53 protein-coding genes (2 of these 53 running past the window's edge) are annotated in these 57359 nt (G+C 72.3%); 26 read left to right on the top strand and 27 right to left on the bottom strand.

What is annotated here, in order from left to right; translation table 11 throughout:
* Positions 1–3122, bottom strand: partial view of an AAA family ATPase gene (locus tag ASG04_RS04175; protein WP_156463523.1) — the 5' portion only. 580 nt of this gene lie to the left of the window's left edge; only the first 3122 of its 3702 coding nucleotides appear in the window; its start codon is at positions 3120–3122; its stop codon lies beyond the left edge, outside the window.
* A 296-nt stretch (positions 3123–3418) separates the two neighbouring features.
* Here ASG04_RS04175 and ASG04_RS04170 point away from each other — a divergent pair, with 296 nt between their 5' ends.
* The 5 genes from ASG04_RS04170 to ASG04_RS04150 all read left to right on the top strand — a co-directional run bounded on the left by ASG04_RS04170 (position 3419) and on the right by ASG04_RS04150 (position 8062).
* On the top strand, positions 3419–4291 hold the full coding sequence (locus tag ASG04_RS04170; RefSeq protein ID WP_056120787.1) for an HpcH/HpaI aldolase/citrate lyase family protein: 873 nt from the start codon (positions 3419–3421) through the stop codon (positions 4289–4291).
* 5 nt (positions 4292–4296) lie between these two features.
* A complete protein-coding gene (locus ASG04_RS17295; RefSeq protein ID WP_056120786.1) occupies positions 4297–4740 on the top strand; it encodes a DUF6264 family protein in 444 nt (147 codons plus the stop codon).
* A gap of 112 nt (positions 4741–4852) precedes the next feature.
* Positions 4853–6106, top strand: coding sequence for an FAD-dependent oxidoreductase (locus ASG04_RS04160; protein WP_056120783.1), 1254 nt, complete (start codon positions 4853–4855; stop codon positions 6104–6106).
* Positions 6107–6187: 81 nt separating this feature from the next.
* The gene (locus ASG04_RS04155; RefSeq protein WP_056120781.1) at positions 6188–7063 is read left to right on the top strand and encodes an aldo/keto reductase; all 876 of its coding nucleotides are present in this window, start codon (positions 6188–6190) and stop codon (positions 7061–7063) included.
* Positions 7064–7084: 21 nt separating this feature from the next.
* Positions 7085–8062 (top strand): NAD(P)H-quinone oxidoreductase, encoded by a 978-nt coding sequence (locus ASG04_RS04150; RefSeq protein WP_056120778.1) that lies wholly within the window; start codon positions 7085–7087, stop codon positions 8060–8062.
* Between the two features lie 152 nt (positions 8063–8214).
* Here the strand turns inward: ASG04_RS04150 and ASG04_RS04145 are convergent, their stop codons facing one another.
* From ASG04_RS04145 to ASG04_RS04115, 7 genes are all read right to left on the bottom strand, one after another.
* Entirely contained in the window at positions 8215–8964 is a 750-nt protein-coding gene (locus ASG04_RS04145) for an amino acid ABC transporter ATP-binding protein (protein WP_056120776.1), read from the bottom strand.
* A complete protein-coding gene (locus tag ASG04_RS04140; RefSeq protein WP_056120772.1) occupies positions 8961–9836 on the bottom strand; it encodes an amino acid ABC transporter permease in 876 nt (291 codons plus the stop codon). Before ASG04_RS04140 ends, ASG04_RS04145 begins: the two co-directional genes overlap by 4 nt.
* Positions 9837–9841: 5 nt before the next feature.
* The gene (locus tag ASG04_RS04135) at positions 9842–10663 is read right to left on the bottom strand and encodes an ABC transporter substrate-binding protein (protein ID WP_056120770.1); all 822 of its coding nucleotides are present in this window, start codon (positions 10661–10663) and stop codon (positions 9842–9844) included.
* A gap of 103 nt (positions 10664–10766) precedes the next feature.
* The gene (locus ASG04_RS04130; protein ID WP_235515431.1) at positions 10767–11243 is read right to left on the bottom strand and encodes a cupin domain-containing protein; all 477 of its coding nucleotides are present in this window, start codon (positions 11241–11243) and stop codon (positions 10767–10769) included.
* A gap of 7 nt (positions 11244–11250) precedes the next feature.
* A complete protein-coding gene (locus ASG04_RS04125; protein WP_056120767.1) occupies positions 11251–12582 on the bottom strand; it encodes an amidohydrolase family protein in 1332 nt (443 codons plus the stop codon).
* Positions 12579–14267 (bottom strand): adenosylhomocysteinase, encoded by a 1689-nt coding sequence (locus tag ASG04_RS04120; protein WP_056120763.1) that lies wholly within the window; start codon positions 14265–14267, stop codon positions 12579–12581. The genes ASG04_RS04125 and ASG04_RS04120 overlap by 4 nt, the downstream gene beginning before the upstream one ends.
* Before the next feature lie 20 nt (positions 14268–14287).
* The gene (locus ASG04_RS04115) at positions 14288–15268 is read right to left on the bottom strand and encodes a PrsW family glutamic-type intramembrane protease (protein ID WP_200938399.1); all 981 of its coding nucleotides are present in this window, start codon (positions 15266–15268) and stop codon (positions 14288–14290) included.
* Between the two features lie 82 nt (positions 15269–15350).
* Here ASG04_RS04115 and ASG04_RS04110 point away from each other — a divergent pair, with 82 nt between their 5' ends.
* From ASG04_RS04110 to ASG04_RS04085, 6 genes are all read left to right on the top strand, one after another.
* Positions 15351–15614 (top strand): glutaredoxin family protein, encoded by a 264-nt coding sequence (locus ASG04_RS04110; RefSeq protein ID WP_056120760.1) that lies wholly within the window; start codon positions 15351–15353, stop codon positions 15612–15614.
* A gap of 84 nt (positions 15615–15698) precedes the next feature.
* Positions 15699–16556, top strand: coding sequence for an amidohydrolase family protein (locus ASG04_RS04105; RefSeq protein ID WP_235515430.1), 858 nt, complete (start codon positions 15699–15701; stop codon positions 16554–16556).
* An 82-nt stretch (positions 16557–16638) separates the two neighbouring features.
* Complete coding sequence (locus ASG04_RS04100) at positions 16639–17487, top strand: fumarylacetoacetate hydrolase family protein (RefSeq protein WP_056120758.1); 849 nt, start codon at positions 16639–16641, stop codon at positions 17485–17487.
* Positions 17487–18230 carry an SDR family NAD(P)-dependent oxidoreductase gene (locus ASG04_RS04095; RefSeq protein WP_056120756.1) on the top strand — a complete coding sequence of 248 codons (744 nt, stop codon included), beginning with the start codon at positions 17487–17489 and terminating at the stop codon, positions 18228–18230. Before ASG04_RS04100 ends, ASG04_RS04095 begins: the two co-directional genes overlap by 1 nt.
* An 82-nt stretch (positions 18231–18312) precedes the next feature.
* Positions 18313–18990, top strand: coding sequence for a FadR/GntR family transcriptional regulator (locus ASG04_RS04090; protein WP_056120753.1), 678 nt, complete (start codon positions 18313–18315; stop codon positions 18988–18990).
* Positions 18991–19137: 147 nt separating this feature from the next.
* Positions 19138–19413 (top strand): GlsB/YeaQ/YmgE family stress response membrane protein, encoded by a 276-nt coding sequence (locus tag ASG04_RS04085; RefSeq protein ID WP_056120750.1) that lies wholly within the window; start codon positions 19138–19140, stop codon positions 19411–19413.
* 102 nt (positions 19414–19515) lie between these two features.
* On the opposite strand, the gene ASG04_RS04080 is transcribed toward ASG04_RS04085, so the two are convergent.
* From ASG04_RS04080 to ASG04_RS04040, 9 genes are all read right to left on the bottom strand, one after another.
* Positions 19516–20466 carry an aldo/keto reductase gene (locus ASG04_RS04080; RefSeq protein WP_056120747.1) on the bottom strand — a complete coding sequence of 317 codons (951 nt, stop codon included), beginning with the start codon at positions 20464–20466 and terminating at the stop codon, positions 19516–19518.
* Complete coding sequence (locus tag ASG04_RS04075; protein ID WP_056120744.1) at positions 20463–20783, bottom strand: L-rhamnose mutarotase; 321 nt, start codon at positions 20781–20783, stop codon at positions 20463–20465. Before ASG04_RS04075 ends, ASG04_RS04080 begins: the two co-directional genes overlap by 4 nt.
* Complete coding sequence (locus ASG04_RS04070) at positions 20783–22108, bottom strand: alpha-L-fucosidase (protein ID WP_082517800.1); 1326 nt, start codon at positions 22106–22108, stop codon at positions 20783–20785. The genes ASG04_RS04075 and ASG04_RS04070 overlap by 1 nt, the downstream gene beginning before the upstream one ends.
* 26 nt (positions 22109–22134) lie before the next feature.
* Positions 22135–23052, bottom strand: coding sequence for a carbohydrate ABC transporter permease (locus ASG04_RS04065; RefSeq protein WP_056120742.1), 918 nt, complete (start codon positions 23050–23052; stop codon positions 22135–22137).
* Positions 23045–24013, bottom strand: a complete 969-nt coding sequence (locus ASG04_RS04060) for a carbohydrate ABC transporter permease (protein ID WP_056120739.1) — start codon at positions 24011–24013, stop codon at positions 23045–23047. The genes ASG04_RS04065 and ASG04_RS04060 overlap by 8 nt, the downstream gene beginning before the upstream one ends.
* A gap of 100 nt (positions 24014–24113) precedes the next feature.
* The gene (locus ASG04_RS04055; protein ID WP_235515429.1) at positions 24114–25349 is read right to left on the bottom strand and encodes an ABC transporter substrate-binding protein; all 1236 of its coding nucleotides are present in this window, start codon (positions 25347–25349) and stop codon (positions 24114–24116) included.
* 52 nt (positions 25350–25401) lie between these two features.
* On the bottom strand, positions 25402–26742 hold the full coding sequence (locus ASG04_RS04050; RefSeq protein ID WP_056120736.1) for an enolase C-terminal domain-like protein: 1341 nt from the start codon (positions 26740–26742) through the stop codon (positions 25402–25404).
* A gap of 541 nt (positions 26743–27283) precedes the next feature.
* Positions 27284–27892 (bottom strand): TetR/AcrR family transcriptional regulator, encoded by a 609-nt coding sequence (locus tag ASG04_RS04045; protein ID WP_056120734.1) that lies wholly within the window; start codon positions 27890–27892, stop codon positions 27284–27286.
* 56 nt (positions 27893–27948) lie between these two features.
* The gene (locus tag ASG04_RS04040; RefSeq protein ID WP_200938398.1) at positions 27949–30111 is read right to left on the bottom strand and encodes an MDR family MFS transporter; all 2163 of its coding nucleotides are present in this window, start codon (positions 30109–30111) and stop codon (positions 27949–27951) included.
* 157 nt (positions 30112–30268) lie between these two features.
* Between ASG04_RS04040 and ASG04_RS04035 the strand changes: the two genes are divergently transcribed.
* The 5 genes from ASG04_RS04035 (at position 30269) to ASG04_RS04015 (ending at position 36649) form a co-directional block, all read left to right on the top strand.
* Positions 30269–31204 (top strand): phosphotransferase, encoded by a 936-nt coding sequence (locus ASG04_RS04035; protein WP_056120730.1) that lies wholly within the window; start codon positions 30269–30271, stop codon positions 31202–31204.
* Positions 31205–31313: 109 nt separating this feature from the next.
* Positions 31314–34388: an FtsX-like permease family protein gene (locus ASG04_RS04030; RefSeq protein WP_156463521.1), complete on the top strand. Its 3075-nt coding sequence runs from the start codon at positions 31314–31316 to the stop codon at positions 34386–34388.
* The gene (locus ASG04_RS04025) at positions 34385–35308 is read left to right on the top strand and encodes an ABC transporter ATP-binding protein (RefSeq protein ID WP_082517798.1); all 924 of its coding nucleotides are present in this window, start codon (positions 34385–34387) and stop codon (positions 35306–35308) included. The genes ASG04_RS04030 and ASG04_RS04025 overlap by 4 nt, the downstream gene beginning before the upstream one ends.
* Complete coding sequence (locus ASG04_RS04020) at positions 35305–36012, top strand: ATP-binding cassette domain-containing protein (RefSeq protein ID WP_056120724.1); 708 nt, start codon at positions 35305–35307, stop codon at positions 36010–36012. The genes ASG04_RS04025 and ASG04_RS04020 overlap by 4 nt, the downstream gene beginning before the upstream one ends.
* 70 nt (positions 36013–36082) lie before the next feature.
* Positions 36083–36649 carry a hypothetical protein gene (locus ASG04_RS04015; RefSeq protein WP_056120721.1) on the top strand — a complete coding sequence of 189 codons (567 nt, stop codon included), beginning with the start codon at positions 36083–36085 and terminating at the stop codon, positions 36647–36649.
* 5 nt (positions 36650–36654) lie between these two features.
* Here the strand turns inward: ASG04_RS04015 and ASG04_RS04010 are convergent, their stop codons facing one another.
* A complete protein-coding gene (locus tag ASG04_RS04010) occupies positions 36655–38103 on the bottom strand; it encodes a flotillin family protein (protein ID WP_056120718.1) in 1449 nt (482 codons plus the stop codon).
* 132 nt (positions 38104–38235) lie between these two features.
* Between ASG04_RS04010 and ASG04_RS04005 the strand changes: the two genes are divergently transcribed.
* Positions 38236–39606 (top strand): NtaA/DmoA family FMN-dependent monooxygenase, encoded by a 1371-nt coding sequence (locus ASG04_RS04005; RefSeq protein WP_056120715.1) that lies wholly within the window; start codon positions 38236–38238, stop codon positions 39604–39606.
* 10 nt (positions 39607–39616) lie between these two features.
* Here the strand turns inward: ASG04_RS04005 and ASG04_RS04000 are convergent, their stop codons facing one another.
* Positions 39617–40195, bottom strand: coding sequence for a TetR family transcriptional regulator C-terminal domain-containing protein (locus ASG04_RS04000; protein ID WP_056120712.1), 579 nt, complete (start codon positions 40193–40195; stop codon positions 39617–39619).
* 93 nt (positions 40196–40288) lie between these two features.
* On the opposite strand from ASG04_RS04000, the gene ASG04_RS03995 reads away from it, so the two are divergent.
* Complete coding sequence (locus ASG04_RS03995) at positions 40289–40987, top strand: SDR family oxidoreductase (protein WP_056120709.1); 699 nt, start codon at positions 40289–40291, stop codon at positions 40985–40987.
* A gap of 105 nt (positions 40988–41092) precedes the next feature.
* Here the strand turns inward: ASG04_RS03995 and nadE are convergent, their stop codons facing one another.
* Together nadE and ASG04_RS03985 are read right to left on the bottom strand one after the other, a co-directional pair.
* Complete coding sequence (gene nadE / locus ASG04_RS03990) at positions 41093–41914, bottom strand: ammonia-dependent NAD(+) synthetase (RefSeq protein ID WP_056120707.1); 822 nt, start codon at positions 41912–41914, stop codon at positions 41093–41095.
* 39 nt (positions 41915–41953) lie between these two features.
* Positions 41954–43093: an AI-2E family transporter gene (locus tag ASG04_RS03985; RefSeq protein ID WP_056120704.1), complete on the bottom strand. Its 1140-nt coding sequence runs from the start codon at positions 43091–43093 to the stop codon at positions 41954–41956.
* Between the two features lie 86 nt (positions 43094–43179).
* Between ASG04_RS03985 and ASG04_RS03980 the strand changes: the two genes are divergently transcribed.
* Together ASG04_RS03980 and ASG04_RS03975 are read left to right on the top strand one after the other, a co-directional pair.
* A complete protein-coding gene (locus ASG04_RS03980; protein WP_235515428.1) occupies positions 43180–44571 on the top strand; it encodes a serine hydrolase domain-containing protein in 1392 nt (463 codons plus the stop codon).
* Positions 44568–45200, top strand: coding sequence for a hypothetical protein (locus tag ASG04_RS03975; RefSeq protein ID WP_056120701.1), 633 nt, complete (start codon positions 44568–44570; stop codon positions 45198–45200). The genes ASG04_RS03980 and ASG04_RS03975 overlap by 4 nt, the downstream gene beginning before the upstream one ends.
* 26 nt (positions 45201–45226) lie before the next feature.
* On the opposite strand, the gene ASG04_RS03970 is transcribed toward ASG04_RS03975, so the two are convergent.
* Positions 45227–45949 carry an SDR family oxidoreductase gene (locus ASG04_RS03970; RefSeq protein ID WP_056120700.1) on the bottom strand — a complete coding sequence of 241 codons (723 nt, stop codon included), beginning with the start codon at positions 45947–45949 and terminating at the stop codon, positions 45227–45229.
* Positions 45950–46042: 93 nt separating this feature from the next.
* Between ASG04_RS03970 and ASG04_RS03965 the strand changes: the two genes are divergently transcribed.
* Positions 46043–46927 carry a LysR family transcriptional regulator gene (locus ASG04_RS03965; RefSeq protein WP_056120697.1) on the top strand — a complete coding sequence of 295 codons (885 nt, stop codon included), beginning with the start codon at positions 46043–46045 and terminating at the stop codon, positions 46925–46927.
* Positions 46928–46999: 72 nt separating this feature from the next.
* On the opposite strand, the gene ASG04_RS03960 is transcribed toward ASG04_RS03965, so the two are convergent.
* Positions 47000–48949, bottom strand: coding sequence for a potassium transporter Kup (locus ASG04_RS03960; protein WP_056120693.1), 1950 nt, complete (start codon positions 48947–48949; stop codon positions 47000–47002).
* Positions 48950–49097: 148 nt separating this feature from the next.
* On the opposite strand from ASG04_RS03960, the gene ASG04_RS03955 reads away from it, so the two are divergent.
* Both ASG04_RS03955 and ASG04_RS03950 read left to right on the top strand, forming a co-directional pair.
* A complete protein-coding gene (locus ASG04_RS03955; protein WP_056120689.1) occupies positions 49098–49631 on the top strand; it encodes a MarR family winged helix-turn-helix transcriptional regulator in 534 nt (177 codons plus the stop codon).
* A 167-nt stretch (positions 49632–49798) separates the two neighbouring features.
* A complete protein-coding gene (locus ASG04_RS03950; protein ID WP_056120686.1) occupies positions 49799–50689 on the top strand; it encodes a LysR family transcriptional regulator in 891 nt (296 codons plus the stop codon).
* On the opposite strand, the gene ASG04_RS03945 is transcribed toward ASG04_RS03950, so the two are convergent.
* Genes ASG04_RS03945 through hisD form a run of 3 tightly spaced genes read right to left on the bottom strand, consistent with a single transcriptional unit; the run spans position 50676 to position 54409 of the window.
* A complete protein-coding gene (locus tag ASG04_RS03945) occupies positions 50676–51506 on the bottom strand; it encodes a nitrilase-related carbon-nitrogen hydrolase (protein ID WP_056120681.1) in 831 nt (276 codons plus the stop codon). The genes ASG04_RS03950 and ASG04_RS03945 overlap by 14 nt on opposite strands.
* Complete coding sequence (locus tag ASG04_RS03940; protein ID WP_056120678.1) at positions 51503–53026, bottom strand: APC family permease; 1524 nt, start codon at positions 53024–53026, stop codon at positions 51503–51505. The genes ASG04_RS03945 and ASG04_RS03940 overlap by 4 nt, the downstream gene beginning before the upstream one ends.
* Positions 53027–53068: 42 nt before the next feature.
* Positions 53069–54409 (bottom strand): histidinol dehydrogenase, encoded by a 1341-nt coding sequence (gene hisD, locus ASG04_RS03935; protein ID WP_056120675.1) that lies wholly within the window; start codon positions 54407–54409, stop codon positions 53069–53071.
* 147 nt (positions 54410–54556) lie between these two features.
* Between hisD and ASG04_RS03930 the strand changes: the two genes are divergently transcribed.
* From ASG04_RS03930 to ASG04_RS03920, 3 genes are all read left to right on the top strand, one after another.
* Positions 54557–55546, top strand: a complete 990-nt coding sequence (locus ASG04_RS03930) for a carboxypeptidase-like regulatory domain-containing protein (RefSeq protein WP_056120673.1) — start codon at positions 54557–54559, stop codon at positions 55544–55546.
* A 166-nt stretch (positions 55547–55712) separates the two neighbouring features.
* The gene (locus ASG04_RS03925; protein ID WP_056120669.1) at positions 55713–56606 is read left to right on the top strand and encodes a sigma-70 family RNA polymerase sigma factor; all 894 of its coding nucleotides are present in this window, start codon (positions 55713–55715) and stop codon (positions 56604–56606) included.
* A 38-nt stretch (positions 56607–56644) separates the two neighbouring features.
* The gene (locus tag ASG04_RS03920) at positions 56645–56875 is read left to right on the top strand and encodes a DUF1059 domain-containing protein (protein WP_056120850.1); all 231 of its coding nucleotides are present in this window, start codon (positions 56645–56647) and stop codon (positions 56873–56875) included.
* A 120-nt stretch (positions 56876–56995) separates the two neighbouring features.
* Here ASG04_RS03920 and ASG04_RS03915 read toward each other — a convergent pair whose 3' ends face one another.
* A protein-coding gene (locus ASG04_RS03915) for a rhomboid family intramembrane serine protease (protein WP_056120667.1) crosses the window boundary here: on the bottom strand, positions 56996–57359 show its final stretch. 383 nt of this gene lie beyond the right edge of the window; 364 of the gene's 747 nt are visible here — the last part of the coding sequence; the start codon falls outside the window, past its right edge; it ends in the stop codon at positions 56996–56998.

The raw sequence follows: 57359 nt of genomic DNA, 5'->3' as shown, positions 1-57359 counted from the left end.
AAGACGACGCGGTCACGGCTCTGCGCGACGGACTGCTCGAGCGTGGCGACGATGAACGGCTCGGCGCGGTCGCCGATGACGAACTCGGTCAGGTCCTTATGGCCCTGCGCCGCGGTGAGGACGGCCTGCTCGACCCGGACCGCGTGCTTGGCCGACGCGGTGATCACCATGAGCGACTCGGTCGGACGGGTGCGGGCGTGGTCGATGACGAGCCGGACGACGCGGTCCACCTCGGCGTCGACGCTCTCGACCGCTCCGGACTCGGGGTCCGGCACGGCCTTGCCGTCGCTGACGTAGTCGAGCGCGATCGACCCGTGCCCGAGGAAGGACCCGGCCCACGGCAGCGACTCGATGCGGCCGCCGTAGAAGCGGCGGTTCACGAGTTCGGCGAGGTCCTCGCCGCCGGCGCGGTACGAGGTGGTGAGCGAGAGGGTCGGCAGCAGCGTCGAGAGCTTCGCGAGGGCGGAGTCGGCGTGCAGGGCGTCGAGGGTCTCCTCGTCGACCTGGAGTGCGCGGTGTGCCGGGTCGACGGCGATGCGGAACGGCGACGGGGTCTGCGTGACCGGGTCACCGAACACGACGGTCTGGCGGGCACGGCGGACGGCGTCGACCGTCTCGGCGATCGTGACGGCGCCCGAGTCGACCAGGATCACGGTGTCGAAGGGCATCGTGTCCGCGATCTGCGGGACCTCGTAGGGGCTGGCGAGCCACACCGGGGCGATGGCGCGGGACAGGTGCGGAGCGGAGTCCTGCAGCAGGCGCGAGGTGATCGCGCCCTCCTTGAGCTGGGTCTTCAGCGCCAGGGCTTCCTCGGGCCAGTCGACGAGACCGACCTTCCAGTTCTCGGCCAGCTGCCACGCCAGGCCCTGGGAGACCCCGGCGGCGTGCGCGTCGTCGACGAGCCGGAAGTCGGCCTCGACCCGGTCGAGCATGTCGGTGTTCGCGCCGAGCAGTGCCCGGTCGGACTCGAGCATGGTCTCGAGCGCCGACTGCCACCACGCCAGCTCGAGCTCGGCGGGGACCTGGGTGTCCGGGACGTGCCGGTTCGCCAGGTCGGTGATGAGCGGCTCGAGCTGCAGGTCGCGGAGGGTCTGCATGAGCTCGGTGCGTTCCTGCAGGTTGTGCAGGACGTCGGACTCGGCGGCGAGGGAACCGATGTAGGGCAGGAGCTCGTCGACGGGCATGTTCGCGAGCTGCGCGTCGCGGTCGGACCGGCCCAGGGGCTCGTCGAGCCGCGCCAGGTCCTCGACCACGTTGGAGAACTGCACCTGCACGTCGGCGATGCCGGTGGGGACCTCGGGAGCGACCCCTGCGGCGACGTAGCGCTGCCAGAGCACGCGCTGCTGCTGCACACGGGTGAGCGCCTCGTGCAGGTCGGACACGTGCACGCCCGGACGGACGTACTCGCGCGCGAGCTTCTTGAGCCGGCGACGGTTCGTCGACGACATCGGTGCACCTTCGCCGCGCGGCGCGGTGGCGGCGACGAGTTCGGACACCGACCGGTCGAACACGACGGGCAGGAAGCGGTCGAGGGTGTCGCGGATCTCCGTGAGCAGGCGCAGGTAGATGCCGAGCTCGTTGATCGTCGTGAACTGCCGCATGCGCGTGGTCGCGATGAGCTCGTGCGCGCGCTGCAGCAGCGTCGGCAGGGCACCACCGTGCAGGTCCTGGGCGATCTTGTGGGCGCGGTGCGCACCGTCGCTCGAGGCGAACTTCGCGCCGTACCAGGGCGAGTCGTCGGGGCCGTAGCGGAACTCGCCGAGGTTCGCCGCGCTGACCATGGTCTCGGCGACGCGCGACCGGCCGGTCACCATCGCGCTGACGGACTGGCCGGACAGGCGGGCGGTGGTCGACGGCGGCACGGGCAGCAGCGAGAGCCGCGAGAGCTCGACCAGGCAGTCGAGCACACTGACGCCGAACTGCGGGTCGGTCCTGGTCAGGCCGCCGCGGTAGTCGGTGAGCACCTTGCGCAGCCGGACCAGGGCGTCGTCGACCTCACGCAGGTTCGGCCGCGACGCCTTCTCGTTCCGGGCGATCGCGCGGACGATGTCTCGCCGCAGGGTGGCGGGGGTGACGGCGACGCCGGGCAGCTGCACCTCGCCGAACCGCGCGGCGATGCCCCGGAGCGTGGCCCGACGGGGGCTGACCACGAGGACGCGCTTGTTCGCGGCCACCAGGCCACCCAGCGCGTTGACGATCGTCTGGGTGCCGCCGGTGCCGGGCAGCGTCTTCACGACGATCGAGTTGCCGGCGGTGATCTGCGCGATCACGTTCTCCTGCTCGTCGTCGGCGTCGAGCAGGAGGGTGTCGGTGTCGGGGCTGCGCTCGTCCGACGGCGTCTGCTCGACCGGGCGGTACGACTGCTCGACCTGCCACTTGGCGCTCGGGTTGCCGGCGAGGGCGTCGAGGACCGGGTGGGAGAGGTCCTTCGTGTCCTCGACCAGGCCGGACGCGACCTCGGCGAACGTCGACACGACCAACCGGGCGTGGACGGAGAACCCGGGGATGTGCGCCGTCAGGCCGCGCAGGCGGTCGATGACCGGGTTCGGCGTGAACGATCCGTCCTGCTGCGCCAGCGCGACGAAGGACTGGGCGTCGAGGGTGACGCCGAACTGCTCGCGCAGGGCGTCGGCGAGCGCGGGGTTGAGCACGGGTTCGCCGAGCAGCCGCACCTCGAAGTCGCGGCCGTGGCGACGGATCGCGAGCGGACGGAGCAGCACCGGACCGCGGAACTGCTCGTCTCCGGACTTCCAGTCGGCCATGCCGATGCCGAGGTTCACGGCGTCGATGCCGCGCACGGTGGCGAGCTCGGTGCCCTTCGCCTCGACGTGCCCGGCGGCGATCCGAGCGGCGCGCAGGGCGACCTCGTCGCGGATCAGGCTGGAGAGCAGGGTGGTCTTGCCGGTGATGAACTGGGCGAGCCCGCCCGGGTGCGTGGTGGAGAGCTCGATGCGGGCGCGGGGGTGGTCGGCGAAGTGCACGAGCGGGCTGGAGCCGCCGACGCCGGCGAGCTGGGCGCGCCAGGCATCCCAGACGGGCTCGGCGGCGTTCGTGGCCGTGAGCCGCGGGTCGCCGAGGCTGATCGCGTGCGGGCTCGTGACCTGCAGCTCAGGACGGAGCATGTCGGCGTCGGTCGTGTCGTCGGTCGTGGCGTCGGGAGTGCTCGTCGTCTCGTCCTGCTCGTCGCGGTGGTCCTCGCGCGCACCCGCATGGTGCACGTCGCCCCCGGGCGCGCGGTTCTGGCCGGCCGGGACGTCGTCGTTCACGTCGCCCTCGCCGCCCGTCACCCTGTCCGCACGCCACACAACGCCCACTGTAGGCGGAAGCACCGCACCTCTCTGGCAATGAACCGAGGTTTCGGGCAATCCGCGGCGCTCGGCGCAGGCTCGACCGACGCCGACTGTGGTACCAACGTGGCATGGCCATCGACGACCGCCCCGCCCCGCCCACCACCCCGCCGTCCCGACGTCGATCGGTCCCCGCCGAGATCTCGCGATCCTGGCTGCTGGTCTCCGGCACCGCGTCCGAACGCTTCGAGCCGTCGACGCGGTCCCGTGCCGACCAGGTCATCCTCGACATCGAGGACGCGGTCGACCCGGCGATGAAGCCGTCGGCCCGCTCGACCGTCGCCGAGTGGTTGACCGGGGGTGGCGACGCCTGGGTCCGCATCAACGACGTCACCACGGACTTCTGGGCGGACGACGTCGAGGAGCTCCGCGGGCTGCCCGGGTTGCTCGGGGTGATGCTCGCGAAGACCGAGAGCCCGGCACAGGTCACCGACACGTGGCACCGGCTCGGCGGCCAGACCCCGGTGATCGCCCTCGTCGAGTCGGCCGTCGGCATCGAGGAGTCCGTGTCGATCGCGAAGGCACAGGGCGCGTTCCGTCTGGCCTTCGGCAGCGGCGACTACCGCCGCGACACCGGCACCTCGTCCGACACCCTCGCGATGGCCTACCCGCGGTCCCGGCTCGTCGTCGCGTCTCGCGTCGGTGACCTGCCCGGGCCGATCGACGGTCCGACCGTGGGCTCGTCCCACCCGATCCTGCGCGAGCAGTCGCAGGTCGCGGTGTCGCTCGGGCTCACCGGCAAGCTGTGCCTGGACACCGACCAGCTGCCCGTCATCAACGAGGTCATCTCCCCCACGTCGACCGACGTGGCCTGGGCACAGGACTTCCTCGACGACTTCGAGGCCCGTGGGCGCGTCATCCGTGACGGCTCCGACCTGCCGCGACTCGGCCGTGCACAGAAGATCCAGCGCCTCGCCGAGGCCTTCGGCGTGGAAGCGCGGTAGCGCCCGTGACCTGGTCAGCGCCGGAGCCCGGCCCGCAGTCCTCGCCCTCGCAGTGGGAGCGCGGCGGCACGACGCTCTTCCCGGCCGGCAGGCTCGCCGACCGGATCTCCACGGTCCTGCTGCTGTCGGCCGGTGCACTCCTGACGATCCTGGCCGCGATCGTGGCCGTGATCGCCACGATCTCCGCGACGGCGACGTGCAACGCCGCCGCCGGGTGCACGCCCGGCGCGTACTTCGGCGGTGCGGCGATCGCCGTCGGTGGCGCGTTCGTGGTCGGCGTCGCGACGGTCGTCCTGGCGATCGGCGCCTGGATCCGCCGGCGGACCTCGTGGTGGATCGCCGCCGTCGGCTTCGTGCTGGCGATCGCCTGCGTCACGTGGGGCGGCGTCGTGTTCGCTGACGCCGCGGACTCCGCCCCGGCGTCGTCGCCGGGCAGCAGCATCGCCTGACGCGGTCGCGCGGACGCACGGACGCACGGACGCACGGACCACCGGACAGGAGGCTCGGTGCGGCGCCGCCACGAGCCTCCCGTCCGGTGCATGCGGGCGTAGCGTCGGCTCCATGGTGCTTGTGAGCCGGACGACGGTCGCGATCGTGGGTGGCGGACCCGCGGGCGTGGTGCTCGGGCTGCTGCTCGCCCGCGCGGGTGTCGCCGTCCGCGTGGTGGAGCGGCACGACGGCTTCAACCGGGACTTCCGCGGGGACACCGTGCACGCGTCGACGATCCGGCTGCTCGACGAACTCGGCCTCGGCGAGCGCTTCCGCGCGTTGCCGCAGTCCCGGCTCGACGACGTCTCGTTGCCGCGCGCGGACGGGTCGACGGTGCTGCTCGGCGACTTCTCGCGCCTACGGCCGCCGTACGACCACGTGGCGATGGTGCCGCAGTGGGACCTGCTGGCGATGCTCGTCGACGCCGCCCGACAGGAGCCGTCCTTCTCGATCGTCATGGGGCAGGCCGCCTCCGACCTCATCGTCGAGAACGGCGTCGTCGCCGGTGTGCACCTGCACCAGCGCCGTGGCGGGGGCGAGCACGAGGAGCTGCGCGCCGACCTCGTCGTCGCATGCGACGGGCGCGGGTCCGTCCTGCGCGCTGCGGCCGGCATGCGGCCGCGGAGCTTCCCGGTCCCCTTCGACACGTGGTGGTTCCGGGTGCCGCGGCGGCCGGGCGACGCGGAGACGGCGCTCGTGCCGGCGTTCGACGGACGCGACGTGGTCCTGAGCTTCCCCCGCCCGGACTACCACCAGGTCGCGTACTTCGCACCGAAGGGGTCCGACGCGCAGCTGCGGGCCGAGGGCATCGAGGCGTTCCGGGCCCGCATCGCCCGGGTCCGGCCGGACTTCGCCGACCGCGTCGACACGATCGCGTCGATGGACGACGTGCACGTGCTCGACGTCCGGATGGACCGACTGGCGCGGTGGTGGCGACCGGGGTTCCTGTGCATCGGGGACGCCGCGCACGCGATGTCCCCGGCGGGCGGAGTGGGGATCAACCTGGCCGTGCAGGACGCGGTCGCCACGGCGGCGGTCCTCGGGCCCGCGCTGGTCGGTGGGGTCCGAGGACGTGCACTGGACCACGCGCTGGCAGCGGTCGAGCGGCGACGCAAGCCCCCGGCGGCGATCGTGCAGGGCGCCCAGCGGGTCCTGCACCGCGTCGTGTTCGAGCGCGCCTTCGCGGGACGGCTGCAGGACGGTCCGCCCGCGGTGCCGGCCTTCCTCGCCGAGCACGTCCCGCCGGTGCGCGGTCTCTACGCCCGCGGCATCGCGTTCGGCCCGCTGCCCGAGCACGCGCCGGCCTGGGCCCGCCGCGCAGCCTGACGTCGCCGAGAGCCGTCGTCGGCCGACGTCCGGCGCGCACGACCCTGAACGCACCCGGGACCACCGGCGCATGCTGGGTACATGAAGCAGCGAACCATCGGCGACACCGACGTCAGCGCGATCGGCCTCGGCGGGATGCCCATGTCCATCGAGGGACGACCCGACGAACGGCGGTCGATCGCCACGATCCACGCCGCACTCGAAGCGGGCGTGACCCTCATCGACACCGCGGACGCCTACCACCTGGGCGGCCACGACGAGGTCGGCCACAACGAGGAACTGATCGGCCGCGCGGTGCGGGAGTACCACGGCGTCGCGGACGACGTGCTGATCGCGACGAAGGGCGGGCACCTGCGGCCCGAAGCCGGGAACTGGTCGCAGAACGGCGACCCGGCGTACCTGAAGCAGGCGGCGAAGGCCTCGGCGAAGCGGCTCGGCGTCGAGGCGATCGGGCTGTACCAGTTCCACCGCCCGGACCCGGCCGTGCCGTACGCGGACTCGATCGGTGCGCTCGCCGAGCTCCTCGACGAGGGCGTCATCCGGATGGCCGGCATCTCGAACGCCGACGTCGACCAGATCCGGCAGGCGAACGAGGTGCTGGACGGCCGCCTGGTCTCGGTGCAGAACCAGTACTCGCCGGCGTTCCGGTCGAGCGAGGCCGAGCTCGAGCTCTGCGACGAGATGAGCATCGCGTTCCTGCCGTGGAGCCCGCTCGGCGGCATCGCCGGGGCGTCCGACCTCGGCACGACGTACCAGGACTTCGCGACGGTGGCGCGGGCCCACGGCGTCACCCCGCAGGTCGTGGCCCTGGCGTGGGAGCTGGCGAAGAGCGACGTCGTCATCCCGATCCCGGGTGCCTCGCGGCCGCAGTCGATCCTCGACTCGGTGACCGCCGCCACGGTGAAGCTCCGTCCCGAGGAGATCGACCGGCTCGACCGCTCGCAGGCGGCCGGGTAGTCACCGCGTACCGTCGAGGGCATGCACGCCATCACCTTCGACGCCCCGGGCGACGAGCACGTCCTGACCCTCTCCGAGCTCCCCGACCCGACGCCGGGTGACGGCGAGGTCCTGGTCGAGGTCGCCGCAGCCGGCGTGAACAACGCCGACCTGCAGCAGCGCCAGGGCAACTACCCGCCGCCGCCCGGCGCCTCGGACGTCCTGGGGCTCGAGGTGTCCGGCACGATCCGGGCCCTCGGCGCCGGCGTCGAGGGCTGGGCCGTCGGCGACCGGGTCTGCGCGCTGCTCGCCGGTGGCGGGTACGCCACGCTCGCAGTCGTCCCGGCGTCGCAGCTGCTCCCGGTGCCCGACGGGCTCGACCTGGTGCAGGCCGCGGCGCTGCCCGAGGCGGCGTGCACGGTGTACTCGAACATCGGCATGGTCGCGGGACTCCGGCCCGGCCAGACGCTCCTGGTGCACGGTGGCACCGGTGGCATGGGCTCGCACGCGGTGCTGTGGGCGAAGGCGCTCGGTGCGCGGGTGATCGCGACCTCGGGCGGCGCCCGCAAGGTGGCCGCTTCGCGGGAGCTCGGTGCGGACCTGGTGATCGACCACCGTGACGAGGACTTCGTCGCCCGTGCGCGGGAGTTCACCGACGGCCAAGGGGTCGACGTCGTCCTCGACGTGGTCGGACCCGCCTACCTGCAGCGCAACCTCGAGGTGCTCGCGAAGAACGGGCACCTGGCCGTGATCGCGGCGGGCAGCGGCTCCGAGGCCACGCTGCCGTTCGGCCTGCTCATGCAGCAGCGCGCGACGATCAGCGGCACCACGCTGCGCGCGCGGCCGCTCGCCGAGAAGGCGGAGATCGTGGCAGCGGTCCGCGAGCACGTCTGGCCGTTCGTCGAGGACGGCAGCGTCCGCCCGGTCGTCGACGCGGTGCTGCCCCTCGCGGACGCGGCCGAGGCGCACCGTCGCATCGCCGGCGGCGACGTGATCGGCAAGCTGCTGCTCACGCCGTAGCGGCGACCGCACCCCGTCGCACAACCGAACGCAGTCCGCACCACGGGATCACGTGGTGCGGACTGCGTTCCGTTGTGCGGGTGCAGTCGGAACCAGCCGGGTGGCCCGGTGCCGGTCCGGCGGACCGGCACCGGGCCTCCAGGCTGGTGCGGCTACGCGCCGACGCGCGCCAGGAACTCGACCAGCGCCGGGTGCTGCGGGCTGTCGAGCACCGCGGCGGGAGGCCCCTGCTCGACGACCTCACCCCGGTGCAGGAACACGATGCGGTCGGCGACGTTCCGCGCGAAGTGCATCTCGTGCGTGGTCATCAGGATCGTGGAGCCCTGCTGCTTGAGCTCGCGCACCAGGTCGAGGACCTCGCCCACGAGCATCGGGTCGAGCGCGCTGGTGACCTCGTCGAGCAGCAGCAGCTCAGGGTCGGACGCGATCGCACGGACGATGGCGACGCGCTGCTGCTGCCCGCCGGAGAGCCGGTCCGGGTATGCCCCAGCGAACTCGCCGAGGCCGATCCGGTCGAGCAGCCGGCGCGCGGTGGCCTCGGCGGTCGCTCGGTCGACGCCGTGCACCTTCCGCGACGCGAGCGTGACGTTGTCGAGCACGGTGATGTGCGGGAACAGGTTGAACTGCTGGAACACCACGCCGATGCGGGCCCGGGTGGCGTCGACGTCCACGCGGGGGTCCGAGATGTCCGAGCCCTGCAGGAAGACCTGCCCGTCGTCGATGCCCTCGAGCAGGTTCACGGTCTTGAGCAGCGTGGACTTGCCCGATCCGGACGCCCCGATCACGCAGATGACCTGGTGACGGTCGACGGTGAGGTCGATGCCGCGCAGGACCTGCTGGTCGCCGAACGACTTGCGCAGGCCCCGCAGCTCGAGGACGGGTGCGTCGGTCTCGGTCGTCATACGGTGCCACCGATCTGCTCGCGACGCTGCTGTCGCCGCGCGATGGCGTCGGTGACGCGGATGAGCGGCAGGCTGATCACGACGAACAGCAGCCCGGCTACCAGGTAGGGCGTGAAGTTGTAGGTCTCGGCCTGCGCGATCTGGGCGCTCCGGACGGCGTCGACGGCGCCGAGGATCGACACCAGCCCGACGTCCTTCTGCATCGACACGAAGTCGTTCATCAGCGCCGGGGTCACCTTGCGGATCGCCTGCGGCAGCACGACCAACCGGAGCGTCTGGGTGTGGGACAGGCCGAGCGATCGGGCGGCCAGGCGCTGGGAGGGGTGCACGGCCTCCATGCCGGCCCGGAGCACCTCGGCGACGTACGACGAGTAGGTCAGGACGATCGCGATCGTGCCCCAGAACTCCGGTGCCAGGCGGGGGAAGACCCCGAGTCCGGGCAGGCCGAACCCGACCAGGTACAGCACGATGATGAGCGGCAGGCCACGGAACAGGTCGGTGTAGCCGGTGGCCAGCATGCGGAGCGGGAAGAACACCGGGCTCTGCAGCCCGCGCACCACGGCGAGCAGCGTGCCGAACACCGCGACGCCGATCGACGCGAAGAACAGGATCCGCACGTTCAGCCACAGGCCGAGCAGGATGTCCGGGAACGTCGAGGCGGCGACGCCCGGGTCGAAGAACGACTGCTGGACGGCGGCCCATCCCGGCGTGTTCACGACGCCGAAGTACACGACCGCCAGGACGACCAGCGTCGACACGACGGACACCGCGATCGACCGACGGCCGCGCTGCCGACGGTGGATCCGGCGTTCGAGCTCGATCTGACTGGGGGCGGGCGCGAGGGACGGACCCGCTCCGGCTGGGACGGACACGCGGGCTACTTCAGCACGGGCGTGTTCGTCTCCGACGACAGCCACTTCTTCTGCAGGGCGGTGAGCGTGCCGTCGGTGTCGAGCGTCTTCAGGGCCTTGTCGACCTTGCTCGTCAGGCCGGAGTCCTTCGGCAGAACGAAGCCGAACTGGTCGCCCTTGCCGTCGGCCGGGAACTGCGCCGACACGGTGCCGTCGTCGAGCTGCGCGCCGGACATGTAAAAAGCGGTCGGCAGGTCGGTGACGATCGCGTCGATCTGGCCGGACTTGAGCGCCAGGACGGCGTCGTCGTTCGAGTTGAAGACCTGCGGGGTCACGCCGAGCACGTCCTTGACGCTGGTGATGCTCGTCGAGCCGGCGGCGACGCCGATCGTGTCCTGCTTGAGTGACGCCACCGTGGTGTCGTCGACGGCCTTCGACTTCTCGGTCGTCACGACGGCCTGGGTCGTCGTGTAGTACGGCGACGACATGTCGACGGCCTTCTTGCGCTGCGACGAGATCGAGAACTGCTGGACGTTGAGGTCCCAGTCCTTCGGGCCCGGTGCGACCGCGCTGTCGAAGGTGCTGCGCTTCCACACCACGTCGGACTTCGCGTAGCCCATCTCCTTCGCGACGGCGTACGCCACCGCGGACTCGAAGCCCTTGCCGGACTGTGGCTTGTTGTCCTCGACCCAGGGCGAGTACGCGGGCTGCCCGGTCGCGATCGTGAGCTTGCCGTCGGTCACCGTGCCGTCCGAGCCCGAGCTGCCGCCGGCCGAGCACGCGGTGAGCGCGAGGGCGGCGACGGCGGTGGTCGCGATGGCGAGGGAGAGACGGAACGATCGAGTCACGGTCGGGCCTTCGTGCAGGGGGTGGGGGGCAGCACGAAGTGTACCGGCAGGTGGGATACCAGCACGCGCGTGCGACGTCGCGCGACGTCGCACGCGCGTGCGCTCAGGCCAGTGTGAAGTCCTCGAACGAGAACCCGGGCGACACCAGGCAGCTCAGGAGCACCTCGCCCTCGCCGGGGAGCGTGCGCTGCCAGACACCGCCGCGGACGAACGCCTGCGCGTCGTTCACCCGGTCGCGCCCGGCGTCCGGTCCGAGGGTGATCGTCGCGCCGGGCTCCGGGGACTCCCCCGATCCACCGAGCTGCAGCTCGACGGAGTCCGGCCCGTGCCACATCCAGATCTCGTCGCTCGTGACCCGGTGCCACGCAGACGCCTCGCCCGGGGGCAGCAGGAAGCGGATCAGCGTCGCCGCGGGTCGCTGGCCGCCGGGCACCGACACCGTCGCGGGCGAGGTCCACGTGCGGACGTACCAGCCACCCTCGGGGTGCGGTTCCATGCCGAGCGCCATCGCCCGCTTCGGGACGTCGAGCCACTCGATCAGTTCGCCGTCGACCGTCCGTCGTGCCATCTGCCCGTCCATGCCACCATCATCCCGCGTCGGCCGGCGCCGGCCGACCGTCCTGCGCGCGCGGCTGGCCGTCCTGCGCCCGGACCCGCCCGCGGATGACCGTCGCGACCGCGCGACCCGCGCCGTCCTCGACGAGTTCGGCGAGCGCGTCGGGCACCGTCCGGGCGTCGACGTCGAACACCGCCAGGTCGGCCCGGGCCCCCACGGCCAGGTGCCCGATCCGGTCCGGACCGACCGCCAGGCCCATCGCGTGCGCCCCGCCGAGCGTCGCTGCCGACAGCAGCCGTTCGTGCAGGTCACGGTCGCCGTACCCCTGCGCCCGGGCGACCCGGTGCAGCGCGGTGACGTCGGCCATCAGGTCGAGCGACGGCGACGAGGAGAGCGAGTCGGTGCCGATCGCGATCGGGCTGCCCTCGCGCAGGTAGTCGGCGACGGGCGGCGGGTCGAGCCCGATGACGGCGTTCGACCGGGGACACAGGGCGACAGCGGTGCCGCGGGCGCGGAGCAGGGCGCGGTCGGCCGCGGTCATGTAGACGCCGTGCGCGATGTGGCAGTCCGGACCGAGCACCCCGAGCCGGTCGACGAACGAGGTCGCACTGGCCCCGAACCCGAGCGCCCGCATCGCCCGGAAGGACGGCACGTTCGCCAGGTGCCAGTCGGTCCCGTGCTCGTCGGTGGTGTCCGGCCCGGCCAACCGCTCCCCCTCGAAGGCCGCTTCCCCCAGGTGCAGGTGCAGCCGCAGACCGCGCTGGCGCACGATGTCGGGCAGCTCGAGCAGCGGGGCGACGTCGAGCGAGTACGGCGCGTGCGGCGACAGCCCGGCACCCGGTGTGGTCGGGACGCGCTCGAGCTCGTCGAGCACCTGGTCGCGGCCGTGCGCCTGCCAGGCGGCGTTCTCCCAGTCCATCACCTCCCAGTAGGCGATGCCGCCGAGGCCCGCGTCGGCGAGCGCGTCGACCGCCTCGATGTCGGTGACGATGTCCGCGATGCTCGTCACACCGGCGACGATCGACCGGGCAGCACCGGCGGCGGCCTCGGCTCGCCAGTCGTGCTCGTCGGCGTAGACGGCGTTGAACGCGGCAGCCCAGTCCTCGAACCCGTCGTACCGTCCCTGGCCGACACTCGCCATGCCGGTGTACTGCAGGTGCGAGTGCGCGTTCACGAGGCCGGGCAGCAGTGCACCGCGCCACCGTCGTTCGGTCCACGGGGACCCGTCGAGCTGGTCGACGACCCAGGAGCGCTCGCCGACGTGCAGGATCCGTCCGTCCCGGACCGCGACGGCGCCGTCGGCGATGGGCGGCGCGGTCATCGGCACGACGATGCGCGCCGAGTGGACGGTCGTCTCGGTCACGCGGGGTCCCCGAAGCGGGTCGTCCGCACGTCCGGCTCGCGGGCTGCGGGCTGCGCTGCGACCGGGACGGGAGGCTCGGCTCGGCTGCCGAACGCGGCCAGCGCCGCGCGGGCGGTCGCCTCGTCCACCGCGGGGTCGACCGGCACGACGGCCCGGTCGAGCTCGTCGCCGCGCTCGAGCAGCATCCGGACGGCGCCGAGCTGCACGGCGAAGGACAGGTCCATGATCTCGATCGGGTTGCCCTCGGCGGCGGTGATGTTGATGCACCCGCCGTCGTCGAGCACGAGGACGCCGTGCTCGTCGTCCGGGAACGCGAACCGCTCGCACTTCGGTCCGACGGGGGTGCGGGTGGCGCCGGCGGCGAGCGCGGCGTCGATCGCGACCTCCTGGTCGACGCCCCCGGCCACGGCGATGACGGCATCGGGGGCGCATGCCCGCAGCACCGCGACGCTGATCGTGTCGCGCACGCCGGTCGCGCTCATCACCAGGGCTGCGTCGCGGACGGCATCGACGAGCGGCGCCACGGCGTGGCCGGCGAACCGTGCCTGCAGGGCGCGGACGGGGTCCGTCTCGGCGACCGTGACCCGGAAGCCGAGCGCACGGAGCACCAGGGCGACCCCTTCACCCACGTGCCCGTACCCCGCGACGACGGCGGAGCCTCCCGGGACCACCCGGTGTGTGCCGGACCGCAGCCCGTCGACCAGGTCGAGCGCCGCGAACACGGTCGACTGCCCGGTGCCGTACCGGTTGTCGAACGAGGTCTTGGTGCGGGCGTCGTTGACGGCGACCACGGGGATGCCGAGCTCGCCCCGGTCCGCCAGCACGCGCAGGGGGCGCAGGCCGCTCGTCGTCTCCTCTGCCGCGCCGAGCATCGTCGGGAGCAGGTCCGGCCGTTCCTGGTGCGCGAGTCGGATGACGTGCGCGCCGTCGTCCAGCAGGACGTGCGGGCGGGTGTCGAGCATCGCGAGCGCCAGGGCCTTCTGCTCGGGCAGGGTCGCGGCGCTGTCCGCGAAGACGAGCAGGCCGGCTCGGCGGAGCTCGTCGGCGACCGCGTCGTCCGTCTCGTCCGCGTGGGCGTACACCGCGACCTCGGCGCCGGCGTCCCGCAGCAGCAGCGACAGCACGGCGGTCTTCGGTTCGAGCACCATCGCGACGCCGACGCGGGTGCCGCGCAGCAGTCCCTGCTCGCGGAGCTCGGCCGCGACGGCGCGGGAGACCGGCATGCTCCGGCGGGCCCAGCGCATCCGCGCAGCGGCGGCGGGGTCGTCCTCGGGCTCACGACCGGTCGAGACCAGGAAGACGTCGTCAGCGGTCATCGGGATGCCGAGCACGCCGGGCCGCGCGGGGGTCAACGGGCCGAAGGCGTCCTCGTCGACGGCGGGCTCGTGGCGGCCCGCGTCGACGACGAGCAGGGTGCGGCCGCGGGGGCGGTCGAGGGCCTGCTCCACCGCGAGGGCGCTCTGGTCCGGGGTGCCGAGGCACCACAGCTGGTCGACGAGGTCGTCGGACCGGGCGGCCCGGGCGCCGAGGCCCGTCAGCAGGGTGTCGAGCGCGGCGGCGTCGCGCGGGTCACCGCCGACGATGCGGAAGGTCCGTGCGGCGACGAGCATGTTGGTCGTCCGGGCCAGGTGCCGGATGGCCGCCGAGGCCCACGCCAGCGTGTCGGGGTCGGAGCGCGGCGGCATGGTCCCAGCGTAGGGCTCGGTCAGCGCAGCGCGTGTGGCGGGGGTGCGTCGTGCCAGCCGGGGACGCGGGGCTGCTGGTCGGCGTACTCGGCGCCGTCGGTGTACTCGGCGGGGAGGCGGCGGGCGCGACGTCGGAAGTGCACCTGCACGCCGATGAGCACCGCGACGCCGATGGCCGACACGACCGCCAGCCCGACCAGGTACAGCGTGGTCACGAGTCCGGCGACGGAGGACGGCACCGCCCCGTTCTGCGCGGCCGACAGCGGCGTGCCCGTCAGCAGGAAGGCCAGCACCGTCGAGATGGTCGAGTTCGAGTCGTACAGTCCGTGCAGCACCGAGACGACGACGTAGGTGACGAGCACGGTCCAGGTCCACCGGAAGCGCGGGCGACCGTGCGCGACGCCGAACAGCACCGCGCCGAGGATCGCCGTCCAGAGCACGTGTCCGACGGGAGACAGGATCGCGCGCAGCACCTCGGTCTGCAGCAGGGACGCCAGGTCGATGCCACGGGTGGTGATCGCGGCGTTGAAGGCGTAGCCGGCCGACTCGAACGCGGCGAACCCGGCACCGACCGTCGCGCCGAGCAGGGCACCCTGGCGCGCGGTCTTGGGGCGGACCCGCCACCCGACGACGACCAGCAGCACGCCCTTGACGAACTCCTCGGCCAGGCCGACCACGAGGTAGATCAGCGCACCCTGACGCAGGTCCGACTCGAGCAGGGAGGCGCCGAGCACGCCGAGGATCCCGCCGACGAAGAACGCCGTGACGAGCTGCATCGTGCTGACCGTGCCCGTGACCCGCTCGATGACGAACAGCACCACGGTGAACGGCACGAGGAAGCTGCCGAGCAGGATGATCGTCGGCACCAGGTTGGTGTTGCTCGTGTACACGGTCACGACGATCGTCACGACCCACAGCACGAACCCGACGACCAGGGTCTTCCACCACCAGCCGTGACGGTGGTGCGGGTGGTCCACGGGGAGGTCGGCGGGCATGCTCATCCGCCCAGGATGCCCCGGTGGCGCCGGACCCGTTCCGAGCCGTGCGGGAATGGTCCGGACGGCTCGGACGTACTCTCTCTGCATGACCGACGAGACGTTCGACCAGGTGACCATGTTCGGCGCGGACTGGTGCCGCGACTGCCGGCGCTCGAAGGCGCTGCTCGACTCGCTCGGGGTCGACTACACGTACGTCGACGTCGAGCAGGACCTGTCGGCGGCCGCCCGCGCCGAGGCGATCAGCGGACGGAAGAACATCCCCGTCGTGGTGCTGCCGAACGGCACGCACTTCGTCGAGCCGTCGGACGCCGAACTGCGTGCCGAGCTCGAGGCGTCCGGCGTCGTCTGACCCCGACGCGCGTCCGGCCCCGAGCTCCGCACCTGACCGGCCCGCGGGCGGACAGACATCCGACGAGTCGGGCATGATGGCGACGTGATCGTCGACGCGCACCACCACCTCTGGGACCCGTCCGAGCGTGCCTACCCGTGGATGGACGACTCCGTCGCCCCCATCCGGCGCCGGTTCGACGCCGACGACCTGCGTGCAGCGGTCGCCGGCACCGACGTCACGGCCACGATCGCCGTCCAGGCCGTGCACGACCCGGACGAGACCGCCTGGCTCCTGACGCAGCCCGTCCCCGTCGGCGGGGTCGTCGGCTGGGTCGACCTGACCGCGCCCGACGTCGTCGACCGGCTCGCGGCGCTGGTCGACCTCGAGCGCGAGGGCGGCCCGCGGCTGGTCGGCATCCGGCACCTGGCGCACGACGAGCCCGACCGCGACTGGCTCGCGCGCGACGACGTCGTGGCCGGCGTGCGGGTGCTCGCCGCGGCAGGGATGCCGTTCGACCTGCTGGTCCGCGATCGGGAACACGCGGCGGCGGTGACGCTCGTCGACGCGGTCCCGGACGGCGTCTTCGTCCTCGACCACGCCGGCAAGCCCGACATCGCCCACGACGACACTGACGTCGCGATCGCCTGGCGCGCCCGGATGGACGACCTGGCCGCGCGACCCAACGTCCTGTGCAAGGTCTCCGGCCTGGTCACCGAGGCGGGCACCGACTGGCGCGAGCGACCTGTCGCCCGGTACGCCCGACAGGTCGTCGAGGCGTTCGGCCCGGACCGGTCCCTGTTCGGCTCGGACTGGCCGGTCTCCACGCTGCAGGGCGACTACGCCGAGGTGCTCCGGACCGCTTCGGACGCACTCGCCGACCTGTCGGACGACGAGCGCGACGCCGTGTTCCGGCGTACCGCCGAGCGGGTCTACCTTGCCGCGGCCCCACCGCAGACATAGGATGTCTGCGCGGTCACAGCGACCGCGCAGCGGCTGGACGGTCGCATGCGCCGCATCGACGCGGCGCGGAGAGCGAGGAACGATGCGGTTCGCACGACTCGGCCCGGCGGGCGACGAGATCCCCGTGGCCCACGACACCGACGGGCAGGCGTACGACCTCCGTCCGGTCACGGCCGACATCACCGGTGCGTTCCTGGCCGCCGACCCCGTCGCACGCGTGCGGGACGCGATCGCCGCGGGCGAGCTCGGGGTCCTGCCCGACGCCGACACCCTGCGCCGCGGCGCCCCGGTCGCCCGGCCCGGCAAGGTCGTCTGCATCGGCCTGAACTACCGCGACCACGCCGCCGAGACCGGCGCTCAGATCCCGACCGAGCCGATCGTGTTCATGAAGGACCCGATGACGGTCATCGGCCCGGACGACGAGGTGCTGGTGCCCCGCAAGAGCGCCAAGACCGACTGGGAGATCGAGCTCGCCGTCGTGATCGGCACCACCGCGCGCTACTGCGAGTCCGAGGACGAGGCCGCCACGCACATCGCCGGCTACACGATCGCGAACGACGTGTCCGAGCGCGAGTTCCAGATCGAGCGCGGCGGGCAGTGGGACAAGGGCAAGTCCTGCGAGACGTTCAACCCGCTGGGCCCGTGGCTGGTCACTGCCGACGCCATCGACCCGGCCGACCTGGCGCTGCGACTGACCGTGAACGGCGAGGTCCGTCAGGACGGCTCGACCGCGGACATGATCTTCCGACCGGCCGAGATCGTGCACTACCTGTCGCAGTTCATGGTCCTGTACCCGGGTGACGTCATCAGCACCGGCACCCCCGCCGGTGTCGCCCTCGGCAGCGGCGCCCCGTACCTGCAGCCCGGCGACGTCGTCGAGCTCACCGCGGACGGCCTCGGCACCCAGCGCCAGACGATGGGTGCGGCCTGATGGCTGGCTCGCACGACGGGCTCCGCGCCGTCGTCACCGGTGGCGCCTCGGGCATCGGCGCCGCGATCGCGGTGGCACTCCGGGACCGCGGGGCGAGCGTGGCCGTCCTCGACCTGCAGCCCTCGGCCGACTTCCCGTCGTTCACCTGTGACGTCAGCGACGACACGTCCGTGCGCGCGGCCGTCGCCGCGGCGGCGGACGCCCTCGGTGGCGTCGACGTGCTCGTCAACAACGCGGGCATCGGCGCGCAGGGCACCGTCGAGGACAACCCCGACGACGAGTGGCGCCGCGTGTACGAGGTCAACGTGCTCGGTGCCGTCCGGCTGACCCGGGCCTGCCTGCCGTTCCTGCGGGAGTCGGGCCGGTCCTCCATCGTGAACACCTGCTCGATCGCCGCGACCGCCGGCCTGCCGCAGCGCGCGCTCTACTCCGCGACCAAGGGCGCGATCGCGGCGCTCACCCGCGCCATGGCGGCGGACCACCTCCGCGAGGGCATCCGCGTCAACGCGGTCAACCCCGGCACGGCAGACACCCCATGGGTGGGCCGGCTGCTCGACAGTGCCGACGACCCGGCGGCCGAGCGCGCAGCGCTCGAGGCGCGGCAGCCGCACGGACGGCTCGTCGCCCCGGAGGAGGTCGCCGAGGCGGTCGCCTACCTGACGAGCCCCATGGCGGCCTCGACGACGGGTGTCGACCTGGCGGTCGACGGCGGGATGCAGGCCCTGCGGCTCCGGCCCGCCTGATGGTCGAGCTCCCCGTCCGGGAGGCCCGGTGCGGGTATCGTCGATCCGTCCCGACCGAGCGTGGCCGGGTGGAGGGACTGCCATGGCTTCGCTGACCGACGACGCGATCGCGCGCATCCAGCAGATGATCGTCACGGGTGAGCTGACGCCCGGGCAACGGCTGCCCCCGGAGAAGGAACTCAGCGAGTCCCTCGGGTTGTCGCGGAACAGCCTGCGCGAAGCGGTGAAGGCCCTCGAGCTCGTGCGCGTGCTCGACGTCCGTCGTGGTGACGGCACCTACGTGACGTCGCTCGAGCCCTCGGTACTGCTCGAAGCGGTGTCCTTCGTCGTGGACATGCACCACGACCGATCGCTCGTCGACCTGCTCGAGGTCCGGCGCATCCTCGAGCCCGCGTCCGCCGTGCTGGCCACGGCCCGGGCGTCGGAGCAGCAGATCGACGAACTCGCCACGCTGATGGCGACGGTCGACGACACCACCGGGGTCGAGGACCTCGTCGCCCACGACCTGCAGTTCCACGCCACGATCGCGGGCATCGGCGGCAACCAGTACCTGTCCGGGCTGCTCGACGCCCTGTCGAGCAAGACCGTGCGCGTGCGGGTGTGGCGCGGCCTCACCCAGAACGGGTCCGTCCAGCGCACGCTCGACGAGCACGCGGCCATCGTGGACGCGATCCGACGCCGCGACCCGCAGCTCGTGCAGGCCCTCGTCGTGGCCCACGTCGAGGGCGTCGAGCGGTGGCTGCGGCGGTCGCTCGACTGACCCGCGCGGCGGCGTTGCATCGGTCCACTCCGCGCGGATGTGGGCGCACCCGGCGATGAGCGTGTTCAATCGGATCCTGACCGGCACCGGCGATCTGCCAGTGCCGTTTCGTACGCACCACCATCACCGCACCACCAGGAGGACACCGTGCTCGGTCTCATCATCAGCTTGATCATCATCGGACTGATCGCCGGCGCCCTCGCGCGTCTGATCATCCCCGGCAAGCAGAGCATCTCGATCCTCATGACCATCGTGCTCGGCATCGTCGGGTCGTTCGTCGGCGGGTTCCTCGGGTTCCTGATCTTCCAGCACGACCCGATGGACGGCTTCTTCCAGCCGGCCGGCATCATCGGTTCCGTCATCGGCGCCGTCATCGTGCTCTTCCTCTACACCCGCTTCGCGGGTCGTGGGGCACGCAACTAGGGACTGCCCTCGGCGCGGATCGCGCCCGCACACGAACAACGCGCCCCGTCTTGACGGGGCGCGTTGTTCGTTGTGGGGTGCGACGCTCCCCCGCGCGACTGCTCAGCTCGCCAGCAGCCCCTCGGCGCGCAGGTCCTCCCACAGCGCCTCGGGGATCGTCGCGGCGGCACGGGCGGCGTTCTCGCGGACCTGGTCCGCCGACTGCACGCCGATCGCGATCGTGCGGACCGCCGCGGCCCGGCGGGGGAAGGCCAGCGCGGCCTCGGGCAGCGTCACGCCGTGCCGGTCGCACACGGCGGCGATCGTCCGTGCCCGCTCGACGAGCTCGGCCGGTGCCGGGGCGTAGTCGTACGTGGTCCCCGGCTCCGGCAGGGGACGGCTGAGCAGTCCGGAGTTGTACACCCCGACCGCGACCACGTCGACCCCCCGCTCGGCACACGTCGCGACGAGCGCGGCCGCGGGCTGTTCGAGCAGCGTGTACCGCCCGGCGAGCATCACGACGTCGCACAGCCCGGTGTCGACGGCGTCGGACAGCGCCGCGACCGAGTTCGACCCGACACCGACCGCTCGCACGACGCCCTCGTCCCGCATCGCGGCGAGCGCCGGCAGCGCCTGGGTGAGCCCGGCGTGCAGGTCGTACACGTCGGGGTCGTGCAGGTACGCCACGTCGACGTGGTCGAGCCCGAGCCGCCCGAGTGACTCGTCGAGCGAGCGACGCACGCCGTCGGGCGTGGGGTCCCACTGCCGGACGACGTCGTTCGGCACCGCGAAGCCGTCGTCGTCCGTGCCGTCACCGGGGCCGGGCACGAGCAGCCGACCGACCTTGGTCGAGACGGCGTAGGCCCCGCGAGGACGGTCGGCGAGGGCCGCGCCGAGCCGCCGCTCGCTCAGCCCGAGTCCGTAGTGCGGAGCCGTGTCGAACCCGCGGACCCCGACGTCCCACGCCGCGTCGACCGTGGCGCGGGCGTCGTCGTCCGTGACCGCGCGCAGCAGGTTCCCGATGCCGGCGCCACCGAACCAGAACGGTCCGCGGTCGAACTCCACGTCGCTCATGCCTGCCCTTCGAGCGTCCACACCAGCGGCACGCCGTCGTCGTTCCCGGAGTAGTCGTCGTCGGCCTCGAGCAGCGGGTTGATCACGGCCTGCCAGTCGGCGTTCACCGGGTCGTCGGCCAGCGACCGCCGCATGGCACGGTAGTCCGACACCTCGATCAGGTGGATCAGGTCCTGACCGTCCCGCCAGATGCTCCAGTTCGCGACACCGGCTGCCCGCAGGCGTTCCACGAGCGCCGGCGGGATGGACGCGTGCGCTCGCTCGTAGTCGTCTTCGCGACCCGCACGGAGCCGGGTGCGCGAGAGGATGCGCTGCATCAGTCGCGAAGGAACAGCTCGACGACGGGCAGCGCTACGTCCGGACGCTGGATGGGCAGCGTCAGCGTGAGCGTCCCGGCCGGCTGCCCACCGAGGCCGGTGGTCAGCGCCCGGACCGACGGGTCGATCGAGCGGAAGAAGACCTCGGACGCGTCGTTCAGCAGCTGCGCGTACTCGACCCTGCCGGCCAGCCCGGCCAGGTGGACGTGCTCGAACGGCCAGGCGAACAGGTGCAGGTACAGCCGGTTGCCCCGCTGCGTGTACACCGCGTTCCGCGGTGCCTGGAACTCGCTCGGCCCGGCGCCGTACACCGAGCGGTCGTGCTGGTGCATCCAGTCGGCGAACCCGTCGAGCGTCGCGCGGGACACCCCGTCGAACTCGCCGCGCCCGGTCGGGCCGACGTTGAGCAGCATGTTCCCGTTGTTCGACACCCCGTCGACGAGCATGCGGACCAGCAGGTCGACGCTCTTGACGTTCTGGTTGTCGCGGTCGTAGCCCCACGAGCCGTTCAGCGTCTGGCACGCCTCCCACGGCACCTGGACACCGTCGACCTCCATCGGCTTGTCCGGCTGGTACTGCTCCGGCGTCACGATGTCACCGGGGATGTCGAGTCGGTCGTTCACGATGATGCCGGGCTGCAGCCGACGGGTCAGCGCGAGCAGTTCCTCGCTCCCCCAGTCCTCGCGGCCCTTGCCGCCCCAGACGTCGTGGTGGTCGTCCTCGCGGTACGAGAAGTCGTAGAACAGGTAGTCGATCTGCCCGTAGTCCGTCAGCAGCTCCGACACCTGGCCGTGCAGGTACTCGCGGTAGCGGGCCATGTCGCGGCCCTCGTTGAGCCGGGCGATCTCGGCCTCGCCGTCCTCCCGCCGCGGGTGGTGCCCGTCGATCGTGAAGTCCGGGTGGTGCCAGTCGATGAGCGAGTGGTAGAAGCCGACCTTCAGCCCCTCGGCGCGGACGGCGTCGACGAACTCACGCACGATGTCGCGGCCGAAGGGGGTGTTCGTGGACTTGTAGTCGGTGAGCGCGGAGTCCCACAGGCAGAAGCCCTCGTGGTGCTTCGTGGTGAGCACGACGTACCTCATGCCCGCGAGCCGCGCGCGCCGTGCCCAGTCGGCCGCGTCGAACAGGTCCGGGTCGAAGTGGTCGAAGTACCGCTGGTAGGCGTCCTCGGTGATGTACTCAAGGTTCTTGATCCACTCGTGCCGGGCCGGCAGGGCGTACAGGCCCCAGTGGATGAACATGCCGAAGCGGTCGTGGGTGAACCAGGCGGGCAGGCCGGTGGCGTCGGTCGCGGTCTGCGGCGCGGCGGGGGCGGTGATGGTCACGGAGGGTCCTTTCGGGGTTCGGGCGGCTACCGGCCACCGAGGCCGGAGGTGACGATGCCCTTGACGAGGTGCTTCTGCAGCAGGATCAGCAGGATCACGGTGGGCAGCATCGAGATCACCGACGCGGCCATGACGAGGTTCCACTCGCTGCCCTGCTGTCCGAAGAACTGCTGCAGACCGAGCGGGATCGTGCCGTGGGCCTCGACGTCGTTGACGACGACCAGGGGCCACAGGAACGAGTTCCAGTAGGAGATGAACGAGAACACGGCCAGGACCGCGGTGGTCGGCCGTGCGAGCGGGAGCATCACCGAGAAGAAGGTGCGGACCGGTCCGGCGCCGTCCACCCGGGCGGCGTCGTCGAGCTCCTGCGGCACGGTCAGGAAGAACTGCCGGATGAGGAACGCGCCGAGCGCGGTGAACGCCCACGGGATGATGAGCGCCTGGAACGTGTCCACCCACCCGAAGCCCTGCATCATCACGTACATCGGGATGACCAGGACGTCCTGCGGGATCATCAGCGTGACCAGGAACAGCAGGAACACCGTGTTGCGTCCGCGCCACCGGAGCCGCGAGAACGCGTACCCGGAGAGCACGGCCACGGCCACGTTGATCGCGGTGCCGGCAGCGGCGACGAACACCCCGTTCAGGATGAAGCGTGCGAACGGCAGGTAGGTGAACGCCTGCACGTAGTTGTCCCACTCGAACGAGCGTCCCCAGAGCGTCGGCGGCGTCGTGAAGACCTGGTCGGCGGGCTTCAGGCTCGTCGCGACCATGTAGATCAGGGGTGCGACGAACAGCAGCGCGACGAGGCAGAGCAGCGCGTAGCCGATCGCGTGCCGGACGCGCCCGGGTCGCGGAGCGGAGCGGGTCCGTGCGACGGAGCGGGGGTTGACCGTCCGGTTCGACGTGGTGGCGCCGAGACGGCCGCGGACCGCTTCACTCATAGTGCACCCACCGCTTCTGCCCGAGGAACTGGACGGCCGTGATCCCGAGGATGATGACGAACAGCACCCAGGCGCCGGCGGACGCGAGTCCGAGCTGCTGGTTCTGGAAGCCGGTGTTGTAGATGTACTGCACCAGGGTCTCGGTCGCCGTGCCCGGTCCGCCCTTGGTCAGGACGAAGGGCTGCACGAACACCTGGAACGAGGTGATCAGCGTCATCATCGTCGCGAAGAACACCGACGGGGAGATGAGCGGGAACTTGATCGCCCAGAAGGTCTGCCAGGCGTTGGCCCCGTCGAGCTGCGCGGCCTCGATCTGGTTCTCCGGCACCCCGTCGAGCGCGGCCGAGAAGATCAGCATGTTGTAGCCGAACCCCTGCCAGACGCTCATCGCCACGATGGCGAGCATCGCCCAGTGCTCGTCGGCCAGGAAGTTCGGCGCGTGCACGCCCACGGTCGACTGCAGGGACGCGTCGATCGCGCCGCCGGGCTGGTACAGCATCCGCCAGACCACGACGTTCGCGACGATCGGCGTGATGGTCGGGATGAAGAACAGCACGCGGAACACGTGGCGCCCGGCGATCCGCGGCGTCAGCCAGGCGGCCAGCCCGAGCGACACCACGAGGTTCAGCGGCACGTACAGCACCACGAACAGCGCGGTGTTGAGCGTGACCGTGCGGAACACCGGATCGCTGAACAGCCGGACGTAGTTCTCGATGCCGGCGAACGACCGCGCACCGAGCGTCGGCCAGTTCATGAAGCTCACGACGAGCGAGGCGATGATCGGGAACGCCGTGAAGACGACGAGGCCGATCGAGTGCGGAGCGGCGAAGGCGGCACCCCACCACGAGCGGCGGCCGCCCGAGGCGTCGTCGTCCCCGGTCCTGCCCGGCGCGGCCGAGCCGGCCACCGCGGTGGCGACGGCGGGGACGGCCGGCGCCGGTGGGTCCTGGATGGTGGTCATGCGACGACCTCCTCGTCGTTCGCGCGGTCTGCGGTGGTGGGGTGGGACGGACTGGAGGATCGGCGTACGACGTGCGCAGATCCTCCAGTCCGTCAGCGGGTCACTGGCTGCCGAGCTGGCCAGCGATCGAGGACATGGTCTCCTTGCCGGAGGACTGTCCGTTCACCGCCTGCAGCGCGTACTGCGTGAACAGCTGGGACAGCTGGTCGCTCTGCTTGTTGCCGAGCAGCGGCGACGACTTCGCGAGGGCGGCCTTGAGCGCGTCCTCGGCACCCGGGATGCCGGCGCTCGAGTACCACGCGCTCTGGGCCGCGGTACGACCGGGGAACGCACGGCCCTGTTCGGCGAGCGACGTCAGGACCTTCTCGCTCGTCATCGTCTGGACGGCCTTGAACGCCTGCTCCGGGTACTTGCACTGCTTCGAGATGCCGAAGCCGGAACCGGCGGCGAAGGTCGACGGACCGGACGTGCCGGAGGGCAGCGTCGTGACGCCGAGGTCGAACTTCACCTTGGCCTTCTGGCTGATCAGCGACCACGGGCCGTCGGTGTACATCGCGACCTTGCCGGCGGCGAAGTCGTTGCTGGGGGTCGAGGCATCCGACGAGGCCTGGGTGGCGTAGCCCTTCTTGACCAGGCTGCCGAGCCAGTCCAGACCATCCGCGAACTTCGCGTCCGTCGCGTCGATCCCGCCCGACTTCGTGATGACCCGGCCGCCGTTGTAGCCGTAGACCATCGACTCGAGGTTCAGGTCACCGACGGTCGAGCCGAACTCGGTGATGCCCTTCGCCTTGAGTGCGGCGCCAGCGGCCTCGAACTGGTCGGTCGTCCATCCCGGCTTCGGCTCGTCCACACCGGCCTTCTGGAACAGGTCCTTGTTGTAGAACATCATGATGGGGCCGGTGTCGTAGGGCAGGCCGTAGAGCTTGCCGTCGACCTTCATGCCGTCGAGCGCCGTGCTGTCGAACGCGGACAGGTCCGTGCCGTCCTTCTTCGCCAGGTCGTCGAGCGGCAGCAGCGACTCGGTGTAGTTCGCCGTGCGCAGCGACTGCATGCTCACGACGCACTGGGCACTGCCGGCGCTCAACTGCGTGCTGAGCTTCGTGAAGTAGTTCTCGAAGGGGGCGCCCTGGATCGTCAGGGTGATGCCGTCCTCGCTCTTCACGCTGTCGGCGACCTTCTGCCAGGCGGCCTTGTCCTCCTTCCCGGCGATCCACATGGACCAGGTCATGGCGTCCTTGGACTGGCTGCCGCTGGCGCTGCTGCCGGAGGAACAGCCCGTCAGCACGAGGGTCACGGCAGCTGCTGCCGCGAGCCCCGCGATGAGTCGTCGTTGCATCGGTGTCTCCACTTCGTCGTGGTGCTGGATGTGAGTCGTGTTCGGGAGGTGGTCAGGCGACGCGGACCGCGTCGCGGACCGGGTCATCGGCGGACGTCGACGCCCAGACCGGACCGTCGGGGTAGGTGTACGTGTCGAGGGAGTCGGCGAGCATCTCGGTGCCGCCCCCGGGTGCGGTCGGGACCCAGTAGCGGCCCCCGTGCACGTCGACCGGGGTCACGAAGTGCTCGTGCAGGTGGTCGACGAACTCGATGTAGCGGCCCTCGAGCTGCCCGGTCAGTGCCACCGCGTCGAACATCGACAGGTGCTGCACGGCCTCGCACAGCCCGACCCCGCCGGCGTGCGGGCAGACGCGGACACCGTGCTTGGCGGCCAGCAGCAGGATCGCGATGTTCTCGTTCACGCCGGCCACCCGGGTCGCGTCGATCTGCAGCACGCGCATGGCGTCGGCCTGGATGAGCTGCTTCGCGATCACCCGGTTCGCCATGTGCTCGCCCGTCGCGACCGGGATCGGGGCGATCCGGCGGGCGATCTCGGCGTGCCCGAGGACGTCGTCGGGACTCGTCGGCTCCTCGACCCACGCGATGTCGAACTCCCGCAGCCGGTCGACCCAGGCCACGGCGGCGTCGACGTCCCACCGCTGGTTCGCGTCGATCGCGATCTTGACGTCCGGACCGACGACCCGACGCGCGATCCCCAGACGTCGGACGTCCTCGTCGACGTCGCCGCCGACCTTGAGCTTGATCTGGGTGAAGCCCTCGTCGACCGCCTCGCGGCACAGGCGGGCGAGCTTGTCGTCGTCGTAGCCGAGCCACCCGGGCGTGGTCGTGTAGGCGGGGTAGCCCGACTGCTCGAGCGTGCGCCGGCGCTCGGCACGGTGGGGCTCTGCCTGCTCCAGCAAGGCGAGGGCCTCGTCCGGGGTGATCGCGTCGGTGAGGTAGCGGAAGTCGACCAGGTCGACGAGTTCCTGCGGGCTCATGTCCGCCAGCAGCGCCCACAGCGGCTGCCCGGCACGCTTGGCACGCAGGTCCCAGAGCGCGTTCACGACGGCGCCGATCGCCATGTGCATCACGCCCTTCTCCGGGCCGAGCCACCGCAGCTGCGAGTCGTGGACCATGCTGCGCCAGGTGCCGCCCATGTCCGCCAGGAGCGCCTCGGCGTCCCGGCCGACGACGTGCCCGCGGAGTGCGGCGATCGCTGCCTCCTGCACCTCGTTGCCGCGGCCGATCGTGAAGACGAACGCGGATCCGGAGTGGCCGTCGAGGGCGTCGGTGGTGAGTTCGACGTAGGCGGCCGAGTAGTCGGGGTCGGGGTTCATCGCGTCCGATCCGTCGTGTTCCCGCGAGGTGGGGAACCGGATGTCGCGGACCCGCAGACCGGTGATGCGGCTCATCGTTGCTCCTGCCCGTCCGGTCGTCGTCGACCGAACGAGGACATCAAAACATCGGATGTCTGTGGCGTCAAGCACTTCTTTGACGACGAAAGCGCGGATTCCGGATGCAATCGGTCCGATGACTGGCACGTGTCGTCTCGTGGCAGGTCGTTCCGCGCGTGCCCGGTCGTTCCGCGCGTGGTGAGTCGATTCGCGCATGCTCAGGCGGAAGTTCCGACCTACCATGCGCGAATCGACCCACCGAGCGCGAGGCGGCAGGTCGGAACGCGCGTGGCCGCCGGACGGGAGGCTCGGTGCCGGACCGGTGCCGCGCCTCCCGTCCGGCGGCGGTGCCGGTGCCGGTGCCGGTGCCGGTGCCGGTGCCGGTGCCGGTGCCGGTGCCGATCCCAGTGCCGCCCACGCGGGGTGGCGCCGCCGAGTCTCGGCCAGGCGGACATCCTGCGGCGTCCGGACGGCGCAATCTGTCCGCAGAGCCGAGACTCGGCGCAGCTGCACAGCCGCGCCGCCGCACTGCCGCGCTGCCGCTCAGCCGCGGCCCAGCTCAGGACGCGGCGAGCACGCCCATCTCGCGCACGACCGCGCGCACCCGCGACGTGAACGCGTCGGAGGCGTCGGGGGCGTCGGCTGCGTCAGCGTCCGCTCGGTGCGCGGTCTCGATGACCGCAGCCATGACCAGCGTGACCGCCGTGCTGGCGGTGGCGGCGTCGGTGCGCTCGCACGCCACCCGGTGCACCGCGACCCGGGCGTCCGCCATCCACTGCAGCATGGTGGGGACCATCTCCGGCCTGGCCTGCACGAGCGCCTTCATGCTGCCGCGGTCGGTGGGCAGTTCGAGGGTGCGGGCGACCAGGGCGCACAGGTCTGCGACCAGCGGGCCCTCGGCATCGGTGAAGGCCGCGCGGGCCTGGTCGGACACGGCCGCGGCGGCCAGCCCGAGCGCGGCGTTGCCTTTGGTCGGGAAGTAGTTGAAGAACGTGCGCGGCGAGACCCCCGCGTCGTCACAGATCTCCTCGACCGTGACGCCGGCGAGTCCGCGCTCGGTGACCAGCCGCATGGCCGACTCATGGATGGCCTGGCGGGTGCGCTGCTTCTTGCGCTCCCGCAGCCCGCAGGACTCGCTGTCGGTGCTGGTGCTGGTGCTGGTGCTCACGAGGTGCTCCTGGTGCAGGTCGGGGCCTCCCGCGTGGTGCGGGAGGCCCCGGGTGCCTACTTCGCCGAGCCGGTCCGCTGGACGGGGACCGAACCGGTGGACGGCGCCGTGAGCGAGCCCATCGTGGTGGCGGCCTGGGCCGCCTGGACCTCGAGGTCGTCCGCCGTGCCGTCGGCGTCGGCCTGCTCCTGCAGGGCCGAGCTCTTGCGGAGCGGCGGCGCCTTGAAGAACCAGCTGAGGACGAAGGCCAGCAGGATCACGCCGAGGCCGACCCAGTACACGGTCACGGCCGAGGTGTTGAACCCGGTCATGAACGGCCTGGTCAGCGCCGGTGCCGCGCCGTTGAGGAACGACGTGTCGCTGGTGTCGGCACTGGAACCGGAGGACGGCCCCGTGCCCTTGTCGAGCTGCTTGACGAGCGACGGCACGACCTGGTCGACCCAGTACCGGCGGTCGGAGGCGTTCGACCAGTCGACGACGAGCGCGCCGTCCTGCACCGTGGCGTGCGCCTTGGTCGCGGCGGACTCGAGCGCCTGGGACTCGGCTGCCGGCGTGGCGGCCGCGACCTGCTGGTCGATGACCGTCTGCGCGGCGGCCGCGGGCACGGTGCCCGCAGCGACCTGTGCCTGGACGGCCGCGGTGACCTGCTGCGTGACGGCCTGGTCGGCCGCCTGCTTCGCCGCGGTGGTGCCGGACTGCAGGCCCGACGCCACGTTCTGCTTGACCGGCGTGACGATCGGGTCCCAGATCTGGTCCATGACGCCCTGGTTCGCCTTCGCCGAGGCGACGGTCGGGTTGAGGGCGGCGTCGAGTCCGTCGGTCAGGTTGCCCTTGTCCGCCGTGGCGCTGACGATGTTCGCCGGCATCACCGAGAACAGGATCGAGAGCAGGACCGCGGTGCCGAGCGTGCCACCGATCTGGCGGAAGAACGTCGCCGACGACGTGGCCACACCCATGTCGCGCGGCTGGACGGAGTTCTGCGAGGCGAGCGTGATGCTCTGCATGAGCTGGCCGAGGCCGAGCCCGATGAAGAACATGCCGATCATCAGGAACCACAGCGGCTTGTCGATCGTCATGAACGTCAGGAAGACGTACCCGATCGCGGTGAACGCGGTGCCGATGACCGGGAAGATCCGGTACCGCCCCGTGCGGGCCACGATCTGCCCGGACGCGATCGAGGCGATCATCAGGCCACCGATCATCGGCAGCGTGGCGAAGCCGGACTCGGTCGGGGTCAGCCCGGTGACGATCTGCAGGTAGAGCGGGATGGTCAGCATCGCGCCGAACATCGCGAACCCGACCAGGAAGCCGAGGATCGTGGCCATCGAGAAGACGCCCGAGCGGAAGAGCTTGAGCGGGATGATCGCGTCGTCCTTCATGAGCGTCTCGACGACCAGGAAGGTGACGAGCCCGACGGCGCCGATCACGTAGCAGGCGATCGCGGCCGCCGAGCCCCAGCCCCACGTGCGGCCCTGTTCCGCGACCAGCAGCAGCGGGACGAGCGTGGCGATGACCGCGGTGGCACCCCACCAGTCGATGCGCGGCTTCGCCTTGGCGTCGCCGAACTTCGGCAGGTGCAGGAACGCGATGACCATGAGCAGCGCGCCCACGCCGATCGGGACGTTCACCAGGAAGACCCAGCGCCAGCCGGTGATCCAGAGGATCTGGTCGGCACCGGCGAACAGACCGCCGATGAGCGGGCCGATGACGCTCGAGATGCCGAACACGGCCAGGAAGTACCCCTGGTACTTGGCACGCTCACGCGGGGCGAGGATGTCGCCCATGATCGCGAGGGGCAGCGACATCAGTGCGCCGGCCCCGATGCCCTGGAAGGCGCGGAAGGCCGCGAGCATGACCATCGAGGTCGACAGCGTGGACAGCAGCGAGCCGAGGATGAAGACCGCGATGCCGAAGATGTAGAGCGGGCGGCGGCCGAAGACGTCGGAGAGCTTGCCGTAGATCGGGGTCGTGATGGTGCTGGCGATGAGGTAGGCGGTCGTGACCCAGGCCTGCTGGTCGAGCCCGTGCAGGTCGTCGCCGATCGTGCGGATCGCCGTGCCGACGATCGTCTGGTCGAGCGAGGACAGGAACATCCCCGCCATCAGGCCGTAGATGACGAGGAGGATCTGGCGGTGCGACATGATCGGCTTGCCCGGCGTGCTGGCCGGTGCCGACGATCGCCCGCTCGACACCTGGACTGGTGCGGTGGCAGTTGACATGGGAGGTCCTTCGGAGCGGTTCGTGTGGAATGCGGTCCGCCTCGTTGCAGACTCTGCAACTTTACATCACGAGCAGTGTTGCGGGCAACGCAATGTTGCCATGAGCGCACAACGATGAACGCCCCCTCAGGGTCCCCCTCCGGTACGGTCGGACGGCATGGGGAGAACCACGTGGGCCGACGTCCCGACCGACCTGCGGAGCCGTGTCGAGCAGGTGCTCGGGGGCCCGGTCGTCGATGCCGTGTCACAGGCGGGCGGGTACTCCCCCGGCGGCGCCGACCGGGTCACGACCGCGGACGGCACCCGGGCGTTCGTCAAGACGCTGTCGCGGCCGCGGAACCCGGACGGGTTCGGACTCCACGAACGGGAGGCCCGGGTCGTCTCCGCGCTGCCGTCCGGTGTGCAGGCACCCCGGCTCAGGGCGTCGCTCACCGCCGTCGTGGACGGTGACGACTGGATCGCGCTGGTCCTCGACGACGTCGACGGGCGCCACCCCGGCGTCGCGCGCGACGGCAGCGACGTCGCGGCCGTGCTCGATGCGCTGGACACCCTGCCGGTGGCCACCGGCGCGCTCGCCGACCTCCCGCGGGTGTCGTCCGAGCTGGCGGAGGAGTTCGCCGCGTGGGACCGGATGACCACCGACGGGCTGCCGGCAGTGGTCCCGGCCGACGTCGCCGACGTCGCACCGCGGTTCGCCGCCGCCGCTCGGAACGCTGCGGCAGCGGTCGACGGGGACCACCTCGTGCACCTCGACTGCCGTGCCGACAACCTGCTCGTCGACCGCGAGGGCGTGGTCTGGGTGGTCGACTGGCCCTGGGCCGGCGTCGGCGCCCACTGGCTGGACGCGCTGACGTACCTGCTCGACGCGGTGGTGCGCGGCGAGGACGTCGACGTGGACCACCACCTGGCGACGCACCCGGTGTTCGCGGACCTGACACCGGAGTCGATCGACGCGGTGCTCGCCGGGCTCGCGGGCACGTTCTTCGAGAAGGCGTCGCGGCCCGCTCCGCCGAACATGCCGACCCTCCGTGCGTTCCAGCGGTCGGAGGCCCTGGCAGCGGCACGGTGGCTGCTCGTCCGCTGGGACGGGTGAGCCCGGTTCGTCCGCTCCGCGCGCCCCGGTCGCCGCTGGCCGGCACGTCGCGACGCCTGTGCCAGACTGCCGAGGTCGGCGCTGACGCCGACCGCACGAGGGGGTGCCGGTGTTCTGGTCGCGCAGTGTCCGTCGCCGACCGTCCGCCGCCGTCGTCCTCGCACTCCTGGCCCTCGTCGCGACCGTCGTCTCGGTCCTCGCCCCGCTGCTGCTGCGCGCCGTCGAGCAGACCACGCTGGACGACGCCCTCGACGGCGCCGGCGTCACGGGCACGTCGATCGCGGCGTCGGCCGAGATCCCCTACCAGCAGCTGAGCGAGGCGCAGGGTGCGGTCGTCGCGACCACGTCCTCGGCGTCGAACGCACGACGGTGGCTGCCCGGGGTCGTCGTGGCGGAGTCCGCTGCCCCGGTGTCCTTCACCGTGCCGGGTGCATCGCCGACGCAGACCAGCACCGTGCAGCTCGCCGGGTTGTCGAACGACTGCCGCGAGCTCGGGCTGCGCAGCGGCGCCTGCCCGTCCGGACCGGACCAGGTCCTCGCCGCGACGGGCTCCGGGCTCAGCACCGGCACGGCGCTGCGCGTCTCGGTGATGTCCGTGCCGGAGAAGACCCTCACCGTGCGCGTGGTCGGGACCTACGACGCGGGCACCCGGGTGGGCCGGATCGCCGGCGGCGTCGGCAAGGCCTTCGGCAGCGGCGGTGACGCCGACCCGGACCTGGTGATGTCCCTCGGCGGGTTCGACACGCTGCTGCTCGAGGGGAACGTCTGGTCGGTCCGGACCCTGCGGCCGGGGCTGCGGCTCGACGACGTCCCCGCGGTGGTGCAGGACGTGGCCGACGTCCGTGACGCCACCCTGAGCGCGGACGGTGCCGAGTCCGCCGTATCGGTCCAGCAACGGATCGACGTGCTGGTCGACCGGGTCGCGGACGGCAACGACGCAGCGACCGTGATCGTCGCCGTCGCGGCACTGCAGGCGATCGTGCTCGCGTGGTTCGCGCAGGGGGTCGTCGCCGGACGGATCGGCCAGGCCCGGGCAGCCGAGTGGGGTCTCGCCCGGCTGCGCGGGCTCCCGGCACGCCGACGACTCGTCGCGGTCCTGCTCGAACCGGTGATCGCGACCGTCGCGGGAGCAGCCGTCGGAGCGGTCGTCGGCGTCGCTGCGGCTGCCCTGTGCACACCGCTGCTGCTCGGTGGGGGTGCGCCCGCGGTCGAGCCCTTCCGGGCACCCGTGCTCGCCGCCCTGGGCGCGTCACTGGTCGGGTCGCTCACCGCGCTCGTGGTCGCGAGCTCCCGGGCGTCGCGGCTGCCCCTCGTCGACCTGCTCCGCCGGGTCACCGAACCCCGGACGCTGTCCCGGACCGGCGCCGTCGTGCAGGCCGTCGCCGTCATCGCGGCCGTCGTGGGGATCGCGGCCGTCGTGACCCAACCGCGGATCTCCGGGCCCGGCGTCGCACTGCTGGCCCCGACGCTCGTCGCGATCCTGCTGGGGGTGGTCGCGCTCCGGGTCGGGGTCGCCGTGGTCCGGCGACGTGCTGCCCGCCCGGCGCGCTCCCTCACCGAGCTGCTCGTGCTGCGCCGCATCGCCAGGACGCCCTCGGTGCTCACCACCGCCGTCATGGTCGTCCTGGGTGTGGCCCTCGCGGTGTCGTCCAGCCAGACCGCCGTGCTGGCCGTCCGGCTGGCGGACGACCGGGCGGCGGCGACCCTCGGCGCGGCGAGCGTCCTCGACGTGCAGGTCGACGAGGGGACGTCGTTCGTGCAGGCAGTGCGGGACGCCGACCCCGGCGGGCGGTCGGCCATGGCCGTCGAGCGCACGACGGACGGAGCGGGCGTGGGCCGGCTCATCGCCCTCGACACCACCCGACTGGCGGCGGTCAGCGCCTGGGACCCGGCCTGGGGTGGGCGTGACGTCGCGACCCTGGAACGGGTCCTGCGGCCGTCGACCGGCACGGCCCTCCGGGTCACCGGCGACCAGCTCTCGGTCACGCTGGCGGAGGTCGGCGCGCCGGACGGCACCGCGGCGCAGGACGTGACCACGGCCTCCCCGGACGACGTCGACCTGGTCGCGGTCGTCCAGGCCGCCGGAGGCTGGCACCGGGTGGACTTCGGCGGAGTCCGCGCCGGGACCCTGACCAGCCCCGCCGGTTCCGTGCCGTGCGACGACGGCTGCCGACTCGTCTGGCTGGGGCTGCAGAGCCACTCGTCCGAGGCCACCCCCTACGGGCTGGGCGCCACGATCACGGACATCGCCGTCGACGGGACCACGGTCGGACGGTCCTGGCTCGACCCGGAACGGTGGCGGAACCGCATCGGCGAGAACAGCCTGCCGAGCGGCGGCCCGAGCGCCACGCTGAGCGAGCGACGCGCCGGCCTCCGGGTCTCGTGGGTGGACCCCAGCGGTCAGGGCACGCCGGCGATCCAGCCCCGGGACGCCCCGGAACCGCTCCCCGCAGTCGTCGGACGCGCGACCGCGCTGCAGCCCTTCGCGGGCGTGGACGGCGCGGTGATCGGCCTCGGGCTGAACGGCGAGTCGCTCGTCCTGCGGGTCGTCGGGAAGGCCCCGGCGCTGCCGCGGGTCCTCGACGACGGCGCGCTGGTGGACCTGTCCACCGCCGGCCGCGTGTCCGACCCCGTCGGCACGAGCGCCGACCACGAGGTGTGGGTCGCGCCCGGTGCCCAGCACCGCGTCACGACGGCCCTGGCATCACACGGGATCACCGTGACCGGCCACCGCACGCTCGCGGACGCCGAACGCACCGCGGAACACAACCCCCGCGTGCGCGGTGCGCTCGTCGGTCTCCCGCTGGCCGGGGCCGCCCTCGTCCTGACGCTGCTCGTCGTCGCCGGGGTCGGTGCGATCGGCATGCGGGCCCGACGGGAGGACGTCGCCGTGCTCCGGACGACCGGCTTCGGTCCGCGGGCACTCCGGCGCGCAGTCCTGCTCGAGACGTTCCTGCCTGCCGCGGTCGCCGCCGTGGTCGGCGCCGTCGCCGGGACCGCCGCGACCCTCCTGACCGCGGCACGGCTGCCGCTGCGCGCAGCGGCGGTGCCGCCCATGGGCGTCCCGGTCGGGCCGGTCGCCGTGCTCGTGGTGACGGCCGCGACCGTGCTCGTCACGCTCGTCATTGCGGTCGTCATCGCCCGCGCCGTGACCAGGACACCGCCCACCGGAGGCGACTCGTGAGCGACCCGACCACCCCGACCACCCCGACTCCGCCGGGGACGCCGGTCGCCCCGGCCTTCCGCGCCGCGGGGCTCGTGCACGTGTACCGCGAGGCCGAGGTCGACGTCGCGGCACTCCGGGGTGTCGACCTGACCGTCCCGCCCGGGCAGCGTGTGGCCCTGCTCGGTCCCTCCGGCTCGGGCAAGTCGACCCTGCTGTCGATCGCGGCCGGCCTGATGCGCCCGAGCGCCGGCACGGTGACGATCGGCGAGCAGGACCTCGGCACGGCGGGCCGGCGCGACCTGGAACGGCTGCGCCGCGACGTGCTCGGGCTCATGCTGCAGGGGGCGGACGTCAACCTCATCGGACACGAGTCGGCGCGGGCGAACGTCGCCTGGTCGATCCGTGGGGTCCCCGGACGGGACACCGCCCTCGGCGACCGTGTCCTGCGGGCCGGTGGTGTGCCGGACGACGACCGCCCCGTCGCCGACCTGTCGGTCTCGCACCGCCAGACCACCGCGCTCGCGGTCGCCCTCGCTCCCCGCCCACGGCTGCTGCTCGCGGACGAACCCACCAGCCGGTTGGACGGCCAGGCCCGTGATGACCTGCTCGACCTGCTCGTCAACGAGACCACCCGCGAGGGGATCGCGGTGCTGCTCGTCACCCACGACGAACGGGTCGCCCGCCGGATGGAGCGGATGATCCACCTGCGCGACGGACGCGTCGGCGAGGAGGACTCCGGGTCGGGGCGCCGTGCCGTGGTCGCCGCGGACGGGTCCGTGCCGATCCCGCAGCACCTGCGCGGGGACTGGCCGACCGGCTCCCTGGTCACGGTCGAACCGGACGGCGTGGGCGGGCTGCGCATCCGGCACGCGGACGACGCGGTACGGGACGTCCCGGAGGGGCTCGATCTCCTGGGCCAGGGCGGGGCTGCCCGATGAGCGCCCTGCACTTCGACCGCTTCGTCGTCCGCACCGGGGACCGCGAGGTCTTCCTGCTGGACGGGACCTTCCCTGCCGGGACGCTCGCCGTCCTGACCGGCAGCGACGGCGCCGAGGTCTCCGCCGTCCTGGCAGCGATCGCAGCCGAGGTCGCCGGGGCCGCGGGGTCGGAACCGCTCCTCCCGGTGCCGTCCGGCACGCAGACCGAGGGCACCGTCACGCTGGACGACGACGCGGCCCCGTCGCCGGCGCCGACGCCCCCGGGCACGGTCCCGGCCGTCGCCGCGATGTCCCGCGACCACGGGCTGCTCGGCGCGCTGACCGCCACCGAGAACGTGGCACTCGGCGTCCTGGCCCATGCCGGCCCAGGTCGCGGTGACAGCTCGACCAGCGAGGCGGTGGTCAGCGCGCTCGACGCCGTCGGCGTCCCCGGCGCCGTCCGCGACAACCTCGCCGAGCAGCTCTCCGGCGGGCAGCAGCAGCGCGTGGCCCTGGCACGGGCGCTCGTCACGGGCGCGTCGCTGACCGTGCTGGACGACCCCACGAGCGAGCTCGACCCCGCGTCGGTGCTGGTCGTCCACGTCGCGATCGAGGCCGCTGCAGCACGTGGCGGCGTGGTCCTGGTCGGCCGCTCGGACGACCAGCCGGCGCCGGTCGGCGCCGTCCAGCTGCACGTCGGGCGGCGTGGACGTCACACCCGGTGACGGGGCCGTCCGGCAGCAGGTCCCCCACCTGTCCAGGAAGCGCGCTGGTCCCGCGCGTACGGTCCACCCAATGAGCGACGAGCACGCAAGCACCCGTCCCGAAGAGGACGCCGCCCGTCTCGGACTCGTCGTCGTCGGTGAGGCGGCGGCGCTGCACTCCGGTGACGAAGCAGCTCTCGACGCCAGCGAGGAGAACATCCGCGAGACCGTCGACGGGCTGGTCGACGAACCGCTGACCCCCCGCCAAGAGGAAGTCGTGCAGCGACTGGCCTCGGCCGGAGGGACCCTGACCGCCGGCCTGAGCGGCGCGCTGGCGGCCCAGACCGGCCGCTCGGTCGACGACGTGCTCGAGGGTGCTGCCCGCAGCATCGTCTGGCAGGAGCGGATGGCGGCCAACCGTGACCGCCACGACGCGGAACTCGCCGAGGGCCTGCCCGAGCAGCACGACGCCGACGGGCACGACGCCGACCCGCGCAGCGCTCGCCAGCACGAGCGTGAGCCCGAGCAGCGACGCGTGTCGGACGACCAGCGCCAGCGGTCCGGTGAGGACACCCGCCGCGACACCGAGGACACCGCCGACGAGCGCCGCCACCCGGGGTCCGACGACCGCCGCCACCCGAGGTCCGACGACCGCTAGCCAGGTCAGTCGGCCGGGACGTCGGCCGTCTCGCGCGCGACGGCCCGGGCAGCGGCCTGACCCGTCGTCGTGCTCTTCACGATGTCGCTCAGCGTGAACCCCGCGGTGGCCCCGAGCAGCGCGTCGACCTCGCTGAACTGACTGACGACGCTCTTGGACAGCGAACCGGCACCGTCCGACGAGACCACCGTCAGCGAGTCGATCGCTCCCATCGGTGCCGCCAGCTCGCGGGCGATGGCGGGCAGGGTCTCGAGCGCCTTGACGCGCAGGACCGCCTCGGAGTGGTCGGCGAGGGCGTCCGCCTGGGCCTTGGTGGCCTCTGCCTCGGCGCGGCCCTTCGCGCGGATGGCGTCGGCGATCGCCTCACCCTCGGCGCGGGACGCGTCTGCCGCCAGCTTGCGCGCCTCGGCCTCGGCGTGGGCTTCGGCGGCGACGGCCTCGGCCGCGATGCGACGGGCCTCGGCCTGCGCGCGGGCGGTCTCGACCTGTGCGGCCGCCGCAGCCTCGGCTTCGACCCGGGTCTTCCGCGCTTCCGCCTCGGCGACGGCGCTGACCTCGGACTCGAGCTCCGCTCGACGGAGCTCGGCGCGCTTCTGCGCGGTGATCTGCTCCTGTTCGACGACGCCCTGCGAGGCGCGGGCCTGGGCGAGCGGGCCGGCCGCGGCAGCTTCGGCACCGGCGCGGTCGGCGTCGAGCTGCAGTGCCGCCCGACGGATGGCCAGGGTGTTCTCGGCCTCGGCGATGGCCTGGTCCGCACGGGCGCGGGCCTCGCGGGCTTCGCGGTCGGCCTGCGCCTCGGCGTTCTCGGCTTCGAGACGGACCCGTGCACGCTCGGCGCGCCCGAGGTCGCTGATGTACTCGTTGCGGTCCGAGATGCCCTTGATCTCGAACGAGTCGACGTCGAGTCCCTGGCTGTGCAGTGCGTCCTTGGCGACGTCGAGCACGGCGACCGTCAGCTGGTCGCGGTTGCGGATGATGGTCGAGACGTCGGTGGCACCGATCGACGCGCGGAGCGACCCCGACAGGACCTCGCGCGCGAAGTCGTCGATCTTCTTCTCCTGCCCGAGGAACCGCTGCGCGGCCGCCCGGATCGAGGCATCGGTCTCACCGACCTTGACGAGCGCCACCGCCTCGACGTCGATCGTGACACCGCGGGAGTCCTGCGCGTTGACGTTGATGTCGATCGCACGCGAGCTCAGCGAGAGCTTCGCCACCTTCTCGAAGAAGGGCCGCACGAGCACACCGGCGCCGAGCACGACCTTGATGCCGGACTCGACGGTCTCGGTGCCGTCGGCGTTCTGGACCTTGCGCGAGCGCTTGCCGGTGATGATCAGTGCCTCGTCGGCGCCGGCGTTCCGGTACACCGCCTTGGCGTAGACCAGCGCGATGACCGCCACGACCACGACCGCGCCGATGATGACCGGGACCGCCCCCAGTGCGAACAGAGCCGACATGTCTCCCCCTTCGTCCGGTGGGTCTCCCACCGGGATGCTGCATCTGTTGTTCCGCGACGATCCTAGGGCCGGGGCATGACACACGAGGTCACGAACACGCGACCGGTGGATGCCCGTCCGTAGCCTCGGGACATGCCGAAGCGACTCCTGCTCAACGTCTTCGAGATGAACTGCGTCGGGCACATCACCCACGGTCTCTGGCGCCTGCCCGGCAACAACCGGCACCGCTACACGGACATCCGCTACTGGACCGAGCTCGCGCGCACCGCCGAGGCCGGGCAGTTCGACGCGGTCTTCATCGCCGACGTCCTGGGTGCCTACGACGTGTACGGCGGATCAGCGGCACCGGCGCTCCGCGAGGGGCTGCAGATCCCGAACAACGACCCGATGCTCGTCGTGCCGGCGATGGCCGCGGTGACCGAGCACCTGGGGTTCGGCATCACCGCCTCGACCAGCTACGAGCCGCCGTTCGCCTTCGCCCGGCGCATGTCGACCCTCGACCACCTGACGAACGGCCGGGTCGGCTGGAACGTCGTGACGAGCTACCTGCCGAACGCCGCCCGCAACTTCGGCCTGGCGACGGAGATCCCGCACGACACCCGGTACGAGATCGCCGACGAGTACCTCGACGTCGTGTACCAGCTGTGGGAGGGCTCGTGGGAGGACGACGCCGTGCTCCGGGACGCCGAGCGTGGCGTCTACACCGACCCGGCGAAGGTGCACCCGATCGACCACGTGGGCGAGCACTTCAGCGTCGCCGGACCGCACCTGTCCGAGCCGTCGTCGCAGCGCACTCCGACGCTCTTCCTGGCGACGGGCTCCCCCGCCGGCATCGCGCGCGCCGGGCAGCACGCCGAGGTCGTCTTCACCGGTGGCCACGGCGTACAGCGCACCGCTGACGCCGTCCGCGACGCCGCGCAGGCAGCCGGCCGTGACCGTGGCGACGTCCGGTTCGTCACGCAGGCGGCCGTCATCACGGCGCCGACCCAGCGCGACGTCGAGGACAAGGTGGCCCAGTACCGTGCCTTCGCGAGCGAGGAGGGCCCGCTCGTGCACGGCAGCGTCCCCTTCGACGCCCTGTCGCACCCCCGCAGCCGGACCGTCCGCGACGCGCTCGAGGCGGAGGGTGTCGAGGGCGGCGAGCGCCTGGTCGGACGCGTCGCGCTCGACGCGACGGTCGGCGAGCTGCTCGACCGCGTGAACGAGGCCTGGCACGGCGCGTTCTGGGCCGCCGGCGTCCCCGAGGCGGTCACGGAGCAGATCGAGGGCTGGCTCGACGACGACGGGATCGACGGGATCAACCTGCGCCAGTACCACTCGTTCGACACGGTGCGGGACTTCGGCACGTACGTCACGCCACTGCTGCGCGAGCGCGGTCGCCTGCCCGAGCGGTACACGAACGACCAGACGCTGCGCGAGCGGGTGACGGGAGGCCCGGCTCGGCTCCCCGGTTCGCACCCGGCCGCCGCGCACCGTCGCGCCACGGCGACCGCCACGGTCTGAGCGGGCGACCTCACCCCGCCAGCAGCCGCCGCACCCCGTCCGTCACCACGCGCCTCGTGACGTCACCGTCCCGCCGCGCCTTCGCGCGCAACGCCGCACCCTCCCACAGGTCGACGAGCTGCGCGCCCACGAGCACCGGGTCACGGTCGGCGGCCACGTCGCCCTGGTCCTGTGCCAGACGGACCACGTCCGCCAGCCGGTGGACCCACGCGTCGAAGACGCCGTCGACGTGCGCCGCCACCGCCGGCTCGTCCGTTGCGGTGTCGACCGCCAGGTTGCCCAGCAGGCACCCGTACCGGAAGTCGATCCCGGCGAGACGATCGAGCATGGCGTCGAAGTAGCCCGTGATGCGGTCCAGCGCGCGCGGCACCGAACGGTCGTCGAGGACGTCGATCGGCGACGCCGCGGCGAACCGGTCCGCGACGACCATCGCCAGGTCGGCCTTCGACCGGAAGTGGTTGTAGAACGAGCCCTTCGGCGCCCCGGCTGCGCCCGTGATCGACGCGACCCCGGTGCCGGCGTACCCGTGCTGGTGGAACTCGACGAGGGCGGCGTCGACGATCGCGTCACGCAGGCTGGGCTTGGGCATGTGTCGATCTTCCCACTCCGGGAATGAGACGACCGGTCATATTGCTGCCTCCACCAGCAGCATCACCCGATGCGCCGACGGAAGGAACCCACCATGACCACACTCGCAGGACAGATCGTCCTGGTCACCGGAGCGAACGGCGGACTCGGCACCGAGTTCGTGCGCCAGGCCCTCGACCGCGGTGCGACGAAGGTGTACGCCGCCGCGCGCCGTCCCCGCGACTGGGACGACGCCCGCATCGTCCCCCTCGTGCTCGACGTCGCCGACGAGGCGTCCGTCTCCCGCGCTGCGACCGAGGCAGCCGACGTCACCGTCGTCGTCAACAACGCCGGCCAGCTGCGCCCGGGTGGGCTGGTCGACGGCCCGTTCGAGGACATCCGAGCGCAGATCGAGACGAACCTGGTCGGGCCGCTGCTGGTCACCCGCGCCTTCGCTCCGGGGCTGCGACGCTCAAATGGTGCCGTCGTGAACGTCGCCTCGGTCCTCAGCTGGCTGGCCGGCAGCGGGGCGTACGGCGTCTCGAAGGCCGGACTCTGGTCGGCCACCGACTCGACCCGGATGGAGCTCGCGGGCGACGGCGTCCAGGTCGTCGGGGCCTACCTCGGCTACACGGACACCCCGATGACCGACGGGGTCGACGCCCCGAAGAACACGCCGGAACAGGTCGTCACGGCCGTGTTCGACGGCGTCGAGCAGGGTGAGGACGAGGTGCTCGCCGACGAGCTCACCAAGGCCGTGCGCGCGTCGCTCGGCGCACCGATCGCCGAGCGCGCCGCCGCCCTGGCCGGCTGACCCGGCCACAGGACGANTTGCGCGGGGCGCGCCGACCGAGCCTGCGAGGGAGGGGTGCCAGCTGGCACCGGGCCTCCCGTCCGTCAGGCGCCGACGGTCACGGCGTCAGGAACGCCACCACGCGTCGAACGGCGTCGCCGGCACCTGACGCTTGTGCTCGGTGGCGCGGTACCGGGCCTCGATCGCCTCGGCGACCTCGACCGGGACGTCGTGCCCCTGCAGGTAGGCGTCGATCTCGGCGTAGCTCATGCCGAGATTGGCCTCGTCCGTCTGGCCGGGCAGGTCGTCGAGCAGGTCGGCCGTCGGCGCCTTCTCGTACAGCCGCGCCGGAGCGCCGAGGTGCTCGAGCAGCTGGCGACCCTGGCTCTTGGTCAGCCCGGTGAGCGGCGTGAGGTCGACACCGCCGTCGCCGTACTTGGTGAAGAAGCCGGTCACGGCCTCTGCCGCGTGGTCGGTCCCGACGACGAGCAGGCCCCGCTGGCCGGCGACGGCGTACTGCGCGACCATGCGCATGCGGGCCTTGACGTTGCCCTTGACGAAGTCGCTCAGTTCGACGCCCGACTCGAGCGTGTCACGGACGACACCGTCGACCCCGTGCTCGATGTTGACCGTGATGCCCGGCGCCGCGGCGATGAACCGGAGCGCGAGCTGGGCGTCGTCCTCGTCGGCCTGGACCCGGTAGGGCATGCGCACCGTGGTGAAGGACGCGTCGTGGCCGTCGGCCCGGAGCGACTCGATCGCCAGCTGGCACAGGCGGCCGGCGAGCGAGGAGTCCTGTCCGCCGCTGATCGCGAGGACCAGGCCCTTGGCGCCGGTCGTCAGCAGGTAGTCGCGGAGGAAGCCGACGCGGCGCGCGACCTCGGCTTCCGGGTCGATGTCGGGCTGGACGTTGAGCTCCGCGGCGATGGCGGCTTGGGATTCACGCACGACCCCAGTATCCACCGCACCCCCGACCGACGGTCAGGGCTACTGCGCGCCGACCTCTTCGGAGCGCTTCTGTCGCCACGGCTTGGCGGGGGTGTCCGGGCCGTCCCAGACCTTGACCGCACCCCACGCCGCGGCGAGCAGCGGCACTGAGATGACGGCCCCGAAGATGCCGGCGAGCACGGTGCCGGCGGTCAGGCCGAGCAGGATGACCAGGCCGTGCAGGCGCAGCGTCTTGCCCATCAGGACCGGCTGCAGGAAGTTGCCCTCGAGCTGGTTCACCAGGATCACGATGCCGATGACGACGAGTGCCTGCACCGGGCCGAGTGCGACCAGCGCGACGAGGGCGGCCAGGATGCCGGCGGCGGTCGCACCGACGATCGGGATGAACGCGGTGATGAACACGACGACCGCCAGCGGCAGCGCGAGGGGCACGCCGACGATCGCGATGCCCACCCCGATGCCGATGGCGTCGACGGCGGCCACCATCGCCGTGCCGCGGACGTAGCCGCCCAGGGTCGAGACGACGCGGTCGCCGACACGGCGGGCGCGGTCGTAGCGGGCGCCGGTGAACGGGCGGAGCAGGAACTCCCAGATCTTCGGCCCGTCCTTGAGGAAGAAGAACAGCACGACGACCATCAGGACCAGGCCGGTCAGGAAGTTCGCGGTGGCCGAGGCCCCGGCGAGCGCGCCCGAGCCGAACTTCGCGCTGGTGACGAAGTCGGTTGCTGCCTTCGTCGCGTCGTCGATCTGGGAGTCGCTGATCGAGAACGGCAGCGACGTGACGAAGCCCTGCAGCTGCTGGAACCCGTCGACCGCGGACTTCTGCAGGTCGGACCACTGGTTCTCGACCGCCACGACGATGAGCCAGGCGAGCAGCCCGAGCACGACGAGCACCCCGAGCAGCACGGCGAGGGTGGCGAGGACCGACGGGACGTGGTGCTTGCGCAGCCACGAGACGACCGGGTGCATGGCGGAGGCGATGATCAGGGCGATGAGGATCGGGATCGTCACGACGCTGAGGGTGGCCGCGGCGTAGACGATGCCGATCACGATGACCAGCACGATGATGACCTGCAGGCACCGGGTGGCGAGTCCGCCGAACGAGTCCGACCAGGCCTTCCGGGCTCCGGACGACGGCTGGTCGCTCGGGCTGGGGGCGGACGGGGTGAAGAAGGGCATGCGGATCCTCGTCGTGGGTGCGGCGCGATCTGGACTCGAACGCTCCTCCTGATGATGTCAGGCCGACAGTGGATACGCTCAGGATCGTGACGACGACGTTCCAGCGCAGCACCCCGTCCGCCCTCGGCATCGACGCGACCGGGGTCCAGGCCCTCATCGGTGCCCTCGAGTCGACCCCCGGGGTCGAACCGCACGGCCTCGTGCTGCTCCGGCACGGTCAGGTCGCGGCCGAGGGGTGGTGGACGCCGTACGCGGCAGACCGCCCGCACCTGCTCTACTCGCTGAGCAAGAGCTTCACCGCGGCGGCCGTCGGCATCGCCGCACGCGAGGGGCTGCTCGACCTCGACAGCACCGTGATCAGCCACTTCCCCGAGCTCGACACCGAGGTCACCGACCCCCGCAGCCGCACGATGACCCTACGCAACATCCTGGCGATGGCGAGCGGCCACCGCGCGGAGACCCTCGACCGGGCGCGGGCGATCGACCCCCAGAACGTCGTGCGGGGGTTCCTGCTTCTGCCGCCCGACGAGGACCCGGGCACGGTCTTCGCGTACAACCAGCCCTGCACCTACACGCTCGCCGAGATCGTGCGGCGGGTCAGCGGCGGCACCCTGGTCGAGTACCTGCGTCCGCGCCTGTTCGACCCGCTGGGCATCGAGCAAGTCGCATGGAAGCGCGACGGCACGGGCGAGCTCGGGTTCTCCGGCTGCTACGCCACCACCGAGACCGTCGCGAAGCTCGGGCAGCTGTACCTGCAGCGCGGGGTGTGGGACGGCACGCGGATCCTCGACGAGGACTGGGTCACGGCCGCGACCCGCACACAGGTCGCCAACCCGGACGAGGAGAACCCGGACTGGAGCCAGGGGTACGGCTACCAGTTCTGGATGGCGCGGCACGGGTTCCGCGGCGACGGCGCGTACGGGCAGTTCTGCGTGGTCCTGCCGGAGCACGACGTCGTCCTGGCCATGACCGGACAGAGCCTGGACATGCAGGCCGTCCTCGACGCGGTCTGGGCGCACCTGCTGCCCGCGCTCGACGCCGACGGCTCGACCGAGGGCGACGCGGCGCTCGCGACCGCGCTCGGCTCCCTCGGGCTGGCTCCGGTGGGCGGCGCTCGTCTCGAGACCGCCGGACTGGAGGCCCGGGCCGACTTCGCGGCCGCCGACCGCACCGCGGTCCCCGGCCTGGACACCGTGGTGCTCGAGCAGGACGGCGACGGCTGGGCAGCGACGCTGACGCAGGACGGCTCCCCGGTCCGGGTCCCGCTCGGCCAGGGCTCGTGGACGGTGTCCGACGCGACCGCGGCGAGCGCCGCGGTGGAGGCCGACGGCAAGGTCCTGGTGGCCGTGCGCTTCGTGGACACCCCGCACCTGCTCTGGGTGCGATGCGACCCCGCTGCCGGCACGTTCGGTGCGCGCTGGCAGACCGAGCCCCTGCACGACCGGATCGACACGCTGCACCGCCCGACCGACGCGTGACCCGGACGACGGCGTCCACGGTGGTCTTCTACAGCGCCCGGCCGGCACAGCGCACCGGGCAGCTCGTCGTCGACGTCGTCGTCCTGGTCGGCTGCGTCCTGGCGGTCGCCCTCGGGGTCACGGTCGCACGGGCGATCGGCGGCCTGGCGACGATCGGCACCCGCGTCAGCCGTGACGGTTCGGCCTTCCAGGAGCAGCTCGACCGGGCGGCGACCGCCCTGGGGAGGCTGCCGTTCGCGGGCGACTCGGTCAGCGCGCCACTGCGGGACGCGTCCTCGCACGCGGAGGCGATCGCGGCGGCGGGCACCCAGCAGCACGACGCGACGCTGCGGCTGGCGCACCTGGTGGGCGGCGGTGTCGCCGTCGTGCTGGTCCTGGCGCTCGCGCTGGTCTGGCTGCTCGTGCGCGGTGTCCCGGTCCGGAACGCGACCGCGGTCCGGCGGCTCGCCGGGCATCCGGGCGGGACCGAGCTGCTCGCCCTCCGTGCGCTCACGACCCGGCCCGAGGCGGCGCTGCTCGGGCCGGACATCGTGGACCGGTGGCGCCGGGGTGACCCGGCGACGGTGCATGCGCTGGCGGAGCTGGAGCGACACCGGAACGGGCTGCGGCCGAGCGCCACGCGGGACTGAGCACGACGGCGGCGGTCACCCGGCACTCACCAGGGGACGACGCCGTCCTCGTCGAAGAGCCCGCCGCGGGGTCCGTCGTCGGGCAGCGTCGCCAGGCGGACGGCGATCGCGGCCCCCTGCTCCGGGGTGCGGTCGCCCGCGAACCCGTTGAAGTCGGTCGCGACGAGTCCGGGACAGGCGGCGTTGACGATCACCGGGGTGTCGGCGAACGCGCGGGCGTACTGCACGGTGATGCCGTTGAGGAAGGTCTTCGAGGACGAGTACGCGGCCATCACGGGTCCCGGCTGCCGGCTGAGCGAGCCCATGCTGCTCGACGTGTTGACGATCCGGGGAGCGCCCGAGCGTCGCAGCAGCGGGAGCATCGCGTTCGTCACCCGGACGACGCCGTACACGTTCGTGTCGACGATGCGCCGCAGCTCGTCGAGGTCCATCGTCGTCGGGTCCTGCTCCCACGTCACGGGGTCGAACGCCCCGGAGATCCCGGCGTTGTTCACGAGTACGTCGAGCGTGCCGAACCGCTCGTCCAGCGCGGTGGCCGCTGCGGCCACGCTCGCGTCGTCGGTGACGTCGATCCGGACGGCCGACGCGTCGATGCCCTGCGCGGTGAGCTGGGCCACGGCCTCCTCACCGGCCGCCCCGGACCGCGCGCCGACGACGACACGCGTGCCGAGCCTCCCGAGTCCCTGCGCGATCGCGAAGCCGATGCCCTTGTTCGCCCCGGTGACCAGGGCGGTGGTTGCTGATGTCATGCCTCGATCGTCGGTCGTCCGGGACACCACGTCCAAGACCGATCGGGTGCCGTGCGATACCCGGCGGGTATCGACCGGACGTAGGCTCTGCGCGTGGACGACCTCGAGACCCGCGAACTCCGGTACTTCGTGACCGTCGCCGAAGAACAGCACGTCGGGCGCGCGGCGGTGCGGCTCGGCATGTCGCAGCCGCCGCTGTCCCGTGCGATCCGCCAGCTCGAGCTCCGGATCGGCGCGGCGCTGTTCCAGCGCACCCCGCGCGGCGTGGAGCTCACGCCGGCCGGCACCGTGCTGCTCGCCGAAGCCCGCCCGGCCCTGGCGGCGATGGCGGCCGCGGGGCGCCGGGCCCGGCGGGCGGGCACCCCGTCCCGGCGACTGGTGCTCGCCGTCAAGGCCGGCGCCGACCACGAGCTGCTGCAGGCGCTGCTCGACGTGCAGGGGGCCGACCCGCAGGCCCTGCCGCTCGACGTGCAGTTCGGCGAGGTGCACGAGCAGGCGGCGTTCCTGCGTGACGGGTCCGCCGACGTCGCACTCATGCACCGCACCTACGACGACCTGACCGGCTTCGACACCGAGGACCTGCGCACCGAGCAGCAGGTCGCGATCCTGCCCCGGTCGCACCGCCTCGCCGCGCGCGCCTCGCTGTCCGTGGCGGACCTGCGCGACCTGCCGGACCTGCCCGCGGCCCGCTGGCCCCGCGTCGACGGCACCTACGCGGACGGCCCCGGACCCGAGGTGCACTCGCAGGCGCAGCTCGCCCAGCTCGTCGCGCTCGGGCGGACCGTCATCGTGATCCCCCGGTCCAGCCGGACGCTGCAGTGGCCCGAGCACGTCGCCGTCCCCGTGCTCGACGCCCCGCTCGCGACCACGGTGGTCGCGTGGCCGGCGACCTCGACGTCGCCGGACGTGGCCCGCGTGGTGCGGAACGCCGTCCGTGCGGCGGCCCTGGTGGCCGGCGCCGAGGCGCGGACCGCCTGACCGACGGACCGGAGGCCCGGTGCTGGTCGGCACCGAGCCTCCTGTCCGCCGTCCCTGACGGTCCGGACGTCGTCAGATCTCGACGTCGCTGCCCATCGTCACGGTGCGCTGCGGCGGCAACCCGAACCGCGAGGACGGGTCGGCCGCGTTGTGCGCGAGCCCGACGAACAGGCGCTTGCGCCAGTTCACCATCCCGCCGTTGCCCCGCATCGGCCGGAGTGCGCCACGGGAGATGAAGTACGAGGCGTCCTGCATGGCGTCCGGCTCCAGGTCGAGCACCTCGGCCAGGCACGCGGCGTGCAGGGCGTGCGGCAGGTCCTGGTCGTCCGAGAAGCCGAACTTGATCGTGACGTGCTCGATGCCGTCGTCCGTGTAGCCCAGGTCGTCACGCGTGAAGGCCTTGGCGTGCGGCACGTGCGGCACGTTCGCGGTGATGACGGACACGATGATGACCCGCTCGTGCACGACGTGGTTGTGCTCCACGTTCGCGCGCAGCGCCAGCGGGGTCGTCTCCTTGTTCGGGTGCGGGAACACCGCGATGCCCTTGACCCGCGGCACGTGCTTGGTGTTGATCTTCGCGACGAACTCGTCGAGCGAGCCCTCCCGTGCGCGGCGTTCGTCCTGCACGAGCTGCCGCCCACGGCGCCAGGTGGTCATCACCGTGATGACCGCCAGCGCGATGAGCAGCGGCACCCACCCGCCGTGGATGACCTTCGACAGGTTGCCGGCCAGGAACGTCAGCTCGAGTCCGCCGAAGACGACCGCGGCGACGACGAGCTTCCAGGTCGCCCAGTGCCAGAGGGGCTTCACGACCAGCAGCAGCAGGATGGTGTCCGTGACCAGGGCGCCCGTGACGGACACCCCGTACGCGGTGGCCAGGCTGGCGGACGACCGGAACGCGAGCATGATCGCCATCACGCCGATGAACAGCAGCAGGTTGACGGCCGGCAGGTAGATCTGGCCGCCCTCGCGCTTCGAGGTCTGGCGGATCGTCAGCGGCGGCAGGAGTCCCAGCTGCACCGCCTGGCGGGTCAGGGAGAACGCCCCGGAGATGACGGCCTGGCTCGCGATGACCGTGGCCGCGGTGGCCAGGACGACCACGGGCAGCTGCGCCCAGTCCGGGAAGAGCAGGAAGAACGGGTCCTTCGTGGCCTGGGGGTCCTCGAGCACCAGTGCGGCCTGGCCGAGGTAGTTGAGGACGAGCGCGGGGAAGACGACGAAGAACCAGGCCCGTCGGATCGGCACGCGTCCGAAGTGGCCCATGTCGGCGTACAGGGCCTCGGCACCGGTGATGACGAGCACCACGGCACCCATCGCCACGAAGGAGATGACCGGGTGCGCGAACACGAACGCGATCGCCCACGTCGGTGACAGCCCCTGCAGGACACCGGGGTGGCGGACGATCAGCGGCAGGCCGGCGACGGCGATGACGACGAACCAGAGCAGCATGATCGGCCCGAACAGCGTCCCGACCTTGCCGGTCCCGAACCGCTGGACGGCGAACAGGATCACGAGGATCACCGCGGCGATCGGCACGATGAGGTGCCCGATGGCCGGGGTCGCGGTCTGCAGGCCCTCGACCGCGGACAGCACCGACACCGCCGGGGTGATCACGGAGTCGCCGTAGAACAGCGAGACGCCGATGATGCCGATCACCAGGAAGATCGTGGCGCCGCCGCGACGCTGGGCGTACAGGCGCCGTGCCAGGGCGGCGAGCGCCATCACCCCGCCCTCGCCGTTGTTGTCGGCGCGCATGAGCACCAGCACGTACTTGATCGACACGATGATGGTGATGCTCCAGAACATCATCGAGATGACGCCGTAGACGTCCTCGGGGATCGGCTTCACGATCCCGCCGTCGATGGTGAACACGGTGCGCAGCGCGTACAGCGGGCTGGTCCCGATGTCGCCGAACACGACGCCGAGGGCCGCGAGCGCGAGCGCTGTGGTGCCCATCCGGCCGTCGTGCTCGGGGGCCGCGGTGTCCTCGCTGACGGGTGCCGCGGAGTGGGTCTCGGTCACGCTCGATCACTCCCGATCTGTGCCGCCAGGGAGACGGCCAGCGCTCATCCTGCCACCACTCACCCCCGCTCCTCGCAGGCGCCTGTCCGCTCGGCGACACGGCGCCTGCGGAATGCTGCTGCGAACTCGAAGCACCTACGCTGGGACGATGCACCAGCCCGCCGATCCCGGCCCCCTCAGCCCCGACGAACTCGGCGCCTACTTCGCCCTGATCGAGGTGGGCAGCCTGCTCCGGCACACCGTCGAGCAGCAGCTCCGCGACGCCGGCGACCTGAGCTACGTGCAGTTCCAGCTGCTCGCGACCCTGGGCGACGCGGCGGACGGCAGCCTGCGGATGACCGACCTGGCCGACGGGGTCGTGTACAGCCGCAGCGGGCTGACCTACCAGGTGGGGCTGCTCGAACAGGCCGGACTCGTGACCAGGCGACCGTCGACCGAGGACGAGCGCAGCGTGGTCGTGTCGGTCACCGACGCCGGGCGGGAGGTGCTGGCGACGGTGTTCCCCGGGCACGTCGCGGTGCTGCGCCAGCTGCTGCTCGAGCCGCTGTCGCCGGACGACGTCGCCGGGCTGGCCCGCGTGCTCGGGACCGTGCGGGACCACATGCGCGCCGTGCCGCCGCGGTCGGCGAAGCCCCGGCGTCGGCGGGCTGTGTCCGGGGACACACTTCCGCCTCAGGGATGATGTGACGGTTGCTCGACCGCGGCAGAGTGGTGGTGCGTGGGGAGTCCGATGGGTCGCGGCTGCCGCTGTGGGGCCGCAGCCGCGACCGTCCTCCCCCGCCCGGCCGCCCGGCCGCCCGGCCGTCCGGCCGTCCGGCCGCCCGTCCGCCGGGGCCGTAGGCTGCGGCCGTGACCCTCGTGCAGCTCCGCGTCTTCGTCGCGGCCGCACGGCTCGGTTCGTTCACGGCGGCCGCTGCGGCCCTGCTCATGTCGCAGTCGTCCGTCTCCGAGTTCATCCGCCGGCTCGAGGGGACCTACGACACACGCCTGTTCGTCCGGGGCGGTCGACGGCTCGGGCTCACCGACGCCGGGTCCGTCCTGCTGCCGATCGCCGAGCGGATCGTCGCCGAGGCCGACGAGGCGGACCGGGCCCTCCGCGCGGTCACGTCGCTGGTCGGCGGAACAGCGTCGTTCGGACTGCTCCGGAACGCCAAGTACTACGCCCTCGACGAACTGCTGACGCGGTTCCACGCCGCGCACCCCGCGGTGCGTCTGCGCGTCATCGGCCTGAACTCCGTCGAGGTCGCGAACGAGGTCGCCTCGGGTGGCCTCGAGGCCGGGCTCGTCGTGCTGCCGATCGACACCGACGGGCTCCGGGTCACGCCGCTCCGCCGCGACGAGGTCGTGTTCGTGAGCGCCGACCCGTCCGTGGCCGACGCACCGATGACGATCGAGGCCATGGCCGCGCGGCGGCTCGTGCTCTACGACGCGCACTACGGCTGGAAGGACCCGACTCGGCGGCAGCTGGCCGAACGGGCTCGACTCGCCGGGGTCGCCCTCGAGCCACACGTCGAGGTCGAGCAGGTCGAGACCGCACTCGCACTCGTGGCATCCGGCCTCGGCGACACCTTCATCGCCCGAGCGGTCGCCGAGGCAGCGGCCGCCCGGGGCCTGCACTGGACCCCGTTCGCCGAACCGGTGCACGACACGGTCGCACTCGTCGAGCGCGAGGGCGCCGTGCTGTCGGCGGCGACCGCCGAGCTCGCACGCCTGGCGCGCGAACTCCTCAGCGAGCGCTGAGCGGGCCGTAGAGGTCGGGCCGTCGGTCGCCGAGCAGGTCCGCCCGGGGCGTCAGGGTCTTGTCGCGCGCCGCCGCCAGGTCCAGGTCCGCGACGACCATGCCCGCGCCCGGTCCGGTCGCGGCACGGACCCATCCGTCGTGGTCGATGATCGAGGTGCCCTCGTTCCAGTCCACCCCGCGCTCCGTGCCGCACCGGTCCGCGCAGGCCATCGCCATCCGGTTCACCCGGGCCGCGGCCATGGCGATCTGCACCTCGGGTGCGCGTTCGCCCTCCGGGCGGTCCACCCACGGCCAGTTCGTCGGGACCGCGAGCAGTTCGGCCCCGGCGAGCGCCGCCATCCGCGTCCACTCCGGGAACTCCACGTCGAAGCAGATCGACACACCGATCCGGCCGTGGCGCGTGTCCACCACGAGCGGACTGTCCGACCCCGGCGTGAAGCACGCCTTCTCCCCGTCCCACAGGTGCACCTTGCGGTAGACGCCGACGACCCCGGTCGGGTCGACGAGCGCCGCGGAGTTGTACACGGCGCCGTCGTCGCCGAGTTCCGCGAACCCCCCGACGACGACACCACCGGCTCCGCCGGACAGCCGGGAGGCCGTGGTCGCCCACCCGGACACGGTCGCGTCCGTCGCGGTGACGGCACTCGACCGGGCTTCCGCTGCGTCGCGGAAGACGTAGCCGCTGGTGGCGAGCTCCGGCAGGACGACGACGTCGACGTCGTCCGGCACCGTGGCGAGCGCCTCGGCGATCGTCGCCCGGTTGGCGTCCAGGTCGCCGACCTGCGGCGCGAGCTGGACGGCGGCGACCCGGGTCACCGGACCACGTCCTCGGCGTCGTCGCGCGGGATGCCACCCCGTGGCGGGGCCGAACCGGCGTCGGTGACCGCGGGAGGAGCCTCCCGGTCGGTGCCCGTGGACGCTGCCAGGGCGGCGCCGACGCGCTCGACCAGCCCCTTGCGGAACGTGATCGCCAGCCCGATGACCAGCCAGGCCGCGACGATGTACGGGAACCAGCTGTACGGCGCCTCGAGCCCGACGGCGTTCTTGTAGATCGTGTAGAGCACCAGGGCCAGCGCGAGGACCGGCACGACCAGCTGCCACTTCGGGGTGTCGGTGCGCCCGGAGAAGAACAGGAACCGGACGGCGCCCACGGTCGCCAGGACGTAGGCGACGAGCAGGGCGATCGTCCCCACGGTCAGTGCCCAGTACGTCGCGTCGAGGACGGCCGCGCCGGAGAACCGCTCGCCGATCACGATGAGGACGGCGACGACCGCGACGACGCTCAGCGCGTTGACCGGGGACCCCTGTGCCGACAGCTTCGCCACGGGTCGGGCGATGCCGGTGTCGCGGGAGAGCGCGAACAGGACCCGCGCGGCACCGGAGAGGGTGCCGAGGAAGATCGCGAACAGGCTGACCACGGCGGCGAGCGTCAGCAGGTCGGCGAGCCAGCTGCCGACGTACGTGCGGGCCAGGTCGCCGTACGGGGCGGCCGACCCCGCGAACTGCTTCACTCCGGCGGCCGACGTGCCGTACCCGAGCGACTGCGCGATGATCGAGAGCAGGTAGAAGGCACCCACGACGACGATCGCGATCTTCAGGGCCTTCGGGATGTCCCGCTTCGGGTTGCTCGTCTCCTCGCCCAGGGTCGCTGCGCCCTCGAACCCCGCGAACGCCAGGAAGCCGAACACGGCGGCGCCGGCGATCAGGCCCACGTCGGTGCCGCTCGGCAGCGCCAGGAAGTCCCAGCTGAGGTGCCGTCCCGCGGGTGCCGCGCCCACGCCGAGCCGGACGAGCACCACCACGTTGAGGATCGTCACGAGCACCGCGCCGATGAGCTCGGCGTAGAGCAGGGACCGGGTGATCACGTGCACCTCACGCCGACCCAGCAGGACGACGACCGCGAGCGCGACCACCGTGATCCAGATCCAGTCCGGCGACACGTCCAGCCCGACGTCGTTCAGCAGCTGCGTGACGAACAGGCTGATCTCGATGCCGGAGCCCGCGCCGATCGTCACGTACGCGAAGAACAGCGCCCAGCCGGCGATGAACCCGGCGCGGGCGCCGAGCGTCAGGCCGACCGTGGCGTAGACGGACCCGGTGTGGGCGATGTGCCGCGAGAGCTTGACGAACCCGTAGGCCACCAGGGAGACGGCGACGAGCGCGAACACGAACGCCCAGGTGGCGCCGCGCCCCAGGATGCCGGCGGCACCGGCGCCGAGCAGTGCCATGACACCGACGGGGCCGATCAGCCCGACCGAGAAGGCCGCGGCGTCGGCGACCTTCAGTTCACGCTTGAGGCCGGGTGCGGCCGGGGTGGGGTGGTGCTCGGTGGTCATCGCTGGCTCCGATGCGGTCGGGAGGGGAAGGGGAGGTGGTGGTCAGTCGGCGGACGTGTGCACCGGGGCGAACGTGTCCAGGCGCATCGTCGCGGTCGCGCGGTGTGCGCTCATGCCCTCGCTCGTCGAGATCACGTCGACGGCGTGGGCGACCTCGGGCGTCGCCTCGCGGGCGATGCGCTGGTAGGTGAGCGGCTTCAGGTACCGCGACACGGACAGCCCGGCGCTGTGCTTGGCGCCACCGGCGGTGGGCAGGGTGTGGTTCGTCCCCGCCATGCCCTTGTCCGAGTACGCGACGGTGCTCCAGTGACCGAGGAACAGCGACCCGTAGTTCGACAGGTGGTCGTGGTACCAGTCGTCCTCGGTGGTCTGCACCTCGAGGTGCTCCGGGGCGAACTCGTCCATCACGAGCACGGCGTCCTCGCGGGTCGGGACCAGCACCACCGAGCCGTGGTCGCGCCACGCCGGCCCGCAGATCGGCTCCGTCGAGAGGGTCGGGAGCTGCCGGTCGACCGCGGCGACGACCTCGTGCGCCAGGCGCTCGGAGGTCGTGACGAGCGCTGCCGGGGAATTCGGTCCGTGCTCGGCCTGTCCCAGCAGGTCCGCGGCGACGATCTCCGCGTCCGCGGAGTCGTCCGCGATGACCGCGACCTCGCTCGGCCCGGCGAGCAGGTCGATCGCGACCGTCCCGAACAGCTGCCGCTTCGCCTCGGCCACGAAGGCGTTGCCCGCGCCGACGATCATGTCGACGGGGTCGAGGTCGGTGTCCAGCAGGCCGAAGGCCATCGCGGCCAGGGCCTGCACTCCCCCGAGCACGAACAGCCGGTCGACGCCGGACAGGTGCGCCGCGTAGGTCACCGCGTCGTTCGCACCGCCGTCGGGCTGCGGTGGGGTGCACGCGACGACCGTCGGGACCCCGGCCACCTTCGCGACGCCGACCGTCATGAACGCGCTCGCCGTGAGCGGGAACCGGCCGGCGGGCAGGTAGGCGCCGACGCTGCCGACCGGCACGTAGCGCTGACCGACCACGACGCCCTCGACGAGCTCCGCCTCGAAGTCCACCAGGTGCTCGCGCTGCATCGCGGCGAACTGCTTCGTCCGGGCCGAGCCGAGCTCGATCGCCTGGCGGAGGTCCGGGGCCAGGCGGTCCCCGCTTGCGGCGATCTGCGCGGCGGTGAGTTCCACGGGGGCGTCCTGGCGGTCGAGCTCGCGGGCGTACCGGCGGATCGCGTCCATGCCGTCGCGCTCGATGTCGCCGAGCATCCGGCTCACCGTGGCGACGACCGCGGGGTCGCGCTGTGCCTCGGGCTCGTCGACGCCGGGCGCCTTAACGAACCGGAAGCGATCGCTGTGTCGAGCGGTGAAGCGGGGTGAGAGCAGCATGCGATCAGCGTGGCGGGTCGGGCGGCGTGGAGAAAGCCCGAACACCGGGCGGGAGCCATCGGGAAACACGATGGCGGACCACGCCCGCGGGCCGGCAGCTGCAGGCGTACAGTCCCACCCATCACTTGACCGGCGGGCGGGGACGCGATGCGACAGATCATCGGGACGACACTGGTGGCGGCGCTGGCTGCCGCCGCACTGCTCGGCCTGGCACCGCCGGCGGCCGCGGCCGAGACGGGCTCGATCGAGGTGCAGCTCGCAACGCCGGACGGCACCGCGATCCGGCTGGCGGACGTCGAACTCGCAGCGATCGGGACCGACGTCGTCGTCGGGAACGCGACCACCGACGCCGACGGCACCGCGACCTTCACCGGGATCCCCGCCCCGGACACGGTCACGGTCACCACACGGCAACTCCCGCCGCACGGGGCGGAGACCTACGCGCCCGGACTCCGTTCGGGCATCGCGGTCCGCGGTGGTTCGACGGTGACGGTCACCGTGCCGCTCGTGCTCGGCGCCACCGTGCAGGGCGGGGTGGTCGGCCCGTCGGGTCCCGCCGCCGGACGGCTGATGTACGCCTGGAACGAGGACACCTCGCAGGTGTTCCGGACGACCTCCGACAGCGCGGGCCAGTACCGGTTCGTCGGGTTGAGCACCGGTCCGTACCGCATCGAGGCGTACGCCAGCGGAACGGCGTCGCCCGCCGTGTGGAAGACCCGGGTGTACCAGCAGCGCGGGACGCTCCCGGCCTCGCAGGTGACCCTGTCGCGGCACTACGCGCACAGCGATTACGACCTGGCCGTCTTCGCGAACTCGGTGTCCCGCATGCCGTCGCCGCTGCTCAGTGGGGCGAGCGTCGTCGTGACGGACACTGCGACCGGGGCGTCGTTCTCCACCCGGTTCTCGACACTGCTCGACAGCGAACAGACGGCGCAGTTCCAGATCCCCTCCGGGCAGTACGTGGTGGAGCTCCGGACGACGGCGACGACCACGACGCCGGCGCGTGTGCTGTGGCTCGGACATCCGGGAGGGGTCTACCAGTACGTGACGGATCGGGCGCAGGCCGTCTCGGTGCGGGTCGTGTTCGGGGGGTTCAACGGCTGGGGTGGGGCGGTGCCGGAGGCAGCGTCGCGCTGAGTGCCGGGGCGCGGTCGTGGCGTGGGTCTGGTCCGGCACCGGGCGGACGACACGACGGACGGGAGGAGCGGGGCCGGGTCTCCGCGCTCCTCCCGTCCGCAGGACCACAGGTCCACAGCCAGCTGTCGAACCGTTCCGGAGCGAGCGGTCGGCCTCAGGTGGGCGCATGGGCGAGGCGGAGGTCTTCGAACGCGAGCGGCGACGACTCGTGGGCATCGCCAGGAGGATCCTCGACGATCGTGGTGACGCCGAGGACGTCGTCCAGCTCGCGTGGTTCCGCTTCCGCGCCAACACCGACGCGATCACGAACGTGCCCGCCTGGTTGACCACGGTCACGACACGGCTGTGCCTCGATCGGCTCCGAGCGCGTGTGCCGGTGCCGGTGCCGATGGAGCTGCACGACGACCTGGTCGAGTCCGGTCGGGGTGCTGGTGGCGAGGACGCAGCAGATCCGGCCGAACGCACGGAGCACCGGGAAGCGGTCGGCCAGGCACTGGGTGTCGTCCTCGACGAGCTGACTCCGACCGAGCGCGTTGCGTGGGTGCTCCACGAGGTGTTCGCATTCGACTTCGCCACGATCGGCACCATCCTCGCGCGCACACCGGCCGCGGCGCGGAAACTTGCTTCTCGGGCCCGCGCGCGTCTGGCGCATGCGGAGCGTGAGGAGGTCATGGGCGATGCCGAGGTGGTCGATGCGTTCATGTCGGCAGCACGGGGAGGGGGCCTCGGGCGGTTGTTGGCACTGCTCGCTCCGGGGGTGACCGTGGGTGCGGACCCGGCCGCGATCGCAGCGGGCACGCCTCGCAGCATCGACGGCCGCGAGGCGGTCGCGGCCTTCTTCGACGGCAGCGCCCGGGCGGCGGTGGCCGCCCTGGTGGACGGTCGACCCGGGGCAGCGTGGTTCCACCGTGGGTGGCCGAAGGTCGCCTTCGACTTCACCGTGCTCGACGGCCTCGTCGAGGCCATCACGTTCCGCGCGGATCCGTCAGTCCTGACCGAGGTCGTGCGTCGTCGCGCTGCGCCGGTCACGTTCGTGGTCGGCGAACCGTCGAACGAGTGAGGGCAGCGGACCACGCCGCCCGAGGATTGGAGACGACGATGAAGACCATGACCTGCCACGACCTCGGCGGACCCTGCACGCGCGAGCACCAGGGCTCCACGGCCGATGAGGTCATCAAGGCGCAAGACCGGCACCTCAAGGACGCGGTCAAAGCGGGCGACCAGACGCACGTCCAGGCGCGGGAGGAGATGCGGGGACGCTGGCGGCACCCGAAGCGGTCGATGGAGTGGTACAACCGGGTGAAGCAGGACTTCGCGGCGCTTCCGTGACCTCCGGACCCCAGCCGTCCAGCTGTCTGCGGGCGGAGCGTTCGACGAGAACGGGCACGACGTCATGGGGTGGGGACCCAGTTCCTGCCTCGCCGAATCCGGACGAGTGGGCTCTTGACGTCAGGTGACAGCGGCGGTCGTCGGACGCCGTGGTCGTGTCCGCGCGATGGTGACGGCGAGGAGGGCGCCGGTGAGGAGCCCGATCCCGTGGCCGTCGGTCAGCGCCGTCATGACGCCGCCGGCCACCGCGACCAGGACCAGCAGACCGCAGACGGTCCGGACAGCACCGAAGCGGTGCGATGCGGTCAGTGCGACAGCGACCGCTGCGTCGCCAGCGACGATGGCCGGCCAGACGCCGCCGAGGTCGATCAGTGTCAGGTAGACGCAGAAGAACGCGCTGTACGCGACCGCGACGGTGTCGAGCACGGCCCCGGGACCGGTGGAGGCCGTGCGGTCCAGGACCCGGACGACGACGAGCGCGCCG

This window comes from Curtobacterium sp. Leaf183, from assembly GCF_001424385.1.
Lineage (GTDB): Bacteria > Actinomycetota > Actinomycetes > Actinomycetales > Microbacteriaceae > Curtobacterium.
This window is presented reverse-complemented; position numbering and strand designations above follow the sequence as displayed.

Bases quoted from the DNA above. Each gene is read 5' to 3' on its own strand.
- ASG04_RS04170 (WP_056120787.1), top strand. From the start codon at position 3,419: ATGGCCATCGACGACCGCCCCGCCCCGCCCACCACCCCGCCGTCCCGA.
- ASG04_RS04160 (WP_056120783.1), top strand. From the start codon at position 4,853: ATGGTGCTTGTGAGCCGGACGACGGTCGCGATCGTGGGTGGCGGACCC.
- ASG04_RS04155 (WP_056120781.1), top strand. From the start codon at position 6,188: ATGAAGCAGCGAACCATCGGCGACACCGACGTCAGCGCGATCGGCCTC.
- ASG04_RS04150 (WP_056120778.1), top strand. From the start codon at position 7,085: ATGCACGCCATCACCTTCGACGCCCCGGGCGACGAGCACGTCCTGACC.
- ASG04_RS04145 (WP_056120776.1), bottom strand. From the start codon at position 8,964: ATGACGACCGAGACCGACGCACCCGTCCTCGAGCTGCGGGGCCTGCGC.
- ASG04_RS04130 (WP_235515431.1), bottom strand. From the start codon at position 11,243: ATGGACGGGCAGATGGCACGACGGACGGTCGACGGCGAACTGATCGAG.
- ASG04_RS04120 (WP_056120763.1), bottom strand. From the start codon at position 14,267: ATGCCGCCGCGCTCCGACCCCGACACGCTGGCGTGGGCCTCGGCGGCC.
- ASG04_RS04115 (WP_200938399.1), bottom strand. From the start codon at position 15,268: ATGAGCATGCCCGCCGACCTCCCCGTGGACCACCCGCACCACCGTCAC.
- ASG04_RS04110 (WP_056120760.1), top strand. From the start codon at position 15,351: ATGACCGACGAGACGTTCGACCAGGTGACCATGTTCGGCGCGGACTGG.
- ASG04_RS04100 (WP_056120758.1), top strand. From the start codon at position 16,639: ATGCGGTTCGCACGACTCGGCCCGGCGGGCGACGAGATCCCCGTGGCC.
- ASG04_RS04095 (WP_056120756.1), top strand. From the start codon at position 17,487: ATGGCTGGCTCGCACGACGGGCTCCGCGCCGTCGTCACCGGTGGCGCC.
- ASG04_RS04090 (WP_056120753.1), top strand. From the start codon at position 18,313: ATGGCTTCGCTGACCGACGACGCGATCGCGCGCATCCAGCAGATGATC.
- ASG04_RS04080 (WP_056120747.1), bottom strand. From the start codon at position 20,466: ATGAGCGACGTGGAGTTCGACCGCGGACCGTTCTGGTTCGGTGGCGCC.
- ASG04_RS04075 (WP_056120744.1), bottom strand. From the start codon at position 20,783: ATGCAGCGCATCCTCTCGCGCACCCGGCTCCGTGCGGGTCGCGAAGAC.
- ASG04_RS04065 (WP_056120742.1), bottom strand. From the start codon at position 23,052: ATGAGTGAAGCGGTCCGCGGCCGTCTCGGCGCCACCACGTCGAACCGG.
- ASG04_RS04060 (WP_056120739.1), bottom strand. From the start codon at position 24,013: ATGACCACCATCCAGGACCCACCGGCGCCGGCCGTCCCCGCCGTCGCC.
- ASG04_RS04055 (WP_235515429.1), bottom strand. From the start codon at position 25,349: ATGCAACGACGACTCATCGCGGGGCTCGCGGCAGCAGCTGCCGTGACC.
- ASG04_RS04050 (WP_056120736.1), bottom strand. From the start codon at position 26,742: ATGAGCCGCATCACCGGTCTGCGGGTCCGCGACATCCGGTTCCCCACC.
- ASG04_RS04040 (WP_200938398.1), bottom strand. From the start codon at position 30,111: ATGTCAACTGCCACCGCACCAGTCCAGGTGTCGAGCGGGCGATCGTCG.
- ASG04_RS04035 (WP_056120730.1), top strand. From the start codon at position 30,269: ATGGGGAGAACCACGTGGGCCGACGTCCCGACCGACCTGCGGAGCCGT.
- ASG04_RS04020 (WP_056120724.1), top strand. From the start codon at position 35,305: ATGAGCGCCCTGCACTTCGACCGCTTCGTCGTCCGCACCGGGGACCGC.
- ASG04_RS04015 (WP_056120721.1), top strand. From the start codon at position 36,083: ATGAGCGACGAGCACGCAAGCACCCGTCCCGAAGAGGACGCCGCCCGT.
- ASG04_RS04010 (WP_056120718.1), bottom strand. From the start codon at position 38,103: ATGTCGGCTCTGTTCGCACTGGGGGCGGTCCCGGTCATCATCGGCGCG.
- ASG04_RS04005 (WP_056120715.1), top strand. From the start codon at position 38,236: ATGCCGAAGCGACTCCTGCTCAACGTCTTCGAGATGAACTGCGTCGGG.
- ASG04_RS04000 (WP_056120712.1), bottom strand. From the start codon at position 40,195: ATGCCCAAGCCCAGCCTGCGTGACGCGATCGTCGACGCCGCCCTCGTC.
- ASG04_RS03995 (WP_056120709.1), top strand. From the start codon at position 40,289: ATGACCACACTCGCAGGACAGATCGTCCTGGTCACCGGAGCGAACGGC.
- ASG04_RS03985 (WP_056120704.1), bottom strand. From the start codon at position 43,093: ATGCCCTTCTTCACCCCGTCCGCCCCCAGCCCGAGCGACCAGCCGTCG.
- ASG04_RS03970 (WP_056120700.1), bottom strand. From the start codon at position 45,949: ATGACATCAGCAACCACCGCCCTGGTCACCGGGGCGAACAAGGGCATC.
- ASG04_RS03955 (WP_056120689.1), top strand. From the start codon at position 49,098: ATGCACCAGCCCGCCGATCCCGGCCCCCTCAGCCCCGACGAACTCGGC.
- ASG04_RS03940 (WP_056120678.1), bottom strand. From the start codon at position 53,026: ATGACCACCGAGCACCACCCCACCCCGGCCGCACCCGGCCTCAAGCGT.
- hisD (WP_056120675.1), bottom strand. From the start codon at position 54,409: ATGCTGCTCTCACCCCGCTTCACCGCTCGACACAGCGATCGCTTCCGG.
- ASG04_RS03930 (WP_056120673.1), top strand. From the start codon at position 54,557: ATGCGACAGATCATCGGGACGACACTGGTGGCGGCGCTGGCTGCCGCC.
- ASG04_RS03925 (WP_056120669.1), top strand. From the start codon at position 55,713: ATGGGCGAGGCGGAGGTCTTCGAACGCGAGCGGCGACGACTCGTGGGC.
- ASG04_RS03920 (WP_056120850.1), top strand. From the start codon at position 56,645: ATGAAGACCATGACCTGCCACGACCTCGGCGGACCCTGCACGCGCGAG.